Raw genomic sequence first — 40492 nt, 5'->3', positions numbered from 1 at the left:
TGCTTGCCGCAGATGACCAGACCGGGTTGTTCCTTGTCCACCAGTGCCTTGAGCAGCTTGGCCACGGCCAGGGGCTGCAGCTCGACATCGGTCTCGACCAGAATGCCGCGATCGGCACCGATGGCCATGGCCGTGCGCAGGGTTTCCTGGCACTGGGCCACGCCGCAGGAGACGGCGATGACTTCGGTGACCACGCCTTTTTCCTTCAGGCGCACGGCTTCTTCGACGGCGATTTCGTCAAAGGGGTTCATGCTCATCTTGACGTTGGCGATGTCCACACCCGTGCCGTCCGACTTCACGCGGACCTTGACGTTGTAGTCCACCACGCGCTTGACAGGGACCAATACCTTCATTGCTGCGGCTCCTTAATGATTACTGCATTGACGTTTACGTAAACTGGATTCATTTTATGCGGCACTGCAACACTCTCTGCACAATTTTCCAGACAATCTGCCCGGAGAACTGCGCAGCAACCTTCGCAGGCGGACTGGCACAAAAAGAACGATCGTTCTATTTTATGCACAAGCCATGCGAAATCATGGGTATCAGATGAGCCCAATCAGGGTAATACCTAGGAATTGAGCCCATCAACGCCGTGCCTGCATTCAGACAAGTCTCACGGTAACACCGCCTGAAAGCAGCCTCGTCGTTCAAATGGACGGGCCTGAAGCACAAGACCGAGATGCACGACTGCAGCATCCACACAGATCAGCCAGCCCGGCGGACGATGGCATAGGCTTCAAGACCAGCCAGGCTTGCGCTTCTCGAGAAAAGCCTGGGCGCCTTCCTGTGCGTCGGCATCCAGCATATTGGTAGCCATGGTCTGGCCCGCCAGCTGATAGGCCGACTCCAGTCCCATCTCCCGCTGGCGATAGACCAGCTCCTTGCCCATCCTGATGGCCGTACGAGGCTTGCTCACAATGGCCCCCACCAGTTCCTCCACGGCAGCATCGAGCCGCTCGGGCTCGCTCACACGATTGAGTAGGCCGTAGTGCAGAGCCGTCTGCGCATCGATGAACTCGCCCGTCAGCAGCATCTCCATGGACTGTTTGATGGGCATGTTGCGCACCAGGGGCACACTGGGCGTGGAGCAGAACAGGCCGTACTGAATGCCGCTGGTGGCGAAGCGGGCATCGCTGCTGGCCACGGCCAGATCGCACTGCGCCACCAGTTGGCAGCCTGCAGCCGTTGCAATACCCTGCACTCTTGCAATGACTGGCACCGGCAGCTTCTGTATCGACAGCATCATGCGGCTGCACTGGGCGAACAGTTGCTGGTAGTAAGCCAGCTCCGTGAGCCTCGCCATATCCTTGAGGTTATGCCCTGCGCAGAAGGCCCGGCCCTCGGCAGCCAGCACCACCACACGCACCTGCTCATCCCTGGCCACGGCATCCAGCGCCAGCTGCAGGGCGGCGAGCATTTCGCTGCTCAAGGCGTTGAAGCGCTGCGGATCGCTCAAAGTGATGCGAGCTACGCCGCGCTCGTCCTGGCTCAGCTGCACTAAGGAATCGCTCATCGCTGTCTCCCTGCTTTCGGACTAGATATCGGCCAGTACGCGCAGATGCGCCTCCACGCTGCGCGCCAGCGGGTCCATCACATAACCGCCTTCAAGGCAGGAAACAATGCGGCCCTTGGAAAAGCGCCGTGCAATGTCCTTGATTCGCGTGGTGATCCAGGCAAAGTCGTTTTCGGTCATGCCAAGCTGACCCATATCGTCTTCGCGGTGTGCATCAAAGCCGGCACTGATGAAGATCATCTCGGGCTTGAATGCTTCGAGGCGCGGAATCCACATCATCTCGATGATTTCGCGAATGTCCATGCCCTTGGTGTATGCGGCCACAGGCACGTTCAGCATGTTGGAGGCCGGATCCTTGTCGCCGCTGAACGGATAGAACGGGTGCTGGAAGATGCCGCACATCAACACACGCGGATCACCGGCCAGGATGTCTTCCGTGCCATTGCCGTGATGTACATCAAAGTCGATCACAGCCACGCGCTTGAGATGGTGACGCTCCAGCGCATACTTGACGCCCACGGCCACATTGTTGAAAAAGCAAAAGCCCATGGCCTGGTTGCGCGTGGCATGGTGTCCGGGCGGACGCACGCTGCAAAAGGCGTTTTCCAGTTCTCCGGCCAGCACGGCATCGGTAGCCGCCAGTGTGGCGCCCGCAGCGCGCAAGGCGGCCTTGAAGGTGTGGCGGTTGATGGAGGTATCGGTATCGAGCTGCCTGTACTCAGGCCCGCCGGCGGCCAGTTCCTGCTCCAGCCTGTCTGTCAGGCCCTGCAGGGCGGCAATGTGCATAGGGTCATGCGCCAGCTCAATCTCTGCCAACGAGGCCAGCGGCACATTGCAGCGCTCCAGCGCATCGCCCACGCCACTGACCAGCAGCCTGTCTTCTATCGCATCCAGCCGCGCCGGGCATTCAGGGTGGCCCGGCCCCATCTCGTGCAACCAGCAATCCCGGTGGGTGAAATAACCTGTCTTGCCCACAGTCATGTCTCCGCTATCGCTTATTTAGGATATGTTTCTGCCATGCATGCACAGAACACAATTAATGCGCTTTTGAGTCAGCTTAACACGGTGATGGAGGGCAAGCCGGATCAGGTCAGAGACGGTGTCGCCTGTTTGCTGGCAGGCGGTCACTTGCTGATCGAAGACGTTCCCGGTGTAGGCAAGACCACCCTGGCCCATGCGCTGGCACGCAGTTTCGGCCTGCAGTTCTCGCGTGTGCAGTTCACTGCCGACCTCATGCCCAGCGACCTCACGGGCGTCTCCATCTACGACCGCGGCCAAGAGGCTTTTGTGTTCCACCCCGGGCCGGTGTTTGCCCAGGTGTTGCTGGCCGATGAAATCAACCGAGCCAGCCCCAAGACCCAGAGTGCGCTGCTGGAAGCCATGGAGGAACGCCAGGTCACCACCGAGGGCAAGACCCACAGCCTGCCGGCCCCCTTCTTTGTGATTGCCACCCAGAACCCGCTGGAGCAACTGGGCACCTTTGCACTGCCGGAAAGCCAGCTGGACCGATTTCTCATGCGCATCAGCCTGGGCTATCCCTCGCGCGATGCCGAGCGCAAGCTGCTCGCGGGCAACGGCCGCCGCGCCGCTGCCGATGCGCTGCTGCCCGTCATCTCCCAGCAGGAGCTGCAGCAGTTGCAGGCTGCGGCACTGGCCGTGCACGCCAGCGAGGCCCTGCTCGACTATGTACAGGATCTGATTGCCGCCACACGCAACGGCCAGTGGTTTGCCCAGGGCCTGTCTCCACGCGCAGGCATTGCGCTGCTGCGTGCGGCCAAGACCATCGCGCTGATGGAAGGCCGCGACTATGTGGCGCCAGACGATGTACAGGCCATACTGCCCCAGGTAATTGCTCACCGTCTGGTTCCCGTAGGCCATGCCGGCCGTGGTGCCGTGGAGCAGGTGCGCGCCATGATGCAGACCGTTGCGCTGTCTTGATGCCGATGGACTTCGCCATGAATCTCGCAGCATGAAGCGCCCGGCATCAAAGGGCAAACGGCCAGAAGCTTCCAATATCCTCCAGCGGTTCTCTCCCCGCGCCAGGGTTCGCGAGTGGATGTTTGCACGTCTGCCGCGCAGCGACCAGCTCACGCTGACCCAGGGCAATGTCTACATCCTGCCCTCGCGCGCGGGCTGGGCCATGCTGACCACGCTGATCGTGCTCTTGATAGCAGCCATCAACTACCAGCTCAATCTGGGCTATCTGCTCACGTTTCTGTTAGCAGGCAGCGCTGCCGCCAGCATGGTTGTGGGCCATGGCAATCTGCGCGGTCTGCAACTGAGCCTCGGCGGCGCAGGTTCGCAAGGCAACGCATCGGGCGGCTGTTTTGCCCACGCACCCTGCCCTATGCATATCAGTCTGCGCAATGCCCGCCGCTCGCGCCGCTGGGGCATAGGCCTCGCCTTGCACCAACCCCGGCAAAGCGCTGATCACTCTGATGCCTGGACCTGGGTCGATATCCCCGAGCAGGGCAGCAGCGCCGTGCAGCTGAGCTTCATGCCCACGCGCCGCGGCCGGCAGGAGCTGCCCGCCGTCTCCATACTCACTCGCTACCCGCTGGGCGCATTTCGCGTCTGGGCTCTATGGAGGCCCCAAACCGAAGTCTGGGTCTACCCCGCACCTGAAACCCATGCCCCGCCGCTGCCAGCCGCCAGTCCCGAAGCCGGCGGCCGCAGCAGTGCCCAGGTGCGCAGCGGTGATGAATTCGATGGCGTGCGCAGCTATCAGAATGGCGACCCGCTCAAGCTGGTGGTGTGGAAGAAAGCGGCTCAGTCCTTTGCAGCAGGCGGTCACCAATTGGTCAGCCGCGACCGCCCCATGGCCCACCATCACCGGCTCTGGCTTGATGCGCGCCATACCGGCCTGGCCGACCATGAGGCGCGTCTATCCCGCCTTGCCGCCTGGGTGCTGATGGCTCAGCAGCAAGGCCGCACCTGGGGCCTGCGCCTGCCGGGCGGCCAGGAGATCGCACCGGCCAGCGGTGCACAGCACACCACGCGCTGCCTCGAGGCATTGGCCGCCTGCCCATGAAAAAACACAGCACCCACGCTCTCCGCGGCGAGTGGTCACTGCCCGTCCGCAAGACCAATCCTCATCCCGAGGGAGCCCGGCGATGAAGAACACCGCAACCTTCGGCCGGCCCATACAGGGCAGCTGGCGACAGCGCCTGACGGCCCTGCCGCGCGATGCACGAGACACCCTGTTTCTGCTCGCCGTCATCGCCTGGATCATGCTGCCGCAGATCCAGCACACCGCCTGGTGGACCTGCACCTTTGCCGCAGCCCTGTTGCTATGGCGAGCACGCCTGGCACTGACGGGCGCCCCCCTACCCGGCCGCTGGGTGCTGGCGGGCACGCTGGCCGTTGCCATTGCAGCCACCTGGGCCACGCACAAGACCATTGTGGGCCGCGATGCCGGTGTGACCCTGATCGTCATGCTGCTGGCGCTCAAAACGCTGGAACTGCGCGCCCGGCGCGATGCCATGGTGGTGTTCTTTCTGGGCTTCTTCGTATTGCTCAGCAATTTTTTCTATTCCCAGTCCCTGCCCACCGCCGTGGCCATGATCCTGGGACTGATGGGCCTGCTCACGGCTCTGGTCAACGCCCATATGACGGCGGGCAAGCCGCCATTGATGCAGGCACTGCGCACCGCGAGTTGGCTTGCACTCTGGGGTGCGCCCGTGATGGTGGCGCTGTTTCTGTTCTTTCCGCGCATGGCTCCGCTATGGGGCGTACCGTCCGACGATATGGCAGGCCGCTCGGGCCTGTCCGAAAACATGCGTGTGGGCGAAGTCGCCGCGCTGGCTCTGGACGATAGCGTGGCCCTGCGCATCCGATTCGATACTCCCGGAGGCCAGGAGCCGCCCGCCAGCACCCTGTACTTTCGCGGCCCCGTGCTTAGCCAGTTCGATGGCCGCAACTGGCAGGCCGACCCTGTGCTTGACGCCATGACCATGCCTCAGTTGCGCGTGAGCGGTGAGCCCGTTCACTATCAGATGCTGATCGAGCCCAGCAAGCGCCGCTGGCTGACACTGCTGGACGTCGCCAGGGCCGAACCCCTGATTCCGCCCGGCGCCTCGGTAGGCAGGCTGCGCATGAGCTCCAGCCTCCAGTGGCTGAGCTGGCGCCCGATTACCGATGTGCTGCGTGTCGATGCCCAAAGCTATCTCGACTTCAGCCATGGACCGCTGCAGCTCACGCCCGAGCTCAGGCGCTATCTGCAGCTGCCGGCCGGCAGCAACCCGCGCACACAGGCCCTGGGCCAGCAGCTGCTGGCCGAGTTGCGGTCCCAGTCAGGTGCCAGCGCTGACACGGGCCAGTTGATTGCAGCAGCCCTGCAACGCCTGAAAACCGGCGGCTACACCTACACACTGGAGCCCGGCGTGGTGGACAGCGTCCACACCGCCGATGACTTCTGGTTCGACAGCAAGCAAGGCTTTTGTGAACACATCGCATCAGCCTTTGCCGTACTCATGCGCGGCATGGGAGTCCCCGCGCGCATCGTGACCGGCTACCAGGGTGGCGACCGCAACAGCGTGGACAACTACTGGACCGTGCGTAACAGCGATGCCCATGCCTGGACCGAAGTCTGGATTGCCGGCCGGGGCTGGGTCCGTGTGGACCCGACGGGCGCTGTTGCACCCAGCCGGGTCGGCCAGTTCCAGCGCCTGAGTGCCCCCCCTGGTGCCTTTGCCAGTGCCGTTGGCAACTTCGTCGATACCGGCACGCTGGAGAAGCTGCGTGCCGTCTGGGAGGCCGTCAACAACCGCTGGAACCAGTGGGTGATCAACTACACGCAAAGCCGTCAGCTCAATCTGTTGCAGAGCCTGGGCTTCGAGTCGCCGAGCTGGACGGATCTGCTGCGCCTGCTGGCGGGCAGCTTGAGCGCTCTGGCGCTGCTATGGCTGATCTGGGCCCGCGCCACACGACCACAGCGCGATGGCTGGGCTCAGCTCATGCACACTGCCAGGCTGCGGCTGCAGCGCGCCGGCATTGCAAGTGACACCAGCAATTCCGCGCGCAGCCTCTCGCGCCGCGTGCAGGAATGCTGGGCCGAGGAATCAGCATCCGCGCCCCTGGCTGCGGCCTTATCCGACTGGCTGCTGGACATGGAGAGGCTACGCTATGCACCATCCTCCAGCACCGAAGCCAACGAACTGAAGACCTTGCGCCGGCGCTGGCGATCCATCCTGAAGCAGCGCTGGCCCCAAACCATCAAGAATTAAAAACATGAGCATCCACCCTAATCAGAGCAACCGTTTCAGCACTAGAACACTTAGCACTCTGGCCCTGTGCCTGCTGACCGCCGGCGCCATCGCCGCACCGGCCAAAAAGGCCGTCCGCAAGGCGGCACCGGCAGCAGCAGTCACGGCTGCAGCCGCTACAGCCGTGGCCTATGCCGGTCGGAGCGACGCCATGCAGCTGGCCGACGAAATCGCTGCCCGCCGCGATCTGCCTGTCGACTGGGTGCGCGCACAACTGAGCGAGGCACGCAATCTGCCCGTGGTCACACGCCTGATGACCCCGGCTGGCAAGACCTTTGTGAAGAACTGGACGGTATACCGCAGCCGCTTCATCGACCCGGTACGCATACGCGCCGGCGTGCAATTCTGGCAGGCCAACCGCCAGGCGCTCGCGCGTGCCGAGCAGCAGTTCGGCGTACCCGCAGAGATCATCGTCGGCATCATCGGCGTGGAAACCATTTACGGCCGCAACATGGGCAACTTTCGCGTGATGGATGCGCTGGCGACGCTGGCACTGGATTTTCCGCAGGCCCACCCTCGTGCACAGGCCCGCAGCGACTACTTCCGTGGCGAGCTCGAGCAGGTGCTGGTCACGGCCAGCCGCACGGGCAGCGACCCGTTTGCCCTACGTGGCAGCTATGCAGGCGCCATGGGCCTGGGTCAGTTCATGCCCACCAGCTGGGACAAATACGCAGTCGACTTTGACGGTGACGGTCGCATTGACCTGTTCAACAGCGCCACCGACGCCATTGGTTCGGTCGCCAACTACTTCGTCAGCCACGGCTGGAAGCCGGGCCTGCCGACGGCGTTTACCGTGGAAATGCGCGCCCAGGGCGAGAATCTGGCAACCCTGCTGGCACCCGATATCAACCCCACGTTCACGGCCGCGCAGATGGCAGAACGCGAAGTGCGGGTGCTCGGCGCCGACAGCTATGAGCGTCCACTGGCGCTCATAGAGCTGAAGAACGGCAGCTCCGGCCCCACGGAGTACATCGCAGGCACCGAGAACTTCTACGCCATCACACGCTACAACTGGTCGGCGTTCTATGCGCTGTCGGTGATAGAGCTGGGGCGTGAGGTGCATGATGCCTATCTGAGCAGCCAGACCGCTGCGGCCACACGAAACTAAGCAGCATCTGTATCAATCGCTTTACCATAAAGCGATTACAGCTATTAATTCAGAAGCAATCCTCTGCCTTCATAGCGCTTGCTCTGGCAGGGAGCAGGCTGCTGCTCCCTGGCGAAGGCAGATGGCTGTGCTAGAGCATGACCCGGAACCGGTAGATTGAAATGCGGCAATCGTCGGATGCAGACGCCGAGAGCGGTAGTGCCGCCCGGTGAGGACCAGGATGCCCGGGTGATGCGGTGCTGGCGACCGGTCGAGGGCTTGCAATACAGGTCAGCATCCGCGGGACAGGGTTGCGCAAACGCTGGCTGCGGCCTTGGCCTCGTCGGGAATCATAAAAGTCAGGCTCCCGGAACGGCCGATGCCATCACACTCGTGATCCCGGGACTCAAAAATCTCTGGCAACTCAATGGCCGCCTGTAGTCAACAGCGAGCAACGCACACCAGACGCAAAAGCCGGAAGATTGACGCTGTCGGCTTGCATGTGTTCAAGCTCCCTTTCAGGGCCTGCATCATGGGCTGCCATAAAGGGAGCAGGCCGCATCTAGTGATAGCTCATCATGTAGCCGACCGTGCCGTTGGCAGTACCGGCCCTCACATTGGACGCCGCGCGGCCTGCCACCAGCGTGTAGTAGGCTTTCATGTGGATATTGGCTTTGCCGCGGGTCATGGACGCATTGATCGTCTGGCTGCCTCCCGAGAAATCGACAGGCTCCGAACCATTCATCAGCATGATCTGTACGTTTTGGACGCCACCGGTCAAGCCAATGCCCTTGCCCGAGGCGATGGCAGGAGTCAACGTCAGCTCGACCGCCACGCCTTCCAGACATTCCAGCTGCATATTCATGTCGACCGGCAAGGCCGTGATGCTGCCACCGGCGGATGTCGTGGGAGCAGCTTCCGTGCCCAATGCATGGACAGAAACTGACCCCATGCTGTAAGTCATGCCGCCGCTGGTTCGCACTGCATTGTTATCGCGCAGAACGCATGAATCGGTGGTGACCGAACCCATGAAATTAATAAGACCCGCAGCGCCAAAGGATCTGGCTTGTACCTGGACTGCCACCGTCAGCCCGAGGATGGAAACAATGGCACTGCGAAGGAGAAATTTCTTCATTTGTCAGAACTCCTAAAAGAGGCATCGGTGAAGACGGATCACCTCGCCCCCGGTCACTCATGTGCGCCGCCCTAAACAGCACACTCGTCAAGATGAACATGCATCAAGGCCCCAATATGAACACGCTCCCATGCCAGATGTAATTAGTTGCAACAAGCTTCTTGAGTGTTATCAAAATGGGATGAGAAATAGATAGCCGCCTGATCTCAGGCTGACTTTCGCAGTCAAAAATCCGAACTTTGCCCACTCAATCCGACGGGGCCGATGCATCTTGTGCAGCGCAAGAAGAGCCCTGCAGGCTGACAGACTTGCGCCGCCTTTGCCAAGCAGCTCGCGCACTTGAAGCAAGTCAATGAGCTTCACCGTTGTGCGACATATGAAATCCGTTCGCCGCACAGGGCTCTTCACAGACGCAGGCTCCGATTGAGAGATGTGCAAGAACCGTGCAAAGACCGGCTTTGGCGGCGGCGCTCGCAGGGAGCTGTTCAACAGCACCATCGATGTCATGGATTTGGTCGCAGACTGCTTCGCCAATCACAGGCCATCAACACACGCGCCAAGGGCGGGAATCCGGCAACTCCGATGCCGCCAAATCAATCCCTGCACAGAAGGGGAAGATGCGCGCTGCCGTCGACAGCCATGAGCGTTCACAGGCATTGATCGGGCTGAAAAAACGGCAGCGCCGCCCCCACGAAGTACATCGCGAACAACGAGGGCTTGCGCTTCGTCACCCAGTGCCGAATGCGCTGTCGATGACCAACGAAGGCGCGAGGTGCGTCAGGCCAAACTGATCAGGCAGTCCGCCTGAGCCATGAAAATTGAATCAAATTGGATTCAATCGCTTTGCCAGCATACGTCAGCAGCTACCTATTCAGTAGCATTCCAACGATTCAGAAGCGCTTCATCTGGCACTGGCCTGGCATTTCGGCCCTGGCCGCCGCAATCTCGCGCACGACCTTGAAGCCGTAGCCCGAGCCTTCCACATCGAAGTCCACGCCGGCACTGCCTTGTTTTTCCATCATGCCCACCACCAGAGACTGCTGAAACTGGTGGTCTGCCGCCCGCATGCTGCCCGAACGGCCCGCCATCTGCACCCTGGCATGCTCCATGGCGTGGGCCACGGCGACGGTGTCCGTGCTGCCCGCTTTTTCTAGGCTCTGTGCCAGAGCCTCGATCATGAGCTGCATGCGCATATGCACATAGTCGTCCTGAGGCCTGGGAAAGCGCTGGCGGAAGGTCTGATAGAAGGCCCGACTCTCGGCCGTAGGCACATTGGGCAGCCAGTCGGCCACGGCCAGCACCTTGCCCACACCGGCATCACCCAAGGCCGCCGGGGCGCCCAGGGCATTGCCGTAGAAGGTGTAGAAACGCCCTTCGTAGCCGGCCTCGCGCGCAGCCTTGACAAGCAGCATCAGATCGTTGCCCCAGTTGCCGGTGATCACGGCCTGGGCACCGCTTTGCTTGATCTTGACCGCATAAGGCGCAAAGTCCTTGACGCGGCCCACAGGGTGCAGCTCGTCGCCCACGATGCGCACATCGGGGCGCTGCACGGCAAGCTGGCGCCTGGCCTCGCGCAGCACGGCCTGGCCAAAGCTGTAGTCCTGCCCGATCAGATAGGCGCTGTGCACGGCCTTGTCGTCCCTGATGACCTCCATCAACGCAGCCATGCGCATATCGGCATGGGCATCAAAACGGAAATGCCAGAAGCTGCAGCGCTCGTTGGTCAGCGCCGGGTCCACGGCCGAGTAGTTCAGATACAGCACGCGGCGCGAAGGGTCGCGGCTGTTGTGCTTGTCGATGGCGTCGAGAAGCGCTGCCGCCGTGGCCGATGAATTGCCCTGCATGATGATGCGCGCACCATTGTCTATGGCTGAGCGCAGCGCCGACAGCGCCTCTTCATTCTGGCCTTTGCTGTCATAGCGCTCTATCACCAGTTCATGCAGACCGTCGGCCAAGCGCACACCACCACGCGCGTTCACCCGCTCGGTCGCCCACAGCAGGTTGCGGAACACGGCCTCGCCCGTGTTCGCAAACGGCCCCGAAAGGCTCTCCACCAATGCCAGCTTGACAGGCTGCGCGAACCCGGCCCTGGCTGCCGCCGCCACAGCGCCAGCAAAGCCGAACGGCGCGCATAGTAGTGGCAACTGCAGGTATTTCAAGGCATCACGGCGTAATTTATTCATCAGAAAAACCTCTTGAAATGCGCTTGCCACCACCTACCTATGAGTCAAGCGGCAACAACGCAAGCCGCGCAGTTTAAAGGAGTTAAACACCATGTTCTTCGCCCCTGTGATGAGCCGTAATACCTTTGCATCCCCTCGCGCCGCCGACTTGGCCCTGCAGCGTTTTCTGCAGGAAACCCTGGGCGCTGCAAGCCCCGTACAACGCCAGGTTCAGGTCAGCCGCGATGACAAGTTCACCACGCTGACCCTGGATGTGCCAGGCCTGGCACGCGAGCAGCTCAAACTCTCGCTGGAAGGCTCTGTCGCCAAGCTTGAAAGCGTGGAAAGCGCTGCCCGCCAGGTCAGATACACCTGGGATCTGGGCCATGAAATCGATGCTGCCAACAGCAAGGCCAAACTCGAGCATGGAGTGCTCACGCTGACCCTGGCCAAGCTTGAGCCCCAGAGCAAGGCCGTGACGCTGAGCATCGAATAAGCGCTGCTTTTCGCCTACCGGTCTGCCTCATCCTTTCTTCCATCTCCTCTTAGCGGGGCCGACCGGAAAGCACAAGCCCGCAATGCCAAGGCGTTGCGGGCTTTTTTCGTGTCAACGGCATGGCCGATTCCGGGAGGTGAGCCGATTCGGCGCCTTGGCCTACAGGCGCCGGCTGCCGGCGCATGTCGCGCTGCCATCTTCGATTCCTACACTGTGGGTTCAGTCGGATGCGCCACTGCCGCACCGCTTTCCAACCCGTTTGAGGAATTCACCCATGGCAAAAGTGCTGGTTCTCTACTATTCCATGTACGGTCATATCGAAACCATGGCTCAGGCCGTGGCCGAAGGCGCGCGCAGCGTCAGCGGTGCCGAGGTCACCATCAAGCGCGTGCCCGAGACCATGCCCGAGGATGTCTTCAAGAACGCAGGCGGCAAGGCCAATCAGGCCGCAGAGGTCGCCACCCCAGCCGAGCTGGCCAACTACGATGCCATCCTGTTTGGCGTGCCCACGCGCTTTGGCAATATGCCGGGCCAGATGCGCAGCTTTCTCGACCAGACCGGCGGTCTCTGGGTCAAGGGTGCCTTGATCAACAAGATCGGCAGCGTCTTCACCTCGACCGGCACCGGCGGCGGCCAGGAAATGACGACTACGACCACCTGGGCGACGCTGGCCCATCACGGCATGATCATCGTGCCGCTGGGCTATCCGCTGCCCGAACAGACCAATCTGAGCGCGGTCAAGGGCGGCAATTCGCCCTATGGGGCGTCGACGATTGCGGGCGCCGACGGTTCGCGCCAGCCGCATCCCGACGAGCTGAGCATTGCCCGCTACCAGGGGCAGAACGTGGCAAAACTGGCCGTGAAGCTTGCCGGATAAGCGCAGGCAGCCATGAAAAAAGCAGCCACCCGGGCTGCTTTTTTTGCTGTACGGACTCACCTGAGCGAATCCAGCGGCCAGCGTGGCTTCACATCAAACGCATATTCATGCAGTGCCTGCTCGCGTCCCGCCTGTATGCGCATGGCGGCAGCCATGGCAATCATGGCGCCGTTGTCGGTGCACAAATGCAGCTCGGGGTAGTGCACGCGGATCTTGTGCTTGGCGCAGGCTTCATTGAGCTGCTCGCGCAACTGCCTGTTGGCTCCCACACCTCCCGCCACCACCACGCGCTTCATGCCGGTCTGCTTGAGTGCTGCCATGGTTTTCTTGACCAGCACGTCCACAATCGCGGCCTGCGTGCTGGCGGCCAGATCGGCCTTGCGCGCTTCGAGCTCGTCACCCAGCTTTTTGGCCTGGGTCAGCACGGCCGTCTTGAGACCGGCGAACGAGAAGTCCAGATCTCCCGAATGCAGCAAGGGACGAGGCAGCTTGAAGGCTTGGGGATCGCCGCTCTCCGCCAGCTTCGAGAGCACGGGACCGCCCGGATAGGGCAAGCCCATGAGCTTGGCTGATTTGTCGAAAGCCTCGCCCGCCGCGTCGTCGATGGTTTCACCCAGGATTTCATATTCGCCCACGCCGTCCACACGCATGAGCTGGGTATGACCACCCGAGACCAGCAAGGCCACGAACGGGAACTCCGGCGGGTCGGCACTGAGAAAGGGCGAGAGCAGATGGCCTTCGAGGTGGTGCACGCCCAGCACGGGCTTGTCCAGCGCGGCCGCCATGGCGCAGGCTGCACCGGAGCCGACCAGCAAAGCGCCGGCAAGGCCTGGGCCGCGCGTAAAGGCAATCACATCGACATTGTCGAGTTGCTCCCCGGATTCGGCCAGCACCTTCTCGGTCAGCGGCAACACGCGGCGAATATGGTCACGGCTGGCCAGCTCGGGCACCACGCCGCCATACGCGCGGTGCATTTCAATCTGGCTGTGCAGCGCGTGGCTCAGCAAGGTGGGCACACCTTGGCCGTCCGGCGTGCGCACCAGGGCCACACCGGTTTCATCACAAGAGGATTCGATTCCCAGGATCAGCAAACTCATGGCCGCGAGTGTAGAACTTGCGCCCTCCAGATGCAGGAAAGGCGGACATTAGCCCTGCCCGCCTTCACTATTCAATTCATAGCAGCCTAGGGCTGATTCACATTTGGTGTCCCGGAAATATAGTGCTCCAGCTGGTGGATCGTGAACTGCTGGGCCGAGATGATTTCCTTGACGATGTCGCCAATCGAAATCAGCCCCTGCAGCTCGCGGGTCTCGCTGATCACGGGCAGATGGCGCATGCGATTGCTGGTCATCAGCGACATGCACTCCTCGCTGGTCTGGCGTGGAAGCACGCAATGCACCTTGCGCGTCATGACCTCGTCCACGCGCGTGCTGGCCGAGCTTCGGCCCTGCAGCGCGATCTTGCGCGCGTAGTCGCGCTCGGTCACGATACCGGCGATCTCGCCACCTTCCAGCACCAGCAGCGCGCCAATGCTTTTTTCCGCCATGAGCTGCAGCGCAGCCAGCATGGTGTCGGAGGGAGAAACGCTGTAGATAGTGCTGTTGCCCTTGGCGCGCAGAATTTCGGCGACGGTCGTCATCTGGTTCTCCTTTCTGGATCGGCCTGTCATGCAAAGCGCATGACGACATGACCAGTGTGAGAATCCTGCTGCATTGCGGCAATCAGGCTATGCCCGTATACAAAAACAAAAAAGGCAGCCAAAGCTGCCTTGATACTGTCACCCAATCCGGGGCTCAGCGCCGACCGCCCAGCAGACCCGCGCCCAGCTTGAACAAATCTCCGGCATCCAGCTTGCCGTCGCCATTCTGATCGAGCAGGCTGCCGAGAATGCCTCCCGCCATGCCGCCTTGAGACTGAATCTGACCACGCTCCTGGTCCAGAGCACTGCCCAGGTCGCCAGCTCCCATGCCCTGCGACTGGACCCGATTGGCCAGGAAGGACATCACCAGCGGAGCCAGCAGGGCCAGCAACTGGCCTGCATTGCCACCCAGGCCCGTGGCCTGGCCCAGCCGGGACTCGGCCTGCTGCTGCTGACCGCCAAAGATATTGCCCAGGATGGCACCCGCATCCAGCTGCGAGTTGCCGGCGCCGGAGCCGCCTCCCAGCACCGAGCCCAGAATGCTGCCCAGCCCACCCAGGCCGCCAGCCGCACCGGCGCCACCGCCCGCGCCGCCGAGCAGGCCACCGAGCCCACCCAGCAGACCGCCCATATCCATCGCCCCATTGGCACTGCTGTGATCGCGCTGCAGCGCACCGAACAGATCTGCGGCGCCCTGAGGCTCAGCCGTATTCTGGCCCAGCGCACCAAACAGCATGGGCAGCGCCACGCCCACGGCCTGCTCGGCCTGCACGGAGTCGATGCCCAGCTGCTGGGCCAGGCCCTGCATGGGAGCACCCTGCAGCTGGCCCATGAGTTCGTCGGTCAAAGATGCGTTAGCGGTCATTTCAACACTCCTCAAAAACAGCGCACATGGTACGCGCGCCCTGTGTCCCGAAATGTGATCAATGTTCATTCACTGCGCAAGCCCCTCCCGGGCTATAGACCATTGAGGCGGCCAGCGTCCTGGGCAGGGTTTGCTACAGGCCGCAGCGTCTGGTGACGGCCTGGCTCAGAAGGAGTGCGAGATGCCGACCAGCAGCGAGCGCGGCTTGCTGCCCTTGGGAACCGAAGGCCCGGCATTGCTGGCGCTGTTGATGGTGAATGCTGCGTCTGCCTCGTTGCGAATCGCGGAGACACCCGCATACAGCTTGGTGCGCCTGGACAGCGCATGGTCGTAGCGCACGCTCAGGGCTCGGGCATCGCTGTTGGCGCGCGCACGCCCCTGGAACTGCCCATAGGACAGCAGCACCTGCCCTGCCGTGCTGACCGGTATGGTCATGCTGGCTTCAAAGAAGCGTCCGCGCTTGCTGGCGGCATCCGGCAGATCATCCTCCCGGGTGGAAAACAGCAAGGCCGCCCGAGCCACCTTGAAGTCATAGGAGCCGCCCAGCAAGCGATAGCGGTCGGTGTTCTGGGCCGTGGTGCGACGCTCCCACAGCGAAGCACCCAGGCTCCAGGGGCCGCTCGTGTAGTCCAGCGAGCCGCCGAACTGGCGCCCCACATTGGTGCCGGCGTTCTCCCCGAACGAGTACATGCCCCGCACCACCAGTCCTGCCATGGAAGCCGACTGAAAGCGTAGCGAGTTGTCGGCGCGCAGCACCGTGCCGTCACGGAAATAGTTGGCGGCGTTGCCCCAGATCAGGCCCGTCAGGGCATAGGAAGCCAGCGAGGTGTGAAACGTGGTGTAGTGGCGCCCCACCGTCAGCTGACCCCAGTCGCCGCCCATGCCGACGAAGATCTGTCGACCGAAGGCGAGCCCTCCCTGAGCGCGCTCACCGGTATCGGCATTCAGTCCGGCCTCCATCACGTACAGCGCACGCAGGCCGCCGCCCAGATCCTCGGTCCCGCGAACGCCCCAGCGCGAGCCCGCCAGGACACCGCTTTCCGCACGCAGGGTGCGGCCCGCGCCGGTGGACACCGACTCGGCAGCCATGTCCACCACGCCATACAGCGTGACCTGGGATGTGGCGGGCGCAGCGGTCTGAGCCTGGGCCAGCGAGCATGTGGAGATGAAGGCAGCGGCCACGGCCAAGCCTCCCGATTGCAAGGATGTCATGAAGTCTCTCTTTTTAGTAATGGATGGGGCTCGCGGCAGAGTCCTGCCGCTGTCGAGCCGCTGACAGCGGCATCCGCCGCAGTTGCGGGGATGCCGTGTGGAAGTCCGGCGCCTCAGATGGCGCCGGCCGCGCTCATTCGAGGCGGATGTTCTTTTGCGTGATCAGGCTGCCGTAGATGCGTGCATCGTTTTCGATGCGCCTGGCCAGCGAGGCGGCGCTGGTGTCGTCGATGCGCCAGCCCTGGGCCAGCAGCTTGCTGCGGATATCGGGAGCATGAAGAATCTTTTCCAGGGCCGCAGCCAGCTTGGCGCGATGCTCGGCGGGCATGGAAGCCGGTGCCATGACCGCATTCCAGACTTCGATGTCCACATTGCCGGCACCGATCTCGGGCATGGCCGGAACGCCGGGCGCCAGGGGGCTGCGCTTGCTGGAACTCACGGCAAGGGCGGCCAGCTTGCCGGACTGGACCAGCGGCATGACCGTGGAGGCCGGCAGCAAGGCCATCTGTACCTGGTCGCCCATCAAGGCGTTGACCACCGCCGGGCCGCCGTTATAGGGCACATGCTGCAGATTCAGCCCCATGGCCTCCTTGATCAGCTCCACGCCCAGGTGGCCGCCGGACCCCGTGCCCACCGAGCCGTAGTTGCCCTGGGTCCCGGTCTTGAGCGCCTTGAAATACCCCCCCGCATTCGCGGCCATGGACTTGGGAGCCACCAGCACCAGAGGTGCCGATCCGATCATGGCCAGCGGTGCGAGATCCTTGATCGGATCGTAGGGCAGCTTGCTGTAGAGAAACTTGGAGCTGGTCAGCGGGCCGTTGCCGATGACGCCTATGGTGTGGCCGTCGCCTGCTTTGGCCACGGCGTCAGCGCCGATATTGCCGCTGGCCCCCCCTTTGTTCTCCACCACCACGGGCTGCCCCAGGGCCTTGGTCAGGGGCTCGGCCAGCAGGCGGGCCTGCACATCGGGCGAAGAGCCGCTGGCATAGCCGACGATCAGACGTATGGGGCGGGTGGGCCAGTCAGCCTTACCCTGGGCCTGAGCCACCAAGGGCAGGCAGGCAGCGGCGCACAGCAGCAGGGCCGCCCGGCGCACGGGCATCGATTTTTTTGTCATCTTTATGTCTCCAGAATCTCGGTCTCAGTCTCGGATCAACAATCGGCGTATCCAGCCATCAGTTCCATCATCGGTGGCAGGCGTCCGCTGGCGGGCAGGGCCAGCTGCGAACGGTACACCCGGGTTTGCAGGCCAAAAGCCTGCTGTGCAGGCGTTTCGAGGTGATGCGCCTGCATTTGGTCGGCCCACCATTGGGCACCTTGGGTGCATGCCGGTCCGTCGAGATGCTCGGCCAGCATGACCACCGTGACTTCCCCCCGGGCCTGCTCGGCAATGCGCTCGCCGCCAACGGGGTAGTGCAAGGAGCGCTCGACCGGCACCGCACCCGCCATGACCCGCAGCAGACGTCCCTGCTGTACCGCCTGTTCAGCCCAGCGGGCTGCCTGTGCGGCCCAGGCCTGTACATCTGTGGTGACGGCCTTGAGCGTAGTCAGCGCCGCACCGCTGGATGCTCCTGCCTGGACCTGCAACATGCAGGGCCTGCGCATGAAAGCACTCAGGCGCGGCCTCATGCGTGCCGACCAGGGCGTGGGATTGGCGATCACATCCGCATACTCGGCCGAGTCCAGGGCCGCCAGCGACTCCAGACCGTAGAGCGTGAAATATCCGGAAGCGCCGACATAGCGATGACCGTAGACAAAGCCCGGCAAGCCCACGCGCTCTGGAACATGCTCGAAAGCATGCCAAGCCTCGTATTCTGCGCGAGCCTCGGGCCGGTCGATATCGTTCCACAAGGCCAGAAAGGCGGTGCTCATGATGTCAGGCCCGCCCCGGGCTGAATCAGCACCTTGCTCGCCAGCCGTGCCCGCGCCAGCTCAAACCCCTGCCCGGCCTGCGCAAGCGGCACGCGATGGGTGATCATGAGGCGCAGCTGATCCTGATGGGTTTGCATGAATTCAACGACCTCCAGCCAGCAGCGCTCCGGCGTGCGATAGGAGCCGCGCAGCTGCTGATGACGTCGTACCAGGGCCGTCAGGTCAAGCGGCACGGGAGCTGAATGAATGCCGGCAATCACCAGCACTCCGTGGGTCTTGAGCGCACGCAAGGCCGGCGCCAGCACGGCCGCCGCCCCGGTGGCTTCGATCACCACATCAAAGAGAGCTTGCTGCGTATACGCGGCAAGGGCTTCGTCGATGTCCTGGCCCTCGAAGTCCAGCAAATCCTCGAACCCCATGGAGCGCAGGACCTCCAGCCGCGCGGCATCGCCATGGCCGGCAACCACCACCTGGGCCGCCCCTGCGGCACGCGCAAACAGCGCAATGCCCTGGCCGATATTGCCGGGCCCCAGGATCAGCACGCGATCGCCGGGCTGGACATTGCCCGTGCGCACGGCTTCGAAGCTCACCGACAGCGGCTCGGCCAATGCGGCAACCTCAGGGTCCACGCCATGCGGAATCGCCACGCAATTGCGCAGGGGCACGGCCACATACTCGGCAAAGCCGCCATGGCGCATGACACCGATGCCGCGGCGGGTGGTGCAGGCATCGAAGTCTCTGGCACTGCAACTGGGGCAGCTGCCGCAGGTGACCGAAGGTCGCACGGCCACCAACTGGCCCAGGGGCAGATGCTCGGCCCCCTCGCCCCTGGCCACGATCTCGCCACTGAACTCGTGGCCCACGGTCACCGGCAGCGCGGCCTGCAAAAAGTGATAGCTCGCCGTCCAGGCATCGATATGCAGATCCGTGCCACAAACACCTGTGGAATGAACCCGCAGCAGCACCTCGCCTGCGGCAGGCGACGGCATGTCGACCTCGTTGAGCTTCAGTCCCTTGGCGGACTCGGTTTTTTGCAAGGCTTGCATGAGACAGGCAATGCATGCGTGGACATGCATCTCAAAACGAACAGGATCGGCAGTGTTGCCGCCCTTCATTCATATGTCCAACACTGATTTGATATAAAAATCATACTTTTAAAATATGGATTGATTCAGGCATGGAACTGAGACATCTGCGCTACTTCGTGGCGGTTGCAGAGCAGGGCAACGTCAGCAGGGCCGCCCGCAAGCTATTCATCGCCCAGCCGCCGCTGTCACAGCAGCTCAAGCAACTCGAAGATGAGGTCGGCACGCAGCTCTTCACCCGCCTGCCGCGCGGCATGCAGCTCACCGCTGCGGGCGAGTCACTGCTGGAAGATGCGCGCGTCATATTGGCGCGTGCCGAGCAAGCGCCCTTGCGAGCGCGCGAACGAGAGCGCAGCAGCCAGACCGTGCTGCGCCTGGGGCTGGTTCCCTCGGCCATGCAGTCACTGCTGCCCGGCCTGCTGCGGGCCGTGGCACAGGCCGGCTGTGAGGTGCAGATCGAAGCCCGCGAAATGATTTCCTCGCAGCAACAACGGGCCTTGCGCCAGGGCGAACTGGAACTCGGCTTTGCCCGCCCCGGGCACAAGGAGGCCGACGAGCTGGAACTGGCCAGCATTGACGACCCCTATTGCCTGGCTGTTCCGGCCTCACACCCTCTGGCCGGAGGCAGCGGAATGCTGGATCTTCAGGCTGCCGTGCATCAGCCCTTTGTGGGCTTCACCCGCTATCAGGACACCGACTACTTCGACCGCACGGTCGCGCTGTGCGCCGAGGCCGGCTTCACCCCGCTGATACGCCACGAGGCCGGTCAGCTGGTGAATGTGCTGGCACTCGTGGCCTGCGGTCTGGGCGTGGCCATCGTGCCGGCATCCTTCGCCATGTTCCACCGCGAGCAGATCGTGTTCCGGCCGCTTCGGGCTTCGCGCCAGGTCAGCCGGCTCGCCGTCCTGGCGTCTGCCGAAGCGCTCAGGAGCAACCCCATGCTGGACCTTGTCGCCCAGCTCGCGCAATCCCAGTTGCAGGCCCTGGCTGCACAGCTGGCGCAACAGGGAGCGACGGCTTCTCGATCACAGCCGGTTTGATTTATATAACCAAATCGTCTGACAACTCATGGTTTTTATAGCGACAATTACGGTAATCATGAGCATCAGCCACTACATCAAGGAAATCGGTCGCGGCACCAAGGGCGCGCGCTCTCTTTCGCGGGCCCAGGCCTGCGATCTGATGGGGCAGGTGCTGGACGGCAAGGTCAGCGATCTGGAACTGGGCGGCTTTTGCATTGCCATGCGTTTCAAGGGCGAAAGCGCCGAAGAGCTGGCAGGCTTTCTCGACGCCACCCAGCAACGTCTGCCCGTGTGGCCGCAGGCTCACAAAGCCCTGCCCGTGGTCGTCATCCCCAGCTACAACGGCTCGCGCAAGCTGGCCAATCTCACGCCGCTGCTGGCAGGTCTGCTGGCGCAACAAGGCCTGCCGGTGCTGGTGCACGGCAGCCATACCGAGGACAAGCGCCTGGGCACGGCCGAGGTATGGCAGCAACTGGGCTGGACGGCCATCGAGCGCCCCGTCGCTCTGGAGCCTGGCGACAAGGTCTGGATGCAGACCCGTCACCTGCTGGCACCGCTGGATCGGCTGCTGCAGATTCGCCGCCAGATGGGCCTGCGCAACCCCGCGCACAGCATCGTCAAACTGCTGGACCCCATCCATGGCAACAGCACCGCGCAGTCCGGGCTGGTGCTGGCCAGCTATACCCACCCGGCCTATGCCCAGCCCATGCTCCAGACGCTGGCCCTGCGCGCAACCAGTGCGCTGCTGGTGCGCGGCACGGAAGGCGAGGCCGTGGCCGCCCCCCACCGCGAACCCGTGAGCACGGGTGTGATTGCCGGAGAAATCTGCTTTGAGCGTTCTTCCCTGCACAGCAGCCAGCTCGCATCCGGCACCGAGATCAGTGCCCCGGAACAAGATCTGAATGCCGAGCAGACAGCCCGGCTGACACTGGGCATATTGAGCGGCCGGCTTGCTGTGCCGGCCCCCATCGCACAGCAGCTGGAACAGATACAAGCCCTGCACCAGGCCATGCAGGCCACCGATGCCGACGCGGCCGCCAGCCGCGCCGCACTGCAAGCCTATAACCGCAGCCCGACTGAGACCCCACAATGACTGCCATTTCCAACAACCCCGATCAGCGCGGCTCGTGCACCCTGGTGGGCGCCGGCCCCGGCGACCCCGAGCTGCTGACCATCAAGGCCGCCAAGGCCATTGCCGCAGCCAGCGTGCTGTTTGTCGACGATCTGGTCAGCGACGGTGTGATGAGCCACGCCTCGCCCAGCGCCCGCGTCGTCTATGTGGGCAAGCGTGGCGGCTGCAAGAGCACTCCCCAGGCATTTATCGAGAAGCTCATGATTGCCGCCGTGCAGGACGGCGAGCGCGTGGTGCGCCTCAAGGGCGGCGACCCCTTCATCTTTGGCCGTGGCGGCGAAGAGGTCGAACATCTGCGTCAGGCCGGCATCGAGGTGGAGGTCATCAACGGCATCACCTCCGGTCTCGCGGGCCTGACCAGCCTGGGCGCCCCGCTGACCCACCGCGACCGCGCACATGGCGTGCTTTTCATGACCGGTCATGCCAAGCCCGGCGACAGCGGCCCTGACTGGCGCCAGATTGCCGCCACGGCCCATGCAGCCAAGCTGACGCTGGTGATCTATATGGGCGTGAGCAGCGTCGAGCGCATCAGCAGCGAGCTGCTCAGCGGTCTGCCCGGCAGCACGCCCGTGGCAGTGATCCAGCATGCCAGCCTGCCGCAGCAGCGCCATGCGCTGACCTTTCTGAAGGATTTGCCGCAGAGCATTGCTGACCATCAGCTGGGCAGCCCCAGCATCATCGTCGTCGGCGATGTGGTCCAGGGTATTGCTGCCTGGCAGAACCAGCCCCAGGCCTTGCCGCAGTCAGCGGCAGCCTGATCCAGGACCATCTCCGGGCTGTCCCGCAGCCCGGGCGGGCGGCAAGCGCCGCCCCGACTCAGGGAGTACGCGTCTCGGCGAAGCGCTCGGCCAGCTCCTTGCGCAGTTCCTTGCGAACGATGGCGGCGTCCCAGCGGCGCTTTTCCTCGTCGGTTTCGAGCTGCAGCGGGGGCACGGGGGCAGGCTTCTTGTCATCGTCCACAGCCACCATGGTGAAGAAGCAGCTGTTCACGTGGCGCACCACCTGGCTGCGAATCTCCTCGGCAATCACCTTGATGCCGATTTCCATGGACGACTTGCCGGTGTGGTTCACGCTGGCCAAAAAAGTCACCAGTTCGCCCACATGGATGGGCTGCAGAAACATCACCTGATCCACGCTCAGCGTCACGACATAGCGGCCCGCATATCGGCTGGCGCAGGCATAGGCAACCTGATCCAGCAGTTTCAAGATGGCGCCGCCGTGCACATTGCCGGAGAAGTTGGCCATGTCGGGCGACATGAGCACGGTCATGCTCAGCTGGTGGGATGGTGTATTCATGGGGCGCGATTCTAGAAGTGATCCATGGCACATGCAGAGGCTTGCCGCATATCCCAACAGGACAACGGGCTGGCGACTGCACAGGCATCACGATCCGCGCATTTCGGGACTTTGTCAGCCCCTCAAACCCCAGTGACCGGCCATCTGGGACAATGACCGGCTTTGTTGTTCGTGCTTCAGCGCCCTGCCCGCCGTGTCCTCCACCCCACAGGTCCCCTTCCAGATTTTTGACGCCATCATCATCGGCGCCGGTGCCGCCGGCCTGTTCTGCGCGGCTCAGGCCGGCCAGCACGGCCTGAAGGTGCTGCTGATCGATCATGCGCCCAAGGTGGCCGAGAAAATCCGCATCTCGGGCGGCGGACGCTGCAACTTCACCAACCGCGATCTGGACGTGCGTGCGCCGCACAAGCATTTTGTGGGGCAGAACCCCCAGTTCTGCCGTTCTGCCCTGTCGCGCTTCACACCTGCCGACTTCATCACGTTGATGGACAGACACGGCATTGCCCATCACGAAAAGCACAAAGGCCAGCTGTTTGCCGACCATTCGGCCGAGGACATCATCGCCATGCTGCTGGCCGAGTGCACAGCGGGCGGCGTGCAGCGCTGGCAGCCTTGCCAGGTCAAGAAAGTCGTGTTTTCACCGGAAAACCCAGACACAGAAAGCGATTGCAGCTATCAGATTGAAACCGATCGTGGCCTGGTACAGGCTGCCAACCTGGTCATTGCCACCGGCGGCCTGAGCATTCCCAAGATAGGCGCCACCGACTTCGGCTACCGGCTGGCCCAGCAGTTCGACCTGCCGCTGATCGAGCGCACGCCCGGCCTGGTGCCCATGACCTTCGACGGCGAAGGCTGGCAACCCTACGCAGGCCTGGCCGGCCTGGCCCTGCCCGTGGAAATCAGCACCGGCAGCAAAAAGGAGCGCATGAGCTTCCACGAGGATTTGCTGTTTACCCATCGCGGCCTCTCCGGTCCTGCGGTGCTGCAAATCTCCAGCTACTGGAAGCCCGGCACCCCGCTGCAGATCAATCTGCTGCCTGGCGTGGATCTGGCCGAGGTGCTGGCCCAGGCCAAGCTTCACTCACGCAAGCTGGTAGCCAACGAGCTGGCCGCCCACCTGCCAGCGCGCCTGGCCGATGCCTGGGTCAGCCGCATGCCCGAGCTGCAGCGCCCCATCAACGAGGCCGGCGACAAGGCCCTGGCCAGACTGGCGGAACAGCTGTCGCGCTGGGAAATCACCCCCACGGGCACCGAAGGCTACAAAAAAGCCGAGGTCACGCTGGGCGGCGTGGATACCAAGGTGCTGTCCCAGCAAACCATGGAGTGCAAGAGCCGCCCGGGCCTGTACTTTATCGGCGAGGTGGTGGACATCACGGGCTGGCTGGGCGGCTACAACTTCCAGTGGGCCTGGGCCAGTGCCGCTGCCTGCGCCCAGGCCATGGCGGAAAAGCAGTCGGTCCAGGCTTGAGCCACTGAAATCGGAGCGGCGGCCGCCATCAAAAAAGGATCGCCGAACCATCCTTTTTTGCTGGCAGCCCCAGGGCCCACCATGCGCTCAGGCCGCAAACTCCGGGCCTTCATAGTGCTCGGGAACCTTGAGCTGCCCCGAGGAGATGGCTGCGGACGCCCTGGCCACGCGCTCGCGTACAGCGGGCGCCACTGCCTGGCCCATGGTCAGGCGCACGGCAGCCGGATCGCTCAGTCCGATCTTGCGAATGCCCGGGCCAGGCGCACCGCGCTCCTGCATGTCCTTGACGGCCAAGAACGCGCCAATGCCCACATCGGCCCAGGCGGAAGCGACGAACACCTGCGGGTCCATCGTGGTCCAGTCGATCACATTGCCGATCTGGCGCGTGCCCGCCTCGCGGCAGGCCTGGGTCACGCCATCGCGGCCGGAGTTGAGCATGGTGAAGATCACATCGGCACCGGCTGCCATCTGGGCCCTGGCGATGCGGTGCGACAAGGCGTTGTCGTCCTGATCGCCAGAGAAGTTCGTCAGCAGCTTGACCCTGGGATCGGTATCGCGCACGCCGGCCGCATAGGCGGCACGCCCCTTGAGCCCCGGGGGCACGCGAATGCCCGACATATGACCGACCACACCGGTTTTGGTGGTCAGCGCCGCCAGCACGCCGGCCAGATAGGCCGACTCTTCCTGCAGCACGTCATAGCTGCAAAGATTGCTCCCCTGCACCGCGCCCTGGGTCACGACGAACTGGGTCCTGGGAAAACGCGCCGCAACTTCGGCTGCGGCCTGATTGTTCTGCCCGCCATGGGCAATCACCAGTTGCGCGCCCTGCCCCGCGAGCTGCGCGAGAGCCGGCTCCAGCAACTCCTTCCTGGGCGCCATGCCGTCGAGAAAACGGGTCTGCACGCCCAGCTCCTGGCGCGCTTTTTCCAGACCGCGCCAGCCGGCCTCCATAAAGCCCTTGTCACTGCGCGAGCCCGCAAACAGACCGCCCACCACCAGAGAATTGCCGGCCGCAGCAGCGCCCGGAGCCTGGGCCTTGCCGGCACAGGCCGTCAGCGCCAGCAGGCCGGGGACGGCGATGGCCGAAGCCATCCATTGACGACGCGAAACCGATGAGGAATGAGAAGCGCTGGACAAGATGAAAGCTCCTTGGACACGGAAAAGACAGCGGTGCGCACAGGCACCAGGTCACTCGCTTCCTGACTTGAGTCAAGAAACAGAGCTCTTAAACTGTATGCAATTTCCGTGCACAAGATGCTCCACACAAACCCCAGAGCCCGGCGACACCGGCATGGGCCTGGGGCAGCCCGGCCAGGGCCTGCACCTTGCGCGCAGCAAAGGCATGAAGACAGTCGCAAGCGCACAATGGCGGTGCCTGGACCGGGGCTTTGGCAACGCCAGCCTGCTGCGGCAAAGCCCTGTCATCGCGGCCAGCGCGGGACGGCTTGGCTGCACTATGCAGACGCGGCCCAAGTCTTGGTCTATAATGCTCGACTTTGCTGGCATTACCCCGTCGGCCATACTAGTTAAAAAGTGGCGGGGAAACCGCTGTACACGGCTCTCAGGCCCGATCTTCCCGAGAACCCTCTGTCAGCACAGATATATCTGGAAATTAAATGACTACCATCCGCGTCAAAGAAAACGAGCCCTATGAAGTTGCCCTGCGCCGCTTCAAGCGCACCATCGAAAAGCTGGGTCTGCTGACCGATCTGCGTGCTCGCGAGTTCTACGAAAAGCCCACAGCCGAGCGCAAGCGCAAGAAGGCTGCTGCCGTGAAGCGTCACTACAAGCGCGTTCGCAGCATGCAACTGCCTAAGAAGCTGTACTAATCGTTGATTAGGACCAGTCGGCCTTAAAACAGCCGCAAACCCGCGCTCGGGACGCCAGGCGCGGGTTTTTTGTTTTCTGGCCACTGCCAGGCCTGCCCGGCCGCGCAGTGACCTCCCAGCGCATGGATAGTCAACGCCGTTCACACGGCGCACCACCATTCGCCCACCCTAAGGAGAAAGCCATGAGCCTGAAAGCCCAGATTACCGAAGACATGAAGACCGCCATGCGTGCCAAGGACAGTGCACGCCTGGGCACCATCCGCCTGCTGCAGGCCGCGATGAAGCAAAAGGAAGTGGACGAGCGCATCGAGCTCGACGACGCCGCCGTCATCGCCATCGTCGACAAGCTGATCAAGCAGCGCAAGGACTCCATCGCCGCCTTCGAAGCCGCCAACCGCGCCGATCTGGCCGATGTGGAAAAGGCCGAGATGGAAGTGCTCAAGGTCTATCTGCCCGAACGCATGGGCGAAGCCGAGATCACCGCGGCCGTGCAGGCCATCGTGGCCGAACTGGGCGCCTCCGGCCCCGGCGACATGGGCAAGGTGATGGGCGCCGTCAAGACCCAGCTGGCCGGCAAGGCCGATATGGGCCTGGTGTCCGCTGCCGTGAAGGCCGCGCTGACCCAATAATTGGCCACCGGCCTGAGCCGCCACGCGGCATCAGGCTCAAAAACAGAAGCTGCTTGCGCTTGTTGTACATATCTTTCAGATTAAAAACAGTCTGAAATTTATGTATATCAAACGATAGCAGCTTCTTTTTTTATAGCACTCCTGAATCCCGTGGGCGCCTGTTTGCTGAAGAACTCCTGCAGGAACTCGACGCAGACCCGCACCTTGGCCGAGCGCTCCAGCCGCGTCGGATAGACCGCCCAGATATTCGCCTGCTGCTGCCACTCGGGCAGCAACTGCAGCAGGCTGCCGGCCTGCAGATCGGCCGCCACATCCCAGAGCGAGCGCAGCACGATGCCATGGCCGTCGCGCGCCCATTGCACGGCCATCTCGCCATGATTGGTGGACAGCGGCCCGGTCACTTTCACGCTGCGCTCCTGACTGCCCGAGCGCAGTTTCCAGACACCGAAGGGATGGTCACGCTCCTTGATGACCAGGCAGTCATGCGCAGCCAGCTCGTCAAGCGTGCGCGGACTGCCGCGCCGCTGCACATAGGCCGGGGCCGCGCACAGTACGCGATGGTTATCGGCCAGATGGCGCGCAATCAGGTGCGGCGCGATCTCGTCGCCCACGCGCACATCGAGATCGAAGCCCTCGGCCGCGACATCGACGATGCGGTCAAACACCTCCAGGCGCAGCTGCAGCGCCGGATATTGCGCAATCAGCTGCGACAGCGCGGGCGCCACCACATTGCGGCCAAAGCCGAAGCTGGTGGACACCCGCAGCAGGCCGCGCGGCTGGCGGCGCGTCACATCCACCTCCTGCAGCAGATGCTCGACCTCGTCCAGAATGCGCTGCGCCCAGTGGTAGACGCGCTCGCCCTGCTCCGTGACAGCGACCCGCCGTGTGGTGCGATGCAGCAGCTTCACGCCCAGCTCCTGCTCCAGCAGGCGGATGCGCTTGCTGACAAAGGCCGGCGAGGCATTGTGCGCGGCCGCAGCTTCGGCAAAGCTGGCTTTGCGCACCACGGTGGTGAAGACACGCAGGTCTTCTGGCGAGGGCATTTTCTGCACGATCTGTAAACAATCAGGCCACGATCAGTCAATTGTATTCAGTTATGCAAGGTGCAAAAATACCGCCAGGCACAGGCTGAGCCGCTGCCTCGCCACCCAACACATTCACAAGAGAGCACCATGTCCACTCCCAAAAAGATTGCAGTCATCGCCGGCGACGGCATCGGCAAGGAAGTCATGCCCGAAGGCCTGCGCGCACTGGAAGCCGCAGCCAGGCGCTTCGACCTGCCGCTGGAGTTCCACCATTTCGACTGGGCCCACTGCGACTACTACGCCGAACACGGCCAGATGATGCCCGACGACTGGAAGGCCCAGCTCTCGGACATGGATGCCATCTTCTTCGGCGCCGTGGGCTGGCCCGCCACCGTGCCCGACCATGTCTCGCTGTGGGGCTCGCTGCTCAAGTTCCGCCGCGAATTCGACCAGTACATCAATCTGCGCCCGGTGCGCCTGTTCGAAGGCGTGCCCTGCCCCCTGGCCGGCCGCAAGCCCGGTGACATCGACTACTACGTGGTGCGCGAGAACACCGAGGGCGAGTACACCGCCCTGGGCGGCATCATGTTTGAAGGCACGGACCGCGAGATCTGCATCCAGGAATCGGTCTATAGCAAGCATGGCGCCGATCGCCTGCTCAAGTACGCCTTCGATCTGGCCCAGAGCCGCGCCAAGAAGCACGTGACGCTGGCCACCAAGAGCAACGGCATTGCCATCAGCATGCCCTGGTGGGACAAGCGCGCCGACGATGTGGCCAAGGACTACCCCGAAGTCACGCTGGACAAGCAGCACATCGACATCCTGACCGCCCGCTTCGTGCTGCAGCCCGGCCGGTTCGACGTGGTGGCAGCCACCAATCTGTTTGGCGACATCCTGTCCGACCTGGGCCCTGCCACCACGGGCACCATCGGCCTGGCACCATCGGCCAACCTCAACCCCGACCGCACCTTCCCCTCGCTGTTCGAGCCCGTGCACGGCTCGGCGCCGGACATCTACGGCAAGAACATCGCCAACCCCATTGCCATGGTCTGGTCGGGCGCGCTGATGCTGGACTTCCTGGGCCGCAGCGAAGGGGCCTGGCGCCAGGCCCACGACACCATCGTGGCCGCCATCGAGCACACGATCAAGGCCGGTCCGCTGACGCCCGATCTGGGCGGCAAGGCCAACACCACCGAGGTGGGCGAAGCGATCGCCGCGGCCATCGCCAACGCCTGATGACTCCGGGCTGGCCCCAGCCGGCCCGATTCAAGACAAGAAGCACCCCGCGCAGACTGAACCTGCACCGGGGTGCTTTTGTACGCCTGCACGCCCAGGGCCACCGGCTGCGGCGACCTAGGCTTCAGACTGCGGTTTGGCTTTGGCTTGCGAAGCCGGTTTCCTGGCCGACCGGGCCTGGGCATTGCGCTGTGCAGCGGCCTGCACCAGCGCCTGGAACGCTGCACCGTCGAGCGCATCGCCCACATGCAGGTCTATGGCCCGGCGCGTGGCGCCTTCAAGACTGGCATTGAACAGGCCGGCCGGATCGGCCAGGGCCGCGCCATACGCGAAGGTCAGCTTGACCACGGCCTTGTAGGTCTCGCCCGTGCACAGGATGCCGTCCTGCGACCATACGGGCGTTCCGCGCCATTTCAGCTCTTCCACCACGGCGAGCCAGCATGGCGCCGCGCCAGTCGTCCAGGCCGGCAATCCTGGCAGCGATCAGAGCCGAAGCCTCGGGACCGCTGACGGGCCCGGTGGAGGACGCGGGTAGCAAGGTGCTCATGGACAGCTCTCCTTCATCAATTCGGTCCCACGCGCAGGGCCCGGCGAGGCAGGTGAAACGGCGCCCTGCGGACTTGCCGATGGCGTTGCGCTCAGCCCTGTCCCCTGGCCACCTCGCGCAGGCATTCGACCAGCAAGCCCGTGGTCGGCGTCGGCGGCTGGCCGCGCAAGGTGATCAGCCCCACGGGTGGCAGATCGATGGGCACGACCAGATCCAGCATGGCCAGTGTACCCAGGGCAGCATGGCAGCGGGCCACGCCACGCGCCATGAAGGCCACGGCCCCGCGCTGGTGCACAAAGGTCAGTTGCGAGAGAAAGGACGCGGTCTCCACGATGTCGGCCGGCGGATGCAGGCCGTGGGCATAGAACTGCTGCTCCAGCTTCACGCGCAGCGAGGCCCAGGGCGGCGGCAGCACGCAGGGCTGCTCCGCCAGGGCCTGCCAGCTGGCCGCGCCCGGCGCCAGCAGCGCATGACCGGGCCGCACCACGGCCACCATGGGATCGTCGTACAGCGCCTCGGTCTCCAGGTCGGGCGCGGCATAGCCGGGCTCCAGCCGTCCCACGAACAGATCCAGCTCGCCCAGGCGCAGCTTGGGCAGCAAGCGCGTCAGATCCCCTTCCTCCACCATCACCGTGGTCTGGTCCGAACGCGCCTTGAGCCGCTCCACGGCGCTCGCCAGCAGCACCGGCGTGGCCACCACCATGGCCCCCACGCTGGTGCGCCCGCGCGCGCCGCTGGCCTCGGCGGCCATCTCGTCGCGCGTTCGTTCGAAACCGGCCAGCACCGAGCGCGCAAACCGCACCATGCTGACACCGGCTGCCGTGGGCTCGGTGCCGCGCGTGGAGCGCTCGAACAGCGCCATGCCCAGCATGCGTTCGACCTCGGCCAGGGTCTTGGAGACGGCGGGCTGGGTCACGGCCAGAAACTCGGCTGCGCGGCCCAGGTGACGAAACTGGTCCAGCGCCACCAGTAGCTGCAGATGGCGCAGCTTGAGGTTGGAGCGCAGCACACGATCGATCTTGCTCATGGGGCTTCATTACTTATTAGTTATGAAGAGAGTCTATCTTTTCATTGGATTGTCATGGAGCAGTTTTGAACAATCGGGGCTAGCAGTTCAAATAACGACAGGAGACACGCGATGATCCCCCCACGCAGCAGCCGGCGCAGCTTTGTGCTCGGCGCCCTCGGCGCAGCCACGCTCGGAACTTCCACCCGCCTGCTGGCGCAGACCTGGCCCGAGCGCCCCATCACCTTCATCTGCCCCTGGCCTGCCGGCGGCACGGCCGACCAGTCCATGCGTGCGCTGTGCACCGTGGCCGGCCGCATCCTGGGCCAGGCGATTGCAGTGGAAAACCGCGCCGGAGCCTCCGGCATGATCGGCTCCAAGGCTCTGGCCTCGGCCAAGCCCGACGGCTACACCATCGGCCAGATCCCGATCTCGGTCACGCGCTTTTCCCAGTTGGGCACGCTGCAGGCCGATCCACGCAAGGACTACACCTATATCGCGCGCACCTCGGGCCAGACCTTCGGCATCGCCGTGCCGGCCAACTCGCGCTTCAAGACCCTGCAGGACTTCGTCGCCGCCGCCAAGGCCAAGCCCGGCAGCATCACCTACGCCCACGCTGGCGTGGGCGGCGCCACCCATGTAGGCATGGAAGAGTTTGCGGCTGCAGCCGGCATCCAGCTCAGCCATGTTCCCTACAAGGGCGGCGCCGAGGCGCTGCAGGGCGTGCTGGGCGGCCATGTGGATGCGCTGGCCGACTCCAGTTCCTGGGCACCGCATGTCGAAGCCGGCAAGCTGCGCCTGCTGGCCACCTGGGGCGAGCAGCGCACGCCGCGCTTCAAGGACGTGCCCACGCTCAAGGACCTGGGCTACAACGTGGTCGTCGATGCGCCCAACGGCATCGGCGCGCCCAAGGGCCTGCCGCCCGCCGTCGAAGCCAAGCTGCGCGATGCCTTCCGCCAGGCCGTGGCCAGCCCCGAGTTCAAGTCCGTGGCCGACAGGCTGGACGCGCCCTTGCTCTACCTGGACGGCCCTGACTACGCCAAGTATGTGAACACGATCTACCAGAAGGAAACCGTGCTCATCGACAAACTCAAACTGCGCGACCTGATGCGCTGACGCGCCGCGTCCCCACTGCCTCAGGCCCGCCATCCCCGGACTCCAAGATGCTCTCCTCCTCTTCTTCCCTGCTGCACCTGCACCCCAACGACAACGTGCTGGTGGCCAAGACCGCCCTGGCCCTGGGCCAGGACATTCCCGAGCTGGGAGTGCGAACGCGCGCCCAGGTGCCGGCTGGCCACAAGATCGCGGCGCGCCGCATCGCCGAGGGCGAGCAGGTCAAGAAGTACGACACGGTGATCGGCGTCGCCACACGCGACCTGGAGCCTGGCGACTATGTGCACAGCCACAACCTCAAGCTGGTGGACTACTACCGCGACCCGTCGTTCGGAGCCGACGTACGGCCCGTGGACTATGTGCCCGAGGAACAGCGCGCCACTTTCCAGGGGTTTGTGCGGGCAGGCGGCGGCGTGGGCACGCGCAACTTCATCGGCATCCTGTCCTCGGTCAACTGCTCGGCCACCGTGATCAAGCGCATCGCCGCCCACTTCACGCCCGAGCGGCTGGCTGCCTTTCCCAATGTGGATGGTGTGGCAGCCTTTGCCCAGAGCAGCGGCTGCGGCATGTCCTCGCCCAGCGAACACTTCGACGTGCTGCGCCGGACCCTGGCCGGCTATGCGCGCCACCCCAACCTGGCGGGCGTGCTCATCGTGGGCCTGGGCTGCGAGCGCAACCAGGTCGATGCATTGGTCGATTCGCAAGGCCTCAAGGAAGGCCAGTTGCTGCGCACCCTGGTGATGCAGGAAGTGGGTGGCACACGCGCCACCATCGAAGCAGGTATTGCCGCCATCGAAGAAATGCTGCCCATCGCCAACCAGGCCCGGCGCAGCACCGTCAGCGCCGCCCACCTCAAGATCGGCCTGGAATGCGGCGGCTCGGACGGCTTTTCGGGCATCACGGCCAACCCCGGCCTGGGCGCAGCCATGGACATTCTGGTGCGCCACGGCGGCACGGCCATTCTGTCCGAGACGCCCGAGATCCATGGCGTGGAGTTCATGCTCACACGCCGCGCCATCAGTCCCGAAGTCGGCCAGAAGCTGCTGGATCGCCTGGCCTGGTGGGAACGCTACGCAGCCGGCCAGAATGCCCAGTTCAACGGCGTGGTCGGTCATGGCAACCAGGCCGGCGGCCTGGCCAACATCTTTGAAAAATCTCTGGGCAGCGCCATGAAGGGCGGCACCACACCGCTGCGCGCCGTCTATGAATATGCCGAGCCCATCACCGAACACGGCTTCGTCTTCATGGACTCGCCGGGCTACGACCCGGTGGCCTCCACCGGTCAGATCGCCAGCGGCGCCCAGCTGATCTGCTTCACCACAGGCCGCGGCTCCATGTTCGGCAGCAAGCCCGCCCCCACCATCAAGCTGGCCAGCAACACGCCCATGTACCAGCGCCTGCAGGAAGACATGGACATCAACTGCGGCGTGGTCGTCGACGGGGAGCTGACCGTGCCCGAGCTGGGCCAGCAGATCTTCGAGCAGATCCTGCGCCATGCCAGCGGCGAACAGACCAAGAGCGAAGTCCTGGGACTGGGCGACCATGAATTCGTGCCCTGGCACCTGGGCATCGTGAGCTGAGGAAAACACATCTTCCAGAGCTTTGCGCCCTTATCCGATCTTCACTTTCTGCGATTTTCACCATGAACGCCACGCCACTCAGACTGCAACGCACCGAACTGCAGCGCAGCGCCAACTTCATCGCCGGTGCCTGGACACCCGCTGCCAGCGGCGCCAGCTTTGCCGTGACCGATCCGGCCACGGGCAGCACCATTACCGACGTACCTGATTCAGGTGCAGCCGACGCGCGCACCGCCGTGGATGCCGCCCAGGCGGCCCTGCCAGCCTGGCGCAAGCTGCCGGCCAAGCAACGCGCCGCCATCATCAAGCGCTGGAACGACCTGGTGCTGGCCCATCAGGACGATCTGGGAACGCTGATCTCGCTGGAGCAGGGCAAGCCGCTGGCCGAAGGCAAGGGCGAAGTGGCCTATGCCGCCAGCTACATCGAATGGTTCGGCGAGGCCGCCACGCGCATGAACGGCGAAGTCATTCCCGCGCCCGTGCCGGGCCGGCGCATGTTTGCGCTGCGCGAGCCCGTGGGCGTGGTCGCCGCCATCACGCCCTGGAACTTCCCGGCCGCCATGATTGCGCGCAAGATCGCGCCGGCCCTGGCCGCGGGCTGCACCGTGGTCTGCAAGCCGGCCGAGGACACGCCGCTGACTTCACTGGCCCTGGTGCTGCTGGCGCACGAAGCCGGGGTGCCGGCCGGGGTGCTCAACATCGTCACGGCTTCGCGCGAGCGCACGCCCGAGGTGGTGGACCAGTGGCTGGACGACAGCCGCGTGCGCAAGATCACCTTCACAGGCTCCACACCCGTGGGCAAGCACCTGGCGCGCCGCAGCGCCGACACGCTGAAAAAGCTCTCGCTGGAGCTGGGTGGCAATGCGCCCTTCATCGTTTTCGAGGATGCCGATGTGGCAGCCGCCGTGGACGGCTTCATGGCCGCCAAGTTCCGCAACGGTGGCCAGACCTGCGTCTGCCCCAATCGCGTCTTTGTGCACCGCTCGGTGTACGAGGCCTTTGCCCAGCAGCTCAGCGCCCGCGTGGCAGCCTTGCACGTGGGCCCGGCCAGTGACCCGGTCTCGCAGATCGGCCCCATGATCAATGACCGCGCGGTCGAGAAGATCGCCCGCCATGTGGAGGACGCGGTGGCCAGGGGCGCCAAGGTGCTCACCGGCGGCAAGCGCCTGACGGATCTGGGCCCCACCTACTACGCCCCCACCGTGCTCTCGGGCGCCACTGCCTCCATGGCCTGCGCCTGCGAAGAAACTTTCGGGCCCGTGGCTCCGCTGACCGTGTTCGACGACGAGGCCGAGGTCATCGCCGCCGCCAACGACACCCCGTTCGGTCTGGCCGCCTATTTCTACAGCCAGGACATACGTCGCATCTGGCGTGTCGCCGATGCCCTGGAATCGGGCATCGTGGGCGTCAACGAAGGCGCGCTGGCCGCAGAGGCAGCCCCCTTTGGCGGCATCAAGGAGTCGGGCTACGGCCGCGAAGGCTCCACTCACGGGCTCGACGATTACCTGCATATCAAATACGTCTGCCAGGGACAACTGGATTGACGCAACACGGTCGCTAGAACCATTCACAACAGGAGACAAACCATGAGCAAATCCCGATACCTCACCCGCAGGCCCGTGCTGGGCGCGCTGGCAGCACTGGCCCTGACCGGTGCCATGCCGCTGGCACAGGCCCAGGGAAACTTCCCGAGCAAGCCCATCACCTTTGTGGTGCCCTATCCTGCGGGCGGCGCCAATGACATGCTGGGGCGGCTGGTCGGCCAGAAGATGGGCGAGGTACTGGGAACTGCCAGCGTGGTGGACAACCGGCCCGGTGCCGGGGCCTTGCTGGGCGCGGGCATCGTGGCGCGCGCGCCGGCCGACGGCTATACGCTGCTTGTCGGCGGTCTGGCCACGCACGCCGCCAGCCCGCATCTGATCAAGACCGAGTACGACCCGGTCAAGGACTTCGAGCCCATCGGCATGATCGGCAGCGCCCCCATCATCGCCATCACCGCCAACGACTCGCCCTACAAATCGCTCAAGGATGTGGTGGAAGCGGCCCGCAAGGACCCGCAGGCCGTGATGTACGGCTCCTCGGGCAACGGCTCGCCGCTGCACCTGGCCGGCGAACTGTTCGTGTCCATCGCCAAGGTCCCCATGACCCACGTGCCCTATAAGGGCGGCAATGCCCACATCGTGGATCTGATCGGCGGGCGCATTCCGGTCATCTTCGATACCGCGACCAACTCCATGCCTCTGCTGCGCGGCGGCAAGGTGCGCGCACTGGCCGTGGGCGCCACCACCCGTCTGCCCGAGTTGCCCAATGTGCCGACCTTCGCCGAAGCCGGCTACCCACAGTTCGAGTTCTCGGCCTGGTACGCACTGTTTGCACCGTCCAAGACCAGCGCCGACGTCAGCGCCAAGCTCTCCGGTGCACTGGCCAAGGCCCTCAAGCAGCCAGAGGTGGTCTCCAAGCTGCGCGATCTGGGCGTGACCCCGGGCAGCGGCGATGCCACTGAGCTGCGCGCCTTCGTGCCCCGTGAATACCAGCGCGTGGGCGGTCTCATCAAGACAGCGAAGATCAAGGCCGATTGACATGCCACGCACCCGCAGCAGATGAGGTTCTCTCTTCTCCTTGCTGCGGGGCGGCACAGGCTGGATGGACGGCACTGGCTCTTTCCCGGCCTCATCCATAAGCCCGCGCCGCAAACAGGAACATTGAAGACAGCACAGTGTCATGACAAACCAAGGAAAACCAATGCTTGATGGATTGCTGCGCCCACATGCCGAAGACCCGGACCGCCTGGTGGCGGACCTGCCCTCGCCCTGTGTGCAGGCCCATGCCGCCAATCTGATGGTGCTGGACGACGGCACCCTGGGCTGCGTGTGGTTCGGCGGCTCCATGGAGGGCCGCTCCGACATCTCGGTCTTCATGTCGCGCCTTGCCCCCGGTACCGCGCAGTGGTCCGAGCCCATCCAGCTCTCCCACGATGCCGAACGCTCGGAACAGAACCCCGTGCTGTTTCCCGCACCGGGCGGTGAACTGTGGCTGCTGCATACGGCCCAGCACTCGGGGCACCAGAACACCTCGGTGGTGCGCCGGCGCCTGTCTCGCGACCAGGGCCTGAGCTGGGAGCCCACAGAGACGCTGGCCGATGCCTCTGCCGGCACCTTCGTGCGCCAACCCATCCATGTCCATACGGACGGCAGCTGGCTGCTGCCGGTCTTCCACTGCCGCGCCCAGCCGGGCCAGGCCTGGGATGGCAGCCACGACGACAGCGGCGTGCTGCGCTCGGCAGATCAGGGACGCAGCTGGCAGCGCATTGCCGTGCCTGGCAGCCTGGGCTGCGTTCACATGAACATCGTGCAGGCTTCGGACGGCGGCCTGCTGGCGTTCTTTCGCAGCCGCTGGGCCGACCATGTCTACCGCAGCCGCAGCGACGACGGCGGCCTGAGCTGGCAGGTGCCCGAGGCCACGGAGCTGCCAAACAACAACTCATCCATCCAGGCCTTGCGTCTGGCCGACGGGCGTCTGGCCATGATCTTCAACGCCAGCAGCGCCGCCGATGCCACGCAGCGGCGCGAGTCGCTGTATGACGAGCTGGGCGACAGCTCGGCAACACCAGCCAAGGCTGCAGCCGGCGAGCGCCGAGCCTTCTGGGGCGCTCCGCGTGCGCCCATGACGCTGGCCCTGTCGGCCGACGACGGCCTGAGCTGGCCCTGGCAACGCAACCTCGAGGTAGGCGATGGCTGGTGCATGAGCAATGATTCCGAGCATGGCCGCAATCGCGAATATTCCTACCCCTCCATCCGCCAGGGCGCCGACGGCGCGCTGCATCTGGCCTATACCGTGTTCCGCCAGCATATCCGCCATGTGCGCGTGCAGCCGGACTGGGTGAGCGAACAAGCATGACCACAACCTCCACTCCCTTCAATGTTCTCGTCACCGCCGAGCACTGGGCACCCGAAGCCCAGGCCGTGGTGCAGCAAGCTGGCGGACAGATCCATTTCATGGCCGAACCCATCACTGCGCAAAACCTGGCAGAGCGGCTGGCGCAGACCGGCGCCCAGGCCCTGGTGCTGCGCGGCTCCAAGCCTGTGAGCGCCGCCGTGCTGCGGGCGGCCCCCGCCTTGCGCATCGTGGCCAAGAACGGGGCCGGCGTGGACAGCGTGGACATGGAAGCTGCGCGCACCCAAGGCGTGGCCGTGGCCGTGGCACAAGCCGCCAATGCCCCCGCTGTTGCCGAGCATGCACTGGCGCTGATGCTGGCGCTGGTGCGCCAGTTGCCTCAGCTGGACCAGCAGGTGCGCGCCGGCGGCTGGGCCGGCAGCAACTGGCAGGGCCGCGACTTCCGCGGCTCCACGGTGGGCATCGTCGGCTATGGAGCCATCGGCCGCGCCACCGCACAGCTGGCTGCGGCCCTGGGCGCCAAGGTGCTGGTGCTGCGCCCCGCAGGCCAGGCAGACGGCTTTGACTGCGAACCCGATCTGCGCCAGCTGCTGCCCCGCGTGGACATACTGAGTCTGCACTGCCCGCTGACCGAGCAGACACGCGGCCTGATAGGCGCGAACGAACTGGCGCTGCTGCGCCCGGGCAGCCTGCTGATCAACACCGCACGCGGCCCCGTGGTCGACGAGGCCGCGCTGCTGGCAGCACTGGAAAGCGGCCATCTGGGTGGCGCCGGACTCGACACCTTCGACATCGAGCCGCTGCCCCAGGGCCATCCGCTGGCCCGGTTGCCGCAAGTGCTGCTGACGCCGCATGTGGCCGGAGTGACGCGCCAGGCAGCGCTGCGCGTGGCGACGCTGACCGCCACCAATATCGTCGACCACCTGGCAGGCAGGCCACTGCCTGCCGGCCACCTGCTGTGAACCAGTGCCTCCTGCATCGCCGTGGCCCCATGCCACGCCATGAATAGTCAAACCGAGAAAAGCATGCCTGCATACAACCCGTTCAAGACCGCCCTCTCCGCCCGCCAGCCCCAGATCGGACTATGGCTGTCCATGGCCGACCCCTATCTGGCCGAAGCGGCCGCCACCACGGGCTATGACTGGCTGCTGATCGACGGCGAGCATGCGCCCAACGATCTGCGCAGCACCCTGGGCGCCCTGCAGGCAGCGGCCCCGCACCCGGCCCAGCCCGTGGTGCGCGTGGTGGAAGGCAGCACGGCCCTGATCAAGCAGATGCTGGACATAGGCGTCAAGACGCTGCTCGTGCCCATGGTGGACACGGCAGACCAGGCCCGGGCCATCGTGGCCGCCACGCAATACCCGCCCCTGGGCGTGCGCGGCGTAGGCAGTGCCGTGGGACGCGCCTCTCAATGGAGCAGCCGCAGCGACTATCTGAATGTGGCAGATGACGAGGTGTGCCTGCTGGTGCAGGCCGAGACCACCACAGCCCTGCAAAATCTCGAAGCCATCTGCGCCGTGGATGGCGTGCACGGCGTCTTCATAGGCCCGGCCGACCTGGCGGCCTCCATGGGCCACCGCGGCAACCCCGGCCACCCTGAAGTGCAGGCCGCCATAGAGGCAGCGATGCGAACCATCATTGCCAGCGGCAAGGCGGCAGGTACGCTGACCTCTGACCCCGCACTGGCACAGCGCTACCTGGATCTGGGCTGCAGCTTTGTGGCCGTGGGCGTGGACGTGCTGATGTTCGTGAACGCCGCGCGCAAGCTGCGCAGCCAGTTTGCCGGCGCAACCGTCGCCGCTCCGGCTCGGCCAGGTGCCGCCTACTAAAGCCAGGTGACAGGCGCAGCAGCCTCGGCCGGGCCCGCACCGGCCTGCAGGCGGCGTTGTCGTCAATCATCAGGTCAGCCAGATGTGAAGCTGCCAAGCAGCTCCACATCCCAGCTGACGCGCCTCATGCACCTGCCCGCTGCGGCAAGTTCATGCGGCCATGGCACCGTAGGCCGTCTGCACCGGGGAGGCTGCGTTGGCAGCCAGCCAATGCTCGAACTCCTGTGGCGCCAGCGGCCTGGCGAACAGATAGCCCTGCGCCACCGGGTAGCCCTGCTCGCACAGCATCACGCTCTGCGTCGGCGTCTCCACGCCTTCGGCCACCACGGTCAGGTGCAGACTCTTGCCGATACCCAGGATGGCACTGCTCAGTGCACGGGCCGCCTCGTCGTGCTCAAGATCGGCCACAAAGCTGCGATCGAGCTTGAGTTCGCTGACCGGCAGTCGGCGCAGATAGCTGAGGCTGGAATAGCCGGTGCCGAAATCGTCCATGGACAGACGCACGCCATGTGCATGCACCTCGTTGATGGTCTTCATGGTGCTGGGATTGGTGTCCAGCAGAATGCTTTCCGTCAGCTCCAGGGTCAGATCCTGCGGCACCAGGTCGTTGCGGTCCAGCGTGTCGGCGATCATCCGCGGCAGGTCCAGGTTGTGAAAACTCGATGGCGACAGATTGACCGACACCGCAGGGACTTCCATTCCCTTGGCTCGCCACTGCGACAGCTGGCGGCAGGCCTCCTCCAGCGCCCAGCTTCCGAGGTCGGCAATCAGCCCGCACTCTTCGGCCAGCGGGATAAAGCGGGCGGGCGAAATCTCGCCCAGCTCCGCATGGCTCCAGCGCGCCAGGGCCTCCACGCCATACAGACGGCCGGTAGCCGTCTCGATCTGGGGCTGATAGTGCAGGCGCAGGCCACCGCTTTTGAGCGCCTTGCGCAATGCGGTCTCCAAGGCCAGGCGCTCCTGGGCCAGACGGTTCATTTCGCTGCTGAAGAAGCAGAAACGGCCCCGCCCCTTGCTCTTGGCCTGGTACATGGCCATGTCGGCCCTGTGCACCAGGGTCTCCATATCTCGCCCATCCGAGGGGAACATGGCTATGCCGACGCTGGCGGAAATGGCCAGCGAGGTGTCGGCAATGTTCAGGGGCTCGGCCAGCAGTTCCTGCAGGCGCTCGATGGTATTGGCCACATATTCCGCATCGCAGTGCGGCAGCACGGCCACAAATTCGTCGCCCGACAGGCGCCCGGCAATATCGGAGCTGCGCAGCACGCGCTGCAATCGCGCCGCGACACTGCGCAGCAATTCGTCCCCCACAGGATGGCCCAGAGAGTCATTGACCTGCTTGAAGCGGTCCAGATCGATGAACAGCACGGCCAGCTGCGCATCGTGGACCGCGGCCGACGCAATCGCCTGGTCGGCCTTGGCCTGCAGCAGGCTGCGGTTGGGCAATCCGGTCAGGCCGTCGTAGAAAGCCAGCTGGCGAATGCGCGCACGCGACAGCTCGCGCTCTAGCGCCAGGGCACACAGGTGGATGCAGGCATCCACCAGCTGCTGGTGAAACGCCGAGGCGCCGCCCGTCAGCGGCTCCCGGTAATAGAACGCGAAAGTGCCTATCGGCTTGCCCTCGCTGTTGCAGATAGGCGTGGACCAGCAGGCCTGGAACCCCAGCGGCAGGATCA

Annotated in this window: 37 protein-coding genes and 1 pseudogene (1 of these 38 cut by a window edge); 20 read left to right on the top strand and 18 right to left on the bottom strand. The window is 64.4% G+C overall.

The window, feature by feature from the left end; translation table 11 throughout:
• The 3 genes from DJFAAGMI_RS23980 to DJFAAGMI_RS23970 all read right to left on the bottom strand — a co-directional run.
• Positions 1–353: electron transfer flavoprotein subunit beta/FixA family protein (locus DJFAAGMI_RS23980; RefSeq protein WP_211459740.1), on the bottom strand; the 353-nt coding region annotated here is incomplete at its 3' end.
• Positions 354–739: 386 nt separating this feature from the next.
• Entirely contained in the window at positions 740–1516 is a 777-nt protein-coding gene (locus tag DJFAAGMI_RS23975) for an enoyl-CoA hydratase (RefSeq protein WP_211459738.1), read from the bottom strand.
• A 21-nt stretch (positions 1517–1537) separates the two neighbouring features.
• Positions 1538–2497 carry a histone deacetylase family protein gene (locus DJFAAGMI_RS23970; protein WP_043004825.1) on the bottom strand — a complete coding sequence of 320 codons (960 nt, stop codon included), beginning with the start codon at positions 2495–2497 and terminating at the stop codon, positions 1538–1540.
• A gap of 36 nt (positions 2498–2533) precedes the next feature.
• Between DJFAAGMI_RS23970 and DJFAAGMI_RS23965 the strand changes: the two genes are divergently transcribed.
• From DJFAAGMI_RS23965 to mltB, 4 genes are all read left to right on the top strand, one after another.
• The gene (locus DJFAAGMI_RS23965) at positions 2534–3454 is read left to right on the top strand and encodes an AAA family ATPase (RefSeq protein WP_211459737.1); all 921 of its coding nucleotides are present in this window, start codon (positions 2534–2536) and stop codon (positions 3452–3454) included.
• A gap of 31 nt (positions 3455–3485) precedes the next feature.
• Positions 3486–4547: a DUF58 domain-containing protein gene (locus DJFAAGMI_RS23960; RefSeq protein WP_211459736.1), complete on the top strand. Its 1062-nt coding sequence runs from the start codon at positions 3486–3488 to the stop codon at positions 4545–4547.
• A gap of 82 nt (positions 4548–4629) precedes the next feature.
• The gene (locus tag DJFAAGMI_RS23955) at positions 4630–6741 is read left to right on the top strand and encodes a transglutaminase TgpA family protein (protein ID WP_211459735.1); all 2112 of its coding nucleotides are present in this window, start codon (positions 4630–4632) and stop codon (positions 6739–6741) included.
• 4 nt (positions 6742–6745) lie between these two features.
• On the top strand, positions 6746–7888 hold the full coding sequence (gene mltB, locus DJFAAGMI_RS23950; protein ID WP_211459734.1) for a lytic murein transglycosylase B: 1143 nt from the start codon (positions 6746–6748) through the stop codon (positions 7886–7888).
• A 541-nt stretch (positions 7889–8429) separates the two neighbouring features.
• On the opposite strand, the gene DJFAAGMI_RS23945 is transcribed toward mltB, so the two are convergent.
• Complete coding sequence (locus DJFAAGMI_RS23945; protein ID WP_211459733.1) at positions 8430–9002, bottom strand: fimbrial protein; 573 nt, start codon at positions 9000–9002, stop codon at positions 8430–8432.
• Positions 9003–9892: 890 nt separating this feature from the next.
• The gene (locus DJFAAGMI_RS23940) at positions 9893–11185 is read right to left on the bottom strand and encodes a branched-chain amino acid ABC transporter substrate-binding protein (RefSeq protein ID WP_211459732.1); all 1293 of its coding nucleotides are present in this window, start codon (positions 11183–11185) and stop codon (positions 9893–9895) included.
• A 91-nt stretch (positions 11186–11276) separates the two neighbouring features.
• On the opposite strand from DJFAAGMI_RS23940, the gene DJFAAGMI_RS23935 reads away from it, so the two are divergent.
• Both DJFAAGMI_RS23935 and wrbA read left to right on the top strand, forming a co-directional pair.
• Entirely contained in the window at positions 11277–11660 is a 384-nt protein-coding gene (locus DJFAAGMI_RS23935; RefSeq protein ID WP_211459730.1) for an Hsp20/alpha crystallin family protein, read from the top strand.
• A gap of 274 nt (positions 11661–11934) precedes the next feature.
• Entirely contained in the window at positions 11935–12537 is a 603-nt protein-coding gene (gene wrbA / locus DJFAAGMI_RS23930) for an NAD(P)H:quinone oxidoreductase (protein WP_211459728.1), read from the top strand.
• A 56-nt stretch (positions 12538–12593) separates the two neighbouring features.
• Here the strand turns inward: wrbA and tsaD are convergent, their stop codons facing one another.
• From tsaD to DJFAAGMI_RS23895, 7 genes are all read right to left on the bottom strand, one after another.
• Complete coding sequence (tsaD, locus tag DJFAAGMI_RS23925) at positions 12594–13634, bottom strand: tRNA (adenosine(37)-N6)-threonylcarbamoyltransferase complex transferase subunit TsaD (RefSeq protein ID WP_211459721.1); 1041 nt, start codon at positions 13632–13634, stop codon at positions 12594–12596.
• An 86-nt stretch (positions 13635–13720) separates the two neighbouring features.
• Positions 13721–14176 carry a CBS domain-containing protein gene (locus DJFAAGMI_RS23920; RefSeq protein WP_003079039.1) on the bottom strand — a complete coding sequence of 152 codons (456 nt, stop codon included), beginning with the start codon at positions 14174–14176 and terminating at the stop codon, positions 13721–13723.
• 154 nt (positions 14177–14330) lie between these two features.
• Positions 14331–15041 carry a DUF937 domain-containing protein gene (locus tag DJFAAGMI_RS23915; RefSeq protein WP_211459719.1) on the bottom strand — a complete coding sequence of 237 codons (711 nt, stop codon included), beginning with the start codon at positions 15039–15041 and terminating at the stop codon, positions 14331–14333.
• Between the two features lie 165 nt (positions 15042–15206).
• Positions 15207–16253, bottom strand: a complete 1047-nt coding sequence (locus DJFAAGMI_RS23910) for a porin (protein ID WP_211459717.1) — start codon at positions 16251–16253, stop codon at positions 15207–15209.
• Between the two features lie 133 nt (positions 16254–16386).
• Positions 16387–17355, bottom strand: a complete 969-nt coding sequence (locus DJFAAGMI_RS23905; RefSeq protein ID WP_211459762.1) for a Bug family tripartite tricarboxylate transporter substrate binding protein — start codon at positions 17353–17355, stop codon at positions 16387–16389.
• A gap of 50 nt (positions 17356–17405) precedes the next feature.
• Entirely contained in the window at positions 17406–18125 is a 720-nt protein-coding gene (locus DJFAAGMI_RS23900) for a hypothetical protein (RefSeq protein ID WP_211459715.1), read from the bottom strand.
• Positions 18122–19171, bottom strand: a complete 1050-nt coding sequence (locus DJFAAGMI_RS23895) for a zinc-dependent alcohol dehydrogenase (RefSeq protein ID WP_249334761.1) — start codon at positions 19169–19171, stop codon at positions 18122–18124. Before DJFAAGMI_RS23895 ends, DJFAAGMI_RS23900 begins: the two co-directional genes overlap by 4 nt.
• Before the next feature lie 131 nt (positions 19172–19302).
• Here DJFAAGMI_RS23895 and DJFAAGMI_RS23890 point away from each other — a divergent pair, with 131 nt between their 5' ends.
• The 3 genes from DJFAAGMI_RS23890 to cobA are packed head-to-tail and all read left to right on the top strand — an operon-like array spanning position 19303 to position 22122.
• The gene (locus DJFAAGMI_RS23890) at positions 19303–20250 is read left to right on the top strand and encodes a LysR substrate-binding domain-containing protein (protein WP_211459711.1); all 948 of its coding nucleotides are present in this window, start codon (positions 19303–19305) and stop codon (positions 20248–20250) included.
• A 58-nt stretch (positions 20251–20308) separates the two neighbouring features.
• Positions 20309–21325: a DNA-binding protein YbiB gene (gene ybiB / locus DJFAAGMI_RS23885; protein WP_211459709.1), complete on the top strand. Its 1017-nt coding sequence runs from the start codon at positions 20309–20311 to the stop codon at positions 21323–21325.
• The gene (gene cobA, locus DJFAAGMI_RS23880; RefSeq protein WP_211459707.1) at positions 21322–22122 is read left to right on the top strand and encodes a uroporphyrinogen-III C-methyltransferase; all 801 of its coding nucleotides are present in this window, start codon (positions 21322–21324) and stop codon (positions 22120–22122) included. The genes ybiB and cobA overlap by 4 nt, the downstream gene beginning before the upstream one ends.
• 58 nt (positions 22123–22180) lie before the next feature.
• Here cobA and DJFAAGMI_RS23875 read toward each other — a convergent pair whose 3' ends face one another.
• On the bottom strand, positions 22181–22660 hold the full coding sequence (locus DJFAAGMI_RS23875) for an acyl-CoA thioesterase (protein WP_003053005.1): 480 nt from the start codon (positions 22658–22660) through the stop codon (positions 22181–22183).
• 193 nt (positions 22661–22853) lie between these two features.
• Here DJFAAGMI_RS23875 and DJFAAGMI_RS23870 point away from each other — a divergent pair, with 193 nt between their 5' ends.
• Entirely contained in the window at positions 22854–24128 is a 1275-nt protein-coding gene (locus DJFAAGMI_RS23870) for a BaiN/RdsA family NAD(P)/FAD-dependent oxidoreductase (protein ID WP_211459705.1), read from the top strand.
• 87 nt (positions 24129–24215) lie between these two features.
• Here DJFAAGMI_RS23870 and DJFAAGMI_RS23865 read toward each other — a convergent pair whose 3' ends face one another.
• Positions 24216–25265: a BMP family protein gene (locus tag DJFAAGMI_RS23865; protein WP_249334759.1), complete on the bottom strand. Its 1050-nt coding sequence runs from the start codon at positions 25263–25265 to the stop codon at positions 24216–24218.
• Positions 25266–25744: 479 nt separating this feature from the next.
• Here DJFAAGMI_RS23865 and rpsU point away from each other — a divergent pair, with 479 nt between their 5' ends.
• Both rpsU and DJFAAGMI_RS23855 read left to right on the top strand, forming a co-directional pair.
• Positions 25745–25957 carry a 30S ribosomal protein S21 gene (rpsU, locus tag DJFAAGMI_RS23860; RefSeq protein ID WP_003052999.1) on the top strand — a complete coding sequence of 71 codons (213 nt, stop codon included), beginning with the start codon at positions 25745–25747 and terminating at the stop codon, positions 25955–25957.
• A 182-nt stretch (positions 25958–26139) separates the two neighbouring features.
• Positions 26140–26586 (top strand): GatB/YqeY domain-containing protein, encoded by a 447-nt coding sequence (locus tag DJFAAGMI_RS23855; RefSeq protein WP_211459703.1) that lies wholly within the window; start codon positions 26140–26142, stop codon positions 26584–26586.
• A gap of 107 nt (positions 26587–26693) precedes the next feature.
• Here the strand turns inward: DJFAAGMI_RS23855 and DJFAAGMI_RS23850 are convergent, their stop codons facing one another.
• A complete protein-coding gene (locus DJFAAGMI_RS23850) occupies positions 26694–27629 on the bottom strand; it encodes a LysR substrate-binding domain-containing protein (RefSeq protein WP_043004799.1) in 936 nt (311 codons plus the stop codon).
• Between the two features lie 129 nt (positions 27630–27758).
• Here DJFAAGMI_RS23850 and DJFAAGMI_RS23845 point away from each other — a divergent pair, with 129 nt between their 5' ends.
• Complete coding sequence (locus DJFAAGMI_RS23845; RefSeq protein WP_211459701.1) at positions 27759–28847, top strand: tartrate dehydrogenase; 1089 nt, start codon at positions 27759–27761, stop codon at positions 28845–28847.
• A gap of 117 nt (positions 28848–28964) precedes the next feature.
• On the opposite strand, the pseudogene DJFAAGMI_RS23840 reads toward DJFAAGMI_RS23845, so the two are convergent.
• A pseudogene (locus DJFAAGMI_RS23840) lies at positions 28965–29394 on the bottom strand (DUF1801 domain-containing protein).
• 91 nt (positions 29395–29485) lie between these two features.
• A complete protein-coding gene (locus tag DJFAAGMI_RS23835) occupies positions 29486–30421 on the bottom strand; it encodes a LysR substrate-binding domain-containing protein (RefSeq protein ID WP_211459699.1) in 936 nt (311 codons plus the stop codon).
• A 111-nt stretch (positions 30422–30532) separates the two neighbouring features.
• Between DJFAAGMI_RS23835 and DJFAAGMI_RS23830 the strand changes: the two genes are divergently transcribed.
• The 7 genes from DJFAAGMI_RS23830 to hpaI all read left to right on the top strand — a co-directional run bounded on the left by DJFAAGMI_RS23830 (position 30533) and on the right by hpaI (position 38816).
• On the top strand, positions 30533–31516 hold the full coding sequence (locus tag DJFAAGMI_RS23830; RefSeq protein WP_211459697.1) for a Bug family tripartite tricarboxylate transporter substrate binding protein: 984 nt from the start codon (positions 30533–30535) through the stop codon (positions 31514–31516).
• A gap of 47 nt (positions 31517–31563) precedes the next feature.
• Positions 31564–33093, top strand: coding sequence for a UxaA family hydrolase (locus DJFAAGMI_RS23825; RefSeq protein WP_211459695.1), 1530 nt, complete (start codon positions 31564–31566; stop codon positions 33091–33093).
• A gap of 62 nt (positions 33094–33155) precedes the next feature.
• Positions 33156–34637: an NAD-dependent succinate-semialdehyde dehydrogenase gene (locus tag DJFAAGMI_RS23820; protein WP_211459693.1), complete on the top strand. Its 1482-nt coding sequence runs from the start codon at positions 33156–33158 to the stop codon at positions 34635–34637.
• 42 nt (positions 34638–34679) lie between these two features.
• Complete coding sequence (locus DJFAAGMI_RS23815) at positions 34680–35672, top strand: Bug family tripartite tricarboxylate transporter substrate binding protein (RefSeq protein WP_211459691.1); 993 nt, start codon at positions 34680–34682, stop codon at positions 35670–35672.
• A 163-nt stretch (positions 35673–35835) separates the two neighbouring features.
• A complete protein-coding gene (locus tag DJFAAGMI_RS23810; RefSeq protein ID WP_211459689.1) occupies positions 35836–36990 on the top strand; it encodes a sialidase family protein in 1155 nt (384 codons plus the stop codon).
• Positions 36987–37949 carry an NAD(P)-dependent oxidoreductase gene (locus DJFAAGMI_RS23805; protein WP_211459687.1) on the top strand — a complete coding sequence of 321 codons (963 nt, stop codon included), beginning with the start codon at positions 36987–36989 and terminating at the stop codon, positions 37947–37949. Before DJFAAGMI_RS23810 ends, DJFAAGMI_RS23805 begins: the two co-directional genes overlap by 4 nt.
• A 63-nt stretch (positions 37950–38012) precedes the next feature.
• Positions 38013–38816, top strand: coding sequence for a 4-hydroxy-2-oxoheptanedioate aldolase (gene hpaI, locus DJFAAGMI_RS23800; protein WP_211459685.1), 804 nt, complete (start codon positions 38013–38015; stop codon positions 38814–38816).
• A 150-nt stretch (positions 38817–38966) separates the two neighbouring features.
• On the opposite strand, the gene DJFAAGMI_RS23795 is transcribed toward hpaI, so the two are convergent.
• Positions 38967–40492 carry the 3' portion of a sensor domain-containing protein gene (locus tag DJFAAGMI_RS23795; RefSeq protein WP_211459683.1) on the bottom strand. It continues 1081 nt past the right edge of the window, so 1526 of the gene's 2607 nt are visible here — the last part of the coding sequence; its start codon lies off the right edge, out of view — the gene reads right to left on this strand; it ends in the stop codon at positions 38967–38969.

The organism is Comamonas brasiliensis (assembly GCF_018292285.1).
Lineage (GTDB): Bacteria > Pseudomonadota > Gammaproteobacteria > Burkholderiales > Burkholderiaceae_C > Comamonas > Comamonas brasiliensis.
This window is presented reverse-complemented; position numbering and strand designations above follow the sequence as displayed.

What these genes read in the sequence shown, in the direction of transcription:
- DJFAAGMI_RS23975 (WP_211459738.1), bottom strand. Translation starts at nt 1,516, where the DNA reads ATGAGCGATTCCTTAGTGCAGCTGAGCCAGGACGAGCGCGGCGTAGCT.
- DJFAAGMI_RS23970 (WP_043004825.1), bottom strand. Translation starts at nt 2,497, where the DNA reads ATGACTGTGGGCAAGACAGGTTATTTCACCCACCGGGATTGCTGGTTG.
- DJFAAGMI_RS23965 (WP_211459737.1), top strand. Translation starts at nt 2,534, where the DNA reads ATGCATGCACAGAACACAATTAATGCGCTTTTGAGTCAGCTTAACACG.
- DJFAAGMI_RS23960 (WP_211459736.1), top strand. Translation starts at nt 3,486, where the DNA reads ATGAAGCGCCCGGCATCAAAGGGCAAACGGCCAGAAGCTTCCAATATC.
- DJFAAGMI_RS23955 (WP_211459735.1), top strand. Translation starts at nt 4,630, where the DNA reads ATGAAGAACACCGCAACCTTCGGCCGGCCCATACAGGGCAGCTGGCGA.
- mltB (WP_211459734.1), top strand. Translation starts at nt 6,746, where the DNA reads ATGAGCATCCACCCTAATCAGAGCAACCGTTTCAGCACTAGAACACTT.
- DJFAAGMI_RS23945 (WP_211459733.1), bottom strand. Translation starts at nt 9,002, where the DNA reads ATGAAGAAATTTCTCCTTCGCAGTGCCATTGTTTCCATCCTCGGGCTG.
- DJFAAGMI_RS23940 (WP_211459732.1), bottom strand. Translation starts at nt 11,185, where the DNA reads ATGAATAAATTACGCCGTGATGCCTTGAAATACCTGCAGTTGCCACTA.
- DJFAAGMI_RS23935 (WP_211459730.1), top strand. Translation starts at nt 11,277, where the DNA reads ATGTTCTTCGCCCCTGTGATGAGCCGTAATACCTTTGCATCCCCTCGC.
- wrbA (WP_211459728.1), top strand. Translation starts at nt 11,935, where the DNA reads ATGGCAAAAGTGCTGGTTCTCTACTATTCCATGTACGGTCATATCGAA.
- tsaD (WP_211459721.1), bottom strand. Translation starts at nt 13,634, where the DNA reads ATGAGTTTGCTGATCCTGGGAATCGAATCCTCTTGTGATGAAACCGGT.
- DJFAAGMI_RS23920 (WP_003079039.1), bottom strand. Translation starts at nt 14,176, where the DNA reads ATGACGACCGTCGCCGAAATTCTGCGCGCCAAGGGCAACAGCACTATC.
- DJFAAGMI_RS23915 (WP_211459719.1), bottom strand. Translation starts at nt 15,041, where the DNA reads ATGACCGCTAACGCATCTTTGACCGACGAACTCATGGGCCAGCTGCAG.
- DJFAAGMI_RS23910 (WP_211459717.1), bottom strand. Translation starts at nt 16,253, where the DNA reads ATGACATCCTTGCAATCGGGAGGCTTGGCCGTGGCCGCTGCCTTCATC.
- DJFAAGMI_RS23905 (WP_211459762.1), bottom strand. Translation starts at nt 17,355, where the DNA reads ATGCCCGTGCGCCGGGCGGCCCTGCTGCTGTGCGCCGCTGCCTGCCTG.
- DJFAAGMI_RS23900 (WP_211459715.1), bottom strand. Translation starts at nt 18,125, where the DNA reads ATGAGCACCGCCTTTCTGGCCTTGTGGAACGATATCGACCGGCCCGAG.
- DJFAAGMI_RS23895 (WP_249334761.1), bottom strand. Translation starts at nt 19,171, where the DNA reads ATGCAAGCCTTGCAAAAAACCGAGTCCGCCAAGGGACTGAAGCTCAAC.
- DJFAAGMI_RS23890 (WP_211459711.1), top strand. Translation starts at nt 19,303, where the DNA reads ATGGAACTGAGACATCTGCGCTACTTCGTGGCGGTTGCAGAGCAGGGC.
- ybiB (WP_211459709.1), top strand. Translation starts at nt 20,309, where the DNA reads ATGAGCATCAGCCACTACATCAAGGAAATCGGTCGCGGCACCAAGGGC.
- cobA (WP_211459707.1), top strand. Translation starts at nt 21,322, where the DNA reads ATGACTGCCATTTCCAACAACCCCGATCAGCGCGGCTCGTGCACCCTG.
- DJFAAGMI_RS23875 (WP_003053005.1), bottom strand. Translation starts at nt 22,660, where the DNA reads ATGAATACACCATCCCACCAGCTGAGCATGACCGTGCTCATGTCGCCC.
- rpsU (WP_003052999.1), top strand. Translation starts at nt 25,745, where the DNA reads ATGACTACCATCCGCGTCAAAGAAAACGAGCCCTATGAAGTTGCCCTG.
- DJFAAGMI_RS23855 (WP_211459703.1), top strand. Translation starts at nt 26,140, where the DNA reads ATGAGCCTGAAAGCCCAGATTACCGAAGACATGAAGACCGCCATGCGT.
- DJFAAGMI_RS23850 (WP_043004799.1), bottom strand. Translation starts at nt 27,629, where the DNA reads ATGCCCTCGCCAGAAGACCTGCGTGTCTTCACCACCGTGGTGCGCAAA.
- DJFAAGMI_RS23845 (WP_211459701.1), top strand. Translation starts at nt 27,759, where the DNA reads ATGTCCACTCCCAAAAAGATTGCAGTCATCGCCGGCGACGGCATCGGC.
- DJFAAGMI_RS23835 (WP_211459699.1), bottom strand. Translation starts at nt 30,421, where the DNA reads ATGAGCAAGATCGATCGTGTGCTGCGCTCCAACCTCAAGCTGCGCCAT.
- DJFAAGMI_RS23830 (WP_211459697.1), top strand. Translation starts at nt 30,533, where the DNA reads ATGATCCCCCCACGCAGCAGCCGGCGCAGCTTTGTGCTCGGCGCCCTC.
- DJFAAGMI_RS23825 (WP_211459695.1), top strand. Translation starts at nt 31,564, where the DNA reads ATGCTCTCCTCCTCTTCTTCCCTGCTGCACCTGCACCCCAACGACAAC.
- DJFAAGMI_RS23820 (WP_211459693.1), top strand. Translation starts at nt 33,156, where the DNA reads ATGAACGCCACGCCACTCAGACTGCAACGCACCGAACTGCAGCGCAGC.
- DJFAAGMI_RS23815 (WP_211459691.1), top strand. Translation starts at nt 34,680, where the DNA reads ATGAGCAAATCCCGATACCTCACCCGCAGGCCCGTGCTGGGCGCGCTG.
- DJFAAGMI_RS23810 (WP_211459689.1), top strand. Translation starts at nt 35,836, where the DNA reads ATGCTTGATGGATTGCTGCGCCCACATGCCGAAGACCCGGACCGCCTG.
- DJFAAGMI_RS23805 (WP_211459687.1), top strand. Translation starts at nt 36,987, where the DNA reads ATGACCACAACCTCCACTCCCTTCAATGTTCTCGTCACCGCCGAGCAC.
- hpaI (WP_211459685.1), top strand. Translation starts at nt 38,013, where the DNA reads ATGCCTGCATACAACCCGTTCAAGACCGCCCTCTCCGCCCGCCAGCCC.